At 46.1% G+C, this 57671-nt stretch carries 46 protein-coding genes, 1 tRNA gene and 1 pseudogene; 16 read left to right on the plus strand and 32 right to left on the minus strand.

Features of this window, described 5'->3' with window-relative positions:
- Window positions 1–631: pseudogene (locus tag QUA13_RS07455) on the minus strand (IS701 family transposase); the annotation flags it as partial.
- 67 nt (window positions 632–698) lie between these two features.
- On the minus strand, window positions 699–953 hold the full coding sequence (locus QUA13_RS07460; RefSeq protein ID WP_333197714.1) for a hypothetical protein: 255 nt from the start codon (window positions 951–953) through the stop codon (window positions 699–701).
- 365 nt (window positions 954–1318) lie between these two features.
- On the opposite strand from QUA13_RS07460, the gene QUA13_RS07465 reads away from it, so the two are divergent.
- The 3 genes from QUA13_RS07465 to QUA13_RS07475 all read left to right on the plus strand — a co-directional run bounded on the left by QUA13_RS07465 (window position 1319) and on the right by QUA13_RS07475 (window position 4327).
- On the plus strand, window positions 1319–2743 hold the full coding sequence (locus QUA13_RS07465; RefSeq protein WP_333197716.1) for an aspartate ammonia-lyase: 1425 nt from the start codon (window positions 1319–1321) through the stop codon (window positions 2741–2743).
- 172 nt (window positions 2744–2915) lie between these two features.
- Window positions 2916–3242: a hypothetical protein gene (locus QUA13_RS07470; protein WP_172190955.1), complete on the plus strand. Its 327-nt coding sequence runs from the start codon at window positions 2916–2918 to the stop codon at window positions 3240–3242.
- A gap of 125 nt (window positions 3243–3367) precedes the next feature.
- Window positions 3368–4327 carry a DUF362 domain-containing protein gene (locus QUA13_RS07475; RefSeq protein ID WP_333197717.1) on the plus strand — a complete coding sequence of 320 codons (960 nt, stop codon included), beginning with the start codon at window positions 3368–3370 and terminating at the stop codon, window positions 4325–4327.
- Between the two features lie 630 nt (window positions 4328–4957).
- On the opposite strand, the gene QUA13_RS07480 is transcribed toward QUA13_RS07475, so the two are convergent.
- The 5 genes from QUA13_RS07480 to QUA13_RS07500 all read right to left on the minus strand — a co-directional run bounded on the left by QUA13_RS07480 (window position 4958) and on the right by QUA13_RS07500 (window position 10320).
- Window positions 4958–5803 carry a WecB/TagA/CpsF family glycosyltransferase gene (locus tag QUA13_RS07480; protein WP_246276971.1) on the minus strand — a complete coding sequence of 282 codons (846 nt, stop codon included), beginning with the start codon at window positions 5801–5803 and terminating at the stop codon, window positions 4958–4960.
- A gap of 75 nt (window positions 5804–5878) precedes the next feature.
- Window positions 5879–6961, minus strand: coding sequence for an NAD-dependent epimerase/dehydratase family protein (locus QUA13_RS07485; protein WP_333197718.1), 1083 nt, complete (start codon window positions 6959–6961; stop codon window positions 5879–5881).
- Between the two features lie 59 nt (window positions 6962–7020).
- Window positions 7021–8250 (minus strand): glycosyltransferase, encoded by a 1230-nt coding sequence (locus QUA13_RS07490; protein ID WP_333197720.1) that lies wholly within the window; start codon window positions 8248–8250, stop codon window positions 7021–7023.
- A complete protein-coding gene (locus QUA13_RS07495) occupies window positions 8250–9410 on the minus strand; it encodes a glycosyltransferase family 4 protein (RefSeq protein WP_333197721.1) in 1161 nt (386 codons plus the stop codon). The genes QUA13_RS07490 and QUA13_RS07495 overlap by 1 nt, the downstream gene beginning before the upstream one ends.
- Before the next feature lies 1 nt (window position 9411).
- Window positions 9412–10320, minus strand: coding sequence for a glycosyltransferase family 2 protein (locus tag QUA13_RS07500; protein WP_333197723.1), 909 nt, complete (start codon window positions 10318–10320; stop codon window positions 9412–9414).
- Between the two features lie 389 nt (window positions 10321–10709).
- Between QUA13_RS07500 and QUA13_RS07505 the strand changes: the two genes are divergently transcribed.
- Window positions 10710–11654 (plus strand): glycosyltransferase family 2 protein, encoded by a 945-nt coding sequence (locus QUA13_RS07505; protein ID WP_333197724.1) that lies wholly within the window; start codon window positions 10710–10712, stop codon window positions 11652–11654.
- A gap of 13 nt (window positions 11655–11667) precedes the next feature.
- Window positions 11668–12369, plus strand: a complete 702-nt coding sequence (locus QUA13_RS07510) for a CatB-related O-acetyltransferase (RefSeq protein WP_333197726.1) — start codon at window positions 11668–11670, stop codon at window positions 12367–12369.
- A 39-nt stretch (window positions 12370–12408) separates the two neighbouring features.
- Here the strand turns inward: QUA13_RS07510 and QUA13_RS07515 are convergent, their stop codons facing one another.
- The 3 genes from QUA13_RS07515 to QUA13_RS07525 form a co-directional block, all read right to left on the minus strand.
- Window positions 12409–13458 (minus strand): hypothetical protein, encoded by a 1050-nt coding sequence (locus QUA13_RS07515; RefSeq protein ID WP_333197727.1) that lies wholly within the window; start codon window positions 13456–13458, stop codon window positions 12409–12411.
- Between the two features lie 143 nt (window positions 13459–13601).
- Window positions 13602–14939: a flippase gene (locus QUA13_RS07520; protein WP_333197728.1), complete on the minus strand. Its 1338-nt coding sequence runs from the start codon at window positions 14937–14939 to the stop codon at window positions 13602–13604.
- A gap of 130 nt (window positions 14940–15069) precedes the next feature.
- Window positions 15070–16488, minus strand: a complete 1419-nt coding sequence (locus QUA13_RS07525; RefSeq protein WP_333197729.1) for an O-antigen ligase family protein — start codon at window positions 16486–16488, stop codon at window positions 15070–15072.
- Window positions 16489–16693: 205 nt separating this feature from the next.
- Between QUA13_RS07525 and QUA13_RS07530 the strand changes: the two genes are divergently transcribed.
- The 3 genes from QUA13_RS07530 to QUA13_RS07540 all read left to right on the plus strand — a co-directional run bounded on the left by QUA13_RS07530 (window position 16694) and on the right by QUA13_RS07540 (window position 21294).
- Complete coding sequence (locus tag QUA13_RS07530; RefSeq protein WP_333197730.1) at window positions 16694–18166, plus strand: polysaccharide biosynthesis/export family protein; 1473 nt, start codon at window positions 16694–16696, stop codon at window positions 18164–18166.
- A 119-nt stretch (window positions 18167–18285) separates the two neighbouring features.
- On the plus strand, window positions 18286–20619 hold the full coding sequence (locus tag QUA13_RS07535) for a polysaccharide biosynthesis tyrosine autokinase (protein ID WP_333197731.1): 2334 nt from the start codon (window positions 18286–18288) through the stop codon (window positions 20617–20619).
- Window positions 20620–20928: 309 nt separating this feature from the next.
- Window positions 20929–21294, plus strand: coding sequence for a response regulator transcription factor (locus tag QUA13_RS07540; protein WP_039886668.1), 366 nt, complete (start codon window positions 20929–20931; stop codon window positions 21292–21294).
- A gap of 73 nt (window positions 21295–21367) precedes the next feature.
- On the opposite strand, the gene QUA13_RS07545 is transcribed toward QUA13_RS07540, so the two are convergent.
- The 8 genes from QUA13_RS07545 to QUA13_RS07580 all read right to left on the minus strand — a co-directional run bounded on the left by QUA13_RS07545 (window position 21368) and on the right by QUA13_RS07580 (window position 34392).
- Window positions 21368–21865 carry a hypothetical protein gene (locus tag QUA13_RS07545; protein ID WP_333190612.1) on the minus strand — a complete coding sequence of 166 codons (498 nt, stop codon included), beginning with the start codon at window positions 21863–21865 and terminating at the stop codon, window positions 21368–21370.
- 125 nt (window positions 21866–21990) lie between these two features.
- Entirely contained in the window at window positions 21991–24909 is a 2919-nt protein-coding gene (locus tag QUA13_RS07550) for a response regulator (RefSeq protein ID WP_333197732.1), read from the minus strand.
- A 422-nt stretch (window positions 24910–25331) separates the two neighbouring features.
- Window positions 25332–26807, minus strand: coding sequence for an ATP-binding protein (locus QUA13_RS07555; RefSeq protein ID WP_333197734.1), 1476 nt, complete (start codon window positions 26805–26807; stop codon window positions 25332–25334).
- 177 nt (window positions 26808–26984) lie between these two features.
- Window positions 26985–27467 carry a response regulator gene (locus QUA13_RS07560; protein ID WP_333197735.1) on the minus strand — a complete coding sequence of 161 codons (483 nt, stop codon included), beginning with the start codon at window positions 27465–27467 and terminating at the stop codon, window positions 26985–26987.
- Window positions 27443–29368 carry a CHASE3 domain-containing protein gene (locus tag QUA13_RS07565; protein ID WP_333197736.1) on the minus strand — a complete coding sequence of 642 codons (1926 nt, stop codon included), beginning with the start codon at window positions 29366–29368 and terminating at the stop codon, window positions 27443–27445. Before QUA13_RS07565 ends, QUA13_RS07560 begins: the two co-directional genes overlap by 25 nt.
- A gap of 733 nt (window positions 29369–30101) precedes the next feature.
- Window positions 30102–31307, minus strand: a complete 1206-nt coding sequence (locus QUA13_RS07570; protein WP_172190836.1) for a 4-hydroxy-3-methylbut-2-enyl diphosphate reductase — start codon at window positions 31305–31307, stop codon at window positions 30102–30104.
- A 270-nt stretch (window positions 31308–31577) separates the two neighbouring features.
- Window positions 31578–33008 (minus strand): ammonium transporter, encoded by a 1431-nt coding sequence (locus QUA13_RS07575; RefSeq protein ID WP_333197738.1) that lies wholly within the window; start codon window positions 33006–33008, stop codon window positions 31578–31580.
- Between the two features lie 472 nt (window positions 33009–33480).
- The gene (locus QUA13_RS07580; RefSeq protein ID WP_333197739.1) at window positions 33481–34392 is read right to left on the minus strand and encodes an SGNH/GDSL hydrolase family protein; all 912 of its coding nucleotides are present in this window, start codon (window positions 34390–34392) and stop codon (window positions 33481–33483) included.
- Between the two features lie 282 nt (window positions 34393–34674).
- Here QUA13_RS07580 and QUA13_RS07585 point away from each other — a divergent pair, with 282 nt between their 5' ends.
- Window positions 34675–35277: an IS607 family transposase gene (locus tag QUA13_RS07585; protein ID WP_333197740.1), complete on the plus strand. Its 603-nt coding sequence runs from the start codon at window positions 34675–34677 to the stop codon at window positions 35275–35277.
- 301 nt (window positions 35278–35578) lie between these two features.
- Here the strand turns inward: QUA13_RS07585 and QUA13_RS07590 are convergent, their stop codons facing one another.
- Both QUA13_RS07590 and purE read right to left on the minus strand, forming a co-directional pair.
- Window positions 35579–37180: an ammonium transporter gene (locus QUA13_RS07590; protein ID WP_333197741.1), complete on the minus strand. Its 1602-nt coding sequence runs from the start codon at window positions 37178–37180 to the stop codon at window positions 35579–35581.
- A gap of 83 nt (window positions 37181–37263) precedes the next feature.
- The gene (gene purE / locus QUA13_RS07595) at window positions 37264–37785 is read right to left on the minus strand and encodes a 5-(carboxyamino)imidazole ribonucleotide mutase (RefSeq protein WP_333197742.1); all 522 of its coding nucleotides are present in this window, start codon (window positions 37783–37785) and stop codon (window positions 37264–37266) included.
- Window positions 37786–38010: 225 nt separating this feature from the next.
- Between purE and nagA the strand changes: the two genes are divergently transcribed.
- The 3 genes from nagA to QUA13_RS07610 all read left to right on the plus strand — a co-directional run bounded on the left by nagA (window position 38011) and on the right by QUA13_RS07610 (window position 40839).
- Complete coding sequence (nagA, locus tag QUA13_RS07600) at window positions 38011–39240, plus strand: N-acetylglucosamine-6-phosphate deacetylase (protein ID WP_333197743.1); 1230 nt, start codon at window positions 38011–38013, stop codon at window positions 39238–39240.
- A 219-nt stretch (window positions 39241–39459) separates the two neighbouring features.
- Window positions 39460–40146: a magnesium protoporphyrin IX methyltransferase gene (gene bchM / locus QUA13_RS07605; protein WP_172190830.1), complete on the plus strand. Its 687-nt coding sequence runs from the start codon at window positions 39460–39462 to the stop codon at window positions 40144–40146.
- A 300-nt stretch (window positions 40147–40446) separates the two neighbouring features.
- Window positions 40447–40839: a DUF423 domain-containing protein gene (locus QUA13_RS07610; protein ID WP_333197744.1), complete on the plus strand. Its 393-nt coding sequence runs from the start codon at window positions 40447–40449 to the stop codon at window positions 40837–40839.
- Window positions 40840–40887: 48 nt separating this feature from the next.
- Here QUA13_RS07610 and QUA13_RS07615 read toward each other — a convergent pair whose 3' ends face one another.
- Both QUA13_RS07615 and QUA13_RS07620 read right to left on the minus strand, forming a co-directional pair.
- Window positions 40888–41982 (minus strand): hypothetical protein, encoded by a 1095-nt coding sequence (locus tag QUA13_RS07615; protein ID WP_333197745.1) that lies wholly within the window; start codon window positions 41980–41982, stop codon window positions 40888–40890.
- A gap of 480 nt (window positions 41983–42462) precedes the next feature.
- Window positions 42463–42606, minus strand: a complete 144-nt coding sequence (locus tag QUA13_RS07620; protein WP_333197747.1) for a hypothetical protein — start codon at window positions 42604–42606, stop codon at window positions 42463–42465.
- A 235-nt stretch (window positions 42607–42841) separates the two neighbouring features.
- Between QUA13_RS07620 and QUA13_RS07625 the strand changes: the two genes are divergently transcribed.
- Entirely contained in the window at window positions 42842–44275 is a 1434-nt protein-coding gene (locus QUA13_RS07625) for a phosphoglucomutase/phosphomannomutase family protein (RefSeq protein ID WP_333197749.1), read from the plus strand.
- A 365-nt stretch (window positions 44276–44640) separates the two neighbouring features.
- The gene (locus tag QUA13_RS07630) at window positions 44641–44916 is read left to right on the plus strand and encodes a lipopolysaccharide assembly protein LapA domain-containing protein (protein ID WP_172190883.1); all 276 of its coding nucleotides are present in this window, start codon (window positions 44641–44643) and stop codon (window positions 44914–44916) included.
- Here the strand turns inward: QUA13_RS07630 and QUA13_RS07635 are convergent.
- From QUA13_RS07635 to QUA13_RS07645, 3 genes are all read right to left on the minus strand, one after another.
- Window positions 44913–45908 carry a hypothetical protein gene (locus QUA13_RS07635; protein WP_333197750.1) on the minus strand — a complete coding sequence of 332 codons (996 nt, stop codon included), beginning with the start codon at window positions 45906–45908 and terminating at the stop codon, window positions 44913–44915. The genes QUA13_RS07630 and QUA13_RS07635 overlap by 4 nt on opposite strands.
- A 154-nt stretch (window positions 45909–46062) precedes the next feature.
- Window positions 46063–47130, minus strand: coding sequence for a hypothetical protein (locus tag QUA13_RS07640; protein ID WP_333197751.1), 1068 nt, complete (start codon window positions 47128–47130; stop codon window positions 46063–46065).
- 539 nt (window positions 47131–47669) lie between these two features.
- Window positions 47670–48347, minus strand: a complete 678-nt coding sequence (locus QUA13_RS07645; RefSeq protein WP_172190886.1) for an Npun_F0813 family protein — start codon at window positions 48345–48347, stop codon at window positions 47670–47672.
- A 940-nt stretch (window positions 48348–49287) separates the two neighbouring features.
- On the opposite strand from QUA13_RS07645, the gene QUA13_RS07650 reads away from it, so the two are divergent.
- Window positions 49288–49361, plus strand: a tRNA-Arg gene (locus QUA13_RS07650).
- Between the two features lie 171 nt (window positions 49362–49532).
- Here the strand turns inward: QUA13_RS07650 and QUA13_RS07655 are convergent.
- From QUA13_RS07655 to QUA13_RS07675, 5 genes are all read right to left on the minus strand, one after another.
- Window positions 49533–49808 carry a flagellar alpha dynein gene (locus QUA13_RS07655; RefSeq protein WP_333197752.1) on the minus strand — a complete coding sequence of 92 codons (276 nt, stop codon included), beginning with the start codon at window positions 49806–49808 and terminating at the stop codon, window positions 49533–49535.
- 32 nt (window positions 49809–49840) lie between these two features.
- The gene (locus tag QUA13_RS07660) at window positions 49841–50137 is read right to left on the minus strand and encodes a hypothetical protein (RefSeq protein ID WP_333197753.1); all 297 of its coding nucleotides are present in this window, start codon (window positions 50135–50137) and stop codon (window positions 49841–49843) included.
- A gap of 136 nt (window positions 50138–50273) precedes the next feature.
- Entirely contained in the window at window positions 50274–53156 is a 2883-nt protein-coding gene (locus tag QUA13_RS07665; RefSeq protein ID WP_333197754.1) for a DUF3987 domain-containing protein, read from the minus strand.
- A 625-nt stretch (window positions 53157–53781) separates the two neighbouring features.
- A complete protein-coding gene (locus QUA13_RS07670; protein ID WP_333197755.1) occupies window positions 53782–54192 on the minus strand; it encodes a hypothetical protein in 411 nt (136 codons plus the stop codon).
- A gap of 249 nt (window positions 54193–54441) precedes the next feature.
- On the minus strand, window positions 54442–55506 hold the full coding sequence (locus QUA13_RS07675) for a site-specific integrase (protein ID WP_333197756.1): 1065 nt from the start codon (window positions 55504–55506) through the stop codon (window positions 54442–54444).
- 229 nt (window positions 55507–55735) lie between these two features.
- On the opposite strand from QUA13_RS07675, the gene QUA13_RS07680 reads away from it, so the two are divergent.
- Window positions 55736–55981: a hypothetical protein gene (locus tag QUA13_RS07680; protein WP_333197757.1), complete on the plus strand. Its 246-nt coding sequence runs from the start codon at window positions 55736–55738 to the stop codon at window positions 55979–55981.
- A 24-nt stretch (window positions 55982–56005) separates the two neighbouring features.
- Here the strand turns inward: QUA13_RS07680 and QUA13_RS07685 are convergent, their stop codons facing one another.
- Window positions 56006–57151 (minus strand): tyrosine-type recombinase/integrase, encoded by a 1146-nt coding sequence (locus QUA13_RS07685; protein WP_333197758.1) that lies wholly within the window; start codon window positions 57149–57151, stop codon window positions 56006–56008.
- A 248-nt stretch (window positions 57152–57399) separates the two neighbouring features.
- A complete protein-coding gene (locus QUA13_RS07690; protein WP_333197759.1) occupies window positions 57400–57573 on the minus strand; it encodes a hypothetical protein in 174 nt (57 codons plus the stop codon).
- Window positions 57574–57671: the final 98 nt, after the last annotated feature.

Here is a 57671-nt window from a genome sequence, read left to right on the forward strand (position 1 = left end):
TTTTCTAATTCTTGTAAAAAACTGGTGTTATTACCATACCCTGCATCCATCAAGACTATTCCTGGTTTATAGCCTCTGGCTAAGGTTTTGTCGATTAAATTTCTGGCTATTTCTGGCTTTTTCTTAAATTCTGGGTCCTCCTTTCCCTCTGGTAATGAGTCGGCTTTTTTATATAATTCAATATCTAATGGCAGGCTCTTTTTACCATCATATAGATGACTTGTAACTATTACTACCCCATTGTCAGTTTTTCCGATTTGTCCGATGTATTGTCTGCCTACACCGTCGGTAAAATTACCACTTTTTCGGTGACCTGAATCATCTATTATCAGGCTAAATCCTCGACTAATCTTGGCGCAAGTTACACTGATTCATTACGTCTAGGCGACGTTGATTGAGCTCATTGAATGACCAAGGCGCTGTTGTTAAAAAATGATGTAATTTGTGGTAAGTTACTCGCCAAGGCATTTTCTGCCATCTGCGACAGGTTTTTTCGTTCCCGAGCTCCCAATAATCCCCCTAAATAGTTCCTAAACTCTCGTTTTTGGGCAAGATGACCAAAAATATCGTCAAATCTTTGACACCATCTATCGAAGCAGGGGGGCATCGCGGCAGGGGTTGTCTCTTTCATGGGTCATTTTTTAACGTTATATGCTTGCTATGTAAGCATTATAACATATTTTTATCGTATTTTATGTTTAAGTCCCGTTAATCAGATAAATCATGACTTCGCCGCGCGCTACTCCTCCTTTGACTTCCGCTGAACTAGCACCGCGCTTAAACTGAATCTCCTGCGGTTGCTGACTCATTAAAATCGCCGATCTGTCCGGGATTGCTGCGGTGGGAACAATGCTGGATATAGCCTTTACTGAAGCCGGAAAAATCGCAGAGGCACATAAGCCGATTATCAAAATATTTAGCGATTGTTTGAAACTTTTTGCTGGTTTATTCATGGCTTTGAAAACTCTTGGAAAATGGTTTACTGTTATGATTGTAGCCAAGTCGATCTGGATTGTCCAATTTTATATTTACATTTTTAAATTCTAGAATTTATCTAGATTGTCTACTATTTAAATAATCACTTTGGATATTTTAAATTGCTGATTTAATAAAAACTAAAATATCGAGCGCAGTTGCACGATTTTAGGGAAATAATCTTAAATTAAGATTTGAGCTTTGAGATTTAACTCGGACTGTGAGATAATTATTTACAATCGTGAGTTTTGTTTTACTGGGCCCGCCAGGGCGGTAAAACAACAGTGGCAGTCAGCATTGTTAAAAAAAATTCCCAATTCCCAATCATCACAAACAAGGCGATATGAGCGAACACCCAACTATCAGCTACCGCACCGAAAGCGACTCAATGGGAGACAAACAAATCCCATCTAATGTCTACTACGGTATCCAAACTCTAAGGGCTATTGAAAATTTCCCGATTAGCGGCATTAAGCCTTTATCAACTTACGTTGATGCTTGTGTTTTAATTAAAAAAGCAACGGCGATCGCCAATGGCGAACTCGGCTGCATTCCAGAAGAAATCAGTCAAGCCATTGTCCAAGCCGCAGATGAAATCCTAGCTGGCAAATTGCGCGATCAATTTGTAGTTGATGTCTACCAAGCGGGCGCCGGAACTTCTCACCACATGAACGTTAATGAAGTTCTTTCAAATCGCGCTTTGGAAATTATGGGCGAGGAAAAAGGCAACTACAAGCGCGTCAGTCCCAACGATCATGTAAACTACGGTCAATCGACCAATGATGTGATTCCGACGGCGATTCGGATCGGCGGATTGTTGGCATTAGAAAAAACTCTTTTTCCGGCTTTGTCGGATGCGGTAGTCGCCCTAGAAAACAAAGCCGAAGAATTCAAAGATATTGTAAAATCCGGCCGCACTCATATGCAAGATGCTGTGCCAGTTCGACTCGGCGATACCTTCGGCGCTTGGGCGCAAATTCTCAGAGAACATACCTTGAGAATTGACAGGGCATCCGATGATTTGACATCTCTGGGATTGGGGGGAAGTGCGGCAGGAACCGGCTTAAATACTCACCCTGAATACAGTCAAAAAGTTGCTGATATTCTCTCAGAATTAATCGACCACCCCTTGAAACCAGCAAGGCATTTAATGGCAGCTATGCAGAGTATGGCACCGTTTGTAAATGTCTCCGGTGCACTGCGAAATCTCGCTCAGGATTGCGTTAAAATGTCCCATGACTTGCGTTTGATGGACTCAGGGCCGAAAACGGGTTTGAAAGAAATTCAACTGCCTCCCGTGCAACCCGGTTCGTCAATTATGCCGGGAAAATACAATCCTGTGATGGCAGAAATGACATCGATGGTTTGTTTTCAAGTTATGGGTTACGATAGCGCGATCGCCCTGGCAGCCCAAGCGGGACAATTAGAATTGAACGTGATGATGCCCCTGATTGCCTACAATCTCATTCACAGCATCGAAATTTTGGGCAATACCATCAGCGCGCTGACTACACAATGCCTCGCCAAAATTGAAGCTAAGGGCGATCGGTGTCTCGCTTACGCAGAAGGTAGTCTCGCCCTCGTTACCGCCCTCAACACTCACATCGGCTATCTCAACGCTGCCGCTGTCGCTAAAGAATCTTTAGAAACCGGCAAATCTTTGCGGCAAATTGTGCTAGAAAGGGGTTTAATGAGTGCAGAAGACTTGGCAAAAGTTCTAGATTTAGAAAAAATGAGTGCGATGCCGGCATCTTCTGCTAACGCTTAGGATCTCGAAGCTATCAGCTAGAAACTAGAAGGCTGAAATTGATTGAATTCTGCCTTCTGCCTTCTGAGTTGTGCCTAACGGCTGTCACAGGTTAAAGTTAAAGAATTCAGAATTCAATCTTTTACATTTAATTCTGAAATTTTTTATAGTCTAAAGTTTGGGAGCAAGATTTATGCGCGCAGGTTCTTTTGGCAAATTAACTCAAGATAAAGAGAACACGACTCAAGTGACATTTCATTATGTGGAAGGTCACACCGAAACATTTACTATTCCGATGCCTGCACAAGAATTCCAAGACGAAGTGCTGCATTTGTTAAACCAACCTTGGTTAACTTTCCATTTAGCCGATCAAACGGTTTTTATCTGTACTGCCCGGTTGGTGAAAGTTGAAGTTAAACCTGCTATCCCTGAACTGCAAGGTCAAGGAGTATTCTCTAACTCGCTGCGAGTTAGTACCATGCAGCGGGCTGCTGCTGGTAGATTGGCGATGGATACTTAGGACTCATTTGTATTGAGATTATTCTTGGTAAGGTGCGCGCGGATCGCCCTAAGCAGGGCGATCCGTGCGTGCGTTACATTGAGATTGTTCTCCATCGATAACCAATTACAAATTAATTCATAATTATGTCTGTTGTTAGTTTAATTCGCGCCAATTCATACGATCGCCAAATTTTGCAAACATCTTTAGAAAGTTTGCTCGCACCCTTGGGCGGAATCTCGGCTTTTGTCAAATCGGGCGATCGGGTTTTACTCAAACCCAATCTCCTGACAGGTTCTCGCCCTACCAAAGAATGTGTCACCCGCCCGGAATTGGTTTACTGTGTGGCTAAAATGGTCATTGAAGCGGGAGGAAAACCATTTTTAGGTGATAGTCCAGCTTTTGGTAGCGCAATGGGTGTAGCCAAAGCCAACGGTTATTTGCCACTGTTGGAAGAACTGAATTTGCCAGTAGTTGAGTTTCAAGGAAAACGCTACGAAACTGTCAGCGAAGATTTCAATCATCTGCGAATTTGCAAAGAAGCAATGGAAGCCGATGTAGTGATTAATTTGCCAAAACTCAAATCTCACGTTCAATTAACCGTGACAATGGGCGTGAAAAATTTGTTCGGCTGCGTCCCCGGAAAAATGAAGGCTTGGTGGCACATGGAAGCTGGAAAAGATAGCGCCAGATTCGGTGAAATGCTGGTAGAAACTGCCCGAGCAATTAACCCAAATTTGACGATTTTGGATGCAATTATCGGTCACGAAGGTAACGGGCCAAGCGGCGGCGAACCTAAGTTTTTGGGAATTTTGGGCGCCTCTGATGATGTGTTTGCTTTGGACAGAACTTTAGTTGAAATTATTAATGCCGATCCGGCGGCGGTTCCGACTGTAGCTGCGGCGATGAGATTGGGACTTTGCTCGAATTTAGAGGCGATTGATTTTCCGCTTTTGCAACCGGAAACTCTCAAGGTTTTGGATTGGAAGTTACCGGAAAACATGATGCCGATTGACTTTGGTATGCCGCGGGTGATTAAGTCTACTTTCAGGCATTTTTATATCCGGTTTATCAAAGAACGGATGGCGGCTTACGCTGGCAAATAATTAGACTCGACTTATCCCCAAACTTGAAAGTCCGCGCAGGCGGACTTTCAATACCAATAAGCAATCTCAAATAAAAAGTGAAATTTTATGCGATCGCCTCACATCCATCGATCGATCTGTTAAACTAAAATCTTGCACGTCTACTGGAAAGTTATCGCCAACAAAAACCTAGTGGCTTTGCTGAGCTGTTCCCCTTCTTTAGCCTTAATGCTCTTAGCTGTCAATTCCCTTAATCCTAGCACCCCAATTTCCCAAAATAGAAGCATTGAACCCAATGGCGAAATCCCAGTCAATCGTGGAATAAATCATGACAAAAGCCAATCCTCTCTGCCAAAAATCAAGTCTGACAAAATAAGAAACATCGCCACCATAACTTTAGGGTGGGACTACACTGGCTGTCGAGAGCAAACCATCAAAATCATACAACAAGGACGGCTGACGCTTTTTTTTTTACCTAAACAGTAGTTACAAAACAAGCAACACATAAGTCATAAAAAAGACCCTATTAATTCGAGATTCCAATCATCACCAGCTTAAAGTCGAAAGTCAAAATAATTAATTATTATTCCTACTTTGGGCTTTAGGCTTTTTATTTGTGAAAACTGACCATTCACCACAGCTCTTAAAATTTCAACCATACAATACTTCTTCCACAGGCGGCGTGGCATCTGTGGGGTCGAACTGTTTGATTTTCAAAGCTTGCAGCAAAAACAGCCATATATAAAGGGGATTCAAAAAAACATAGCGCTGCCAAAGGCGCTTGGGTTCCTTAATCATCCGAAACAGCCATTCCAAACCTATCTTAGATAAAAACTCAGGAGCTTTAGCCAAATTACCCGCATGAAAATCGTAAGCAGCACCTACAGCAATCAGCGGCATTGATAAGTCGTCCCGGTATTCGTAAGCCCAGACTTCTTGTCTCGGACATCCCAAACCGACAAAAGTAATTGCTGCACCGCTGTTGCGGATTTGCTGCGCAATTTCTTGTTTTTCTTGGGCCGAAACCTGCCTAAATTTAGAAGGCTGAGTTCCAGCTATAATTAACTTGGGAAAACGTTGGCAAAGATTGTAAGATAAAGCCTCCAGCACAGAAGCTTGAGAGCCGTACAAATAGATAGATAATCCTTCTTCTGCGGCACGTTCGCAGATTTGTAACATCGCATTCGGGCCGCAAACTCGATCGGGCAATTCCGTGTGGTAGAGCCAATTTAACGCCCACCTGACCGGCTGTCCGTCTGGCAATACTAAGTCAATGTGATTGATCCGATAGCGATGAGTGCTGTCAAGAACCCCAGTCATTACACCGTGAACCGCTAGAGCAGAAACTGACATTGGTTTTCCGGCGCTGGCTGCTGCAATAATTTTGCTAACAGCCGCTTCATAATTAACTGCATTTACTAAGATGCCGAGTACATTCTTTTTGCCTTTATCAATCATGGAAGACCTCTTTAAGCCAACGCTCGCCGTTACACTCATAAATCTCCTGTAGGATTTCTTTAACTTTGTATTCCATCGTTTCCCAAAATTGCCAGCACATTCTTTTTTCCCAGATCAACCATCCGACCCTTCTTTCAGCCAACGCTCGCGGTTACATTCATAAATCTCCTGTAGGATTTGTTTAACGTTATATTTCATTTTCCAGTTAGGATAGTGACTGGAAAATTTTGAATTGTCGCTAATCCACCAAATGTGATCGCCAATGCGATTCCCTTCAGCATAAGTCCAATTAAATTTGCGTTCCGCAATTGCCTCGCACATCTGGATGGCTTCTAACATCGAACAATTGCTGTATCTGCCTCCTCCAGTATTATAAACTTGGGCACTTCTGGGAGCCTTATAAAATTCATAAAATGCCGAAATTAAATCAGCGCTATGAATGTTATCGCGGACTTGCTTGCCTTTGTAGCCAAACACGGTGTAAGGAGTTCCCGTCACGGCGCACTTCATCAAGTATGCGAGGAAGCCGTGCAATTGAGCTCCCGAGTGATTGGGTCCCGTCAGGCAGCCTCCGCGAAAACAAGCGGTGTTCATATTAAAATATCGACCGTATTCTTGAACTAAAACATCAGCAGCTACCTTAGAAGCACCAAACAAACTGTGCAGGCACTGGTCGATTGACATATCTTCCCGAATGCCGCTTTCGTAAGTGTGACCCGATTCAATTTCCCATCTGTGTTCTAATTCAATTAAAGGCAATTTGTTGGGTGTGTCGCCGTATACTTTATTAGTAGAAGTGAAAATGAAAACCGCTTTAGGACAGTACAAGCGAGTTACTTCTAGAAGATTGAGAGTGCCGTTGGCATTGACGGTAAAATCTATTTTCGGAGCACGGGAAGCCCAATCATGGCTGGGTTGGGCTGCTGTGTGAATTACTAATTCGATCGACTCGCCGTACCGCTGAAAGATATTGGTAATCGCTTCATAGTCGCGAATGTCCACATCTAAGTGATAATACTTGGTACCCAAGGACTTTTCGAGCAGTTGGCGATTCCAGTTTGTAGAACCATCAGCACCAAAAAAGAACTGGCGCATATTATTGTCGATGCCAACTATATCTAAGCCTTGTTTGGCAAAGAACTTACAAGCCTCAGAGCCAATTAAACCCGCCGAGCCAGTAATGATTGCAACGCCCACGTTTCACCGCCTGAAAAAATATAGTTTTCTTTGTTTTGCCCGCTCGAATCAATCAGAAGTTATCCTGATTTTCCGTTGAATACATCTTCGCACAATTGGGCAAAGAATTTACCTTTGATATTCCAATCATAGATTTCCCTGACGCGGGTTTGACCCGCTCGACCCAAGCGCGATCGCAATTCACTATCCTGGGCTAAACACACTATAGCTTCTGCTAGACCTAGCACAGCGCGATCGGGTTCAGTAGCAGCCACTTTAATGCCCGTTTGGGCGGTCACTTGAGTAGCTGGGCCGCCCAAATCCAAACAAATCGTCGGACGGCCAACCCCCATCATTTCCGTGCAGACAAAACCGCCAGAGTCATGCAAACTCGGATGGAGGAGAACGTGAGACTCCCCCATTTTAGAAAGAGTTTCAGTGCGAGATAAAGTTCCCCAAAAAAATACTTTATTTGCCAGTCCCAATTCTGTTGCCAAAGCTTCCAAACGCTGCCTTTCCGGGCCGTCTCCCACAATCCAGTATTCCGATTTTTCCAGCTTTGCCTCCGCAAATGCACGGAGTCCCAAGTGCACCCCTTTCCAGTGTAAGAGACGACCGACACTGATGAATCTAATTGGTTGCTCCGGCGGGATAGGAAATTGCTCTAGTTCTTGAATTTCCTGCTGCGATAAACCGACTTGGGAGAAAATCTTCACGTTTTTTGCTTTGAGAAATCGCAGTCTGGCGGCGGTTTCTTCCGTAGTTGCCAGCGCCACGGCACTGCGGCGCGCCGTCAGCCCCACAAACGGATCGCGTTCTCCTACGCTTTGAGCCAATGCTCGCAGCGTTTCGTAAATTTTGCCCCGGCTGCTAAAATCTTGCCAAAAAGGCTTTGGTGCTGCTTCTGCACCCCCCACAGGCCCCCAAATAAAAGGATGCGGCAACAGCGCCAGGAAACTTGGAGACCAATGTTTGACATAAGTTACGTGATGTACTATGTCAAAACCGATTTCGCGATCGAGCTTACGAGCGATAAAATAAGCCCAGATTTGCCACAAATAGTAGTGAAGTTGCAGCAATCCTTGTTTCCCCTTCCAATCTTCGCTCCACCCAAACGGATCGAAATAAACAAAGTGCAGGTTTGGCACTGGGTTCCGCTCTAGTTCTGCTTCAATGTACGATCGACAAAACGTGCGAGTAAATACCCAACTTTCGTGATGTTTAGCAGATTGGATAACGGTATTCCATCCTACTCCCTCTTCAGAGCCGAGATTGGGTTCGCAGGCAAAGGCAGATAAAAGAATTTTCATCAACTTTTCTCCAATACTAGCGAAGTTACATCTGCTATTAATTTTGCAGCCTTTTCTGGTGTATGTTCAGCGATCAGTTGCTGGGATTTTTGCCCCATCATCACTAACTTTTCTGGGCAATCGATCAAGTCCCGCATCGCGTTTGCAATACCTTCCGACTGATAGGGATCAAAAATATAACCATTTTCACCTTCAACGATCATTTCGCAAGCCCCAGCCCATTTTGAACACAAAACTGGCTTACCAAATGCCATGGCTTCTAGCACCACCATTCCCCAAGTATCTTCTAACGTAGGAAAAACAAACACATCAGCTTCTAGAAAATAAGATCCCAAGTATCCGTATTCTATCCACCCTGTCCAAACAATTTGTTTTTCTAAACCCCATTCTTTTGTAAGTGCCTCTAGTTCCGGTCGCTGTTCCCCATCTCCAACGATAATGACTGTGTAATTCGAGTATCCCTGGCTTTGCAAAATTGTGCAAGCTTCTAACAGATTCTTAATCCCTTTGCGAGAAATTACTTGACCCACGCACAGAAAAATTGGGCGGGGAAATGACAAGGAGACAGACTTATTATTTTCTAACTTTTGTACCAAAGCGTTAGCATCAGGAACCATGTAAGGTTTAGCACAGATATTACTTTCGGCGGCCCCAATCACTTCTACCAAATATTCTTTACCTCGGCGACTATTAGAAACAAAGGTATCAGCAAATTTTCCCATCCAGCGTCTAATCGCCGATCGCACCTTAGAATCTCGAAAGTCTACATTCGGGGAACTACTTTCATAAACTAAAACCAGCCGCCATTTCCCTATAGGCTTAAAGATTATAGCTACCAATGTCCAGATCGAAAATCCACTAGCAAAAATGACCTGGGGCTTGAATTTCAAAAGAGGAAAAATAATCCCAGGAGTAGCCTTAATATAACCACGACTGTACCCCGTTTCTATCTTTTGGGTGGTGATGAATTGAGTATCCCCCACAACTTCGACTACTTCTGTACCAGGAGCTTCCGGATCGTAGCGAGGCCAGAGGCGACCTGTATAAAAAATCGTGTTCGGAATTAGTTTTTTGAGTTCATGTAAAACCGGCGGCCAATAGGCCCCAAATTCTGCCGAAGGAACGAGCCAAGCGATGCGAAATTCATTTTTTTTAACCATCCTATTCACCTTGAGTTTTGTTTTTAGTCAATCCCAGTTTACTCAACACTGAAAACCAAACTAACCTTCGATAAGGTAGTAACCAATAAATTGGCCACAACAAACCACCATGCTGCTGAGTAAATACTTTCCATTCTCCAGGCGGTTGCAGGGTCGCATCTTTAAACGATAAACCTTTCGGCGTGCTCATTTTATCTAACCCTTCGCTCAAATTTTTTGCGGCAGTTTTTGTCACCTGTGGGTTGAGGGAACAAGTTCCTAAATGACCGGGAGCAATCCAAACTGTACATCCTTTCTGTCTCGCTCGCAAACCATAATCCCAATCGCCAATATAATGGACAAAAGCAGGATTTAGGTTGCCCACAAGTTGGACGACATTGCGAGGAAGTAGAACGCAGTTGCCATGTATTGTGCTACAAAGTAGAGCTTTTTGAGTTGGTTCTACGAGGCGGTATCGGAAAGGAAGAATGGGGTGGTCTCGCACCACGCCGCCGTAAGTAGTTTTACCCGTTTGGGGATCGCAGGTAGAACCCGAGACGATGGCTTTTGTTTCTCCTTTTTGAGCGAGTTGATTGCTGGTTGTTAATAAGGTTTTAAGGGCTTCGGGATACATAATTGTATCGTCGTTCAGCCAAAGGTAGTAGTCGGGATCGTCTTTCATGGCTTCGGTGAAAGCAAAGCGCATTCCGCCGTTCCAGAATAAATTGCCATCCCCATGAAAAATCTTGACTTGAGGGTAGGCTTGGTGAACTGCTTCGCTGGTACCGTCGGTACTGGCATCATCGACTATATAGGTGGAAATATCTACATTGGCTGGAAGTGCCTGGTTAAAAAGGGCCTCTAAGCAAGCTAATGTTTTCTGTTTGCGGTTGAAGCAAGTTAAAAGGACGGCGATATTAGTACAGTTCATTCTTCCCTGTTTTACGGTTTTTAACGATAGGTAAGGCTAAAAGTAACAGTGTTTTATTTGGCCACTCGCTCGGCGGTTGCAACCGCCGCTATAAAAACGAAATTAGGGCTTACGCAGCCGCTCGCCCCCCTTTCACAAGAGGTCTTTAAGAGTGCCCCACTTGGCGAAGGGGGTCGGGGTATCAATGTTTGAGAGTTTAAGAGCGTCAGTCCTAGAAGTCGGTCTGGGTAAACTATTTCTGTATTATAGTTGACCCGCGAACTTTTTGGTGATAAATTGGAATTTAGAACTTAAGTTAACAGGCTAAGCCTGGCAGGTTCCTAGCACATTTATAATGATAAGTTCTACTAAGCAAAAATATTTATAATCGTTGGAGTTGAACAGTTTAAATGCCACATTCGCAGATAAAAACTCCCATTGTTTTCGTTGTTTTCAATCGAGTTGATAATACTGAAAAAGTTTTCGAGGCGATTCGACAAGTTAAACCGCCTAAGCTTTTAGTAATTGCTGACGGCCCTCGTGCCAACAAACCTGGTGAAGCTGAAAAGTGCGCCGCTGTACGTGCAATTATCGATCGGGTCGATTGGGACTGTGAAGTTCTGAAAAATTATTCAGAGATTAATTTTGGTTGCAAGGATCGCATTTCTAGCGGTTTCGACTGGGTATTTAATACCGTAGAGGAAGCAATTATTCTCGAAGATGACTGTTTGCCACACCCAAGCTTCTTCCCTTTTTGTGAACAGTTATTAGAGCATTACCGAGATGACAAACGGATTATGTCAATCAGCGGTGTAAATTTCCAATTTGGGAGAAAAAGAACAGAAGACAGTTACTATTTTTCGCGTTTTAGTAACTGTTGGGGATGGGCGACTTGGCGCAGAGCATGGCAATACTATGATGTTGAGATGAAGTTATGGCCTCAACTTCGGGAAGCAGGTTTTCTCGAAAATTTATTAGCTAATCCTCAATCTGTAAAAGTTTGGGATAGTGCTTTTCAAGTTTCCTATGATGGAACTGTCAACAATTGGTTTTTTAGATGGCTTTTTACTTGTTGGGTTCAAAATGGACTTGCTATTATTCCAGAAAAAAATTTGATTTCTAATATTGGATTTGGCAGTCAAGCCACCCATACTTCACAAGAAGATAGTATATACAGTAATATGCCAACGGAAGCAATGACCTTTCCTTTAAGGCATCCCAACCACGCGATCCGAAATTTTGTAGCGGATCAATATACTCAAGATACATTTTATGATTATCAGCCCGCATTAATCAGGCGTATTAAGAAAAAAATAAATAAGTTATCCGGCAGCACAATATTTAACCTTGAATAACTAATTAGTAACCATGTCTAAACTCTCAACATTTCTCAGTTCTATATTCAAAAATCCGCTCACAGAATATCTGCGATTTTTAGTAAATTGGTGGAAAAACAAGTTTAAATATAATAATTTTTATCAAGACTATATGGCTTTGGTTACCAATTCAACTATCAGTCACAATGTTAGTGTGTCTAGTCGCGTAGCCATAGAAGATTCTGTCATAGGTTCTTACACTTATGTGCGCGAGAATACCCGAATTTTCAATGGTGTTGTCGGCAATTTTTGTTCGATTGGGCCAAACTGCATCATTCGCTTAGGCGTACATCCTGTGGGAAATTTTGTTTCAAGCCATCCGATATTTTATTCCCCCAAGATGCTAGTAGGGACAACCTTTGTAGACAAAAAATATTTTGAAGAAGAGGAAAAAACTGTCCATATTGGCAATGATGTTTGGATTGGCTCAAATGTTATTGTTGTAGATGGTGTAACTATTGGTGATGGAGCCATCATCGCAGCCGGAGCCGTTGTTACAAAAGATGTGCCACCTTATGCTATATGTGGAGGAATTCCCGCCAAACTTATTCGCTATAGGTTTGATGAACAAAACATTGATTTTCTGCTGAAGTTTAAGTGGTGGGACAAGGATGAACAATGGTTGAGAAAAAATGTCAAAGACTTTCATAACATTGACAAATTCATCCATATTTATAATACGGAAAATAGTTGAATGTTAGCGGATTCAGTATTATGTCTAATTTGCCGGAGGTTATATAACATCAGCAGTCATTTGGGATTTAAACTTAGACCACTTCAGAACCATCACAGCGGCTATGAATGCCAGTGTATCATTGGTAGTTTGATACGGCAAAAATCTATAGCGAAAAGTAGCCATTCTAGGGTCGCTTTCTTGGTATAAAATATCTTGGGCAAAGTTTCCCCACCGCTCATCTATCAAATCAATTGTCATACCAGCATGACCAGACGGTAGCAACATATTGGAGCCGTGAAGACCAATTATTAAGCGGCTCTCTGAATAAAGGTGGCAAATCTCCTTTTCAATTTTTTCATTAAAACTCTCTACCCTGTAATCTTCAATCCATTCTGGAAACTTAGTTTTTGTCCCCAGACCAGCCACTGCAAATTGTGCTTCTGGTACTTGCAACCTGATCTTCTCAAATAACTGCTGAATTTTAAAATTTTGCAATCGCAGTGACATTGCTCGTCGATCTATTTTTCTAAGCACTCGGAACAGCAAACGGTTAACTAATAAACGATCTTCGCGCCAAATAAAAGTGATTTTTATTTCTTTGTTATCAAAGTTATGTTTGGGAACTCTAGTAAAGCGCGTGATGTCAAACTGACTGGGATGAGAATGAGCTTCGCTGACATAAATTTCATCAAAGCGTTTAGTTTCTTCTTCAACAAACTCGGCGAAACTGGGATAGTAATTCTGGCCATTTTTTAAAGAAATAGGTACTGTCCAGATTTCTGCAACTTCATCGGGAACCATCCACCTTAAGAACTTAGGAACTATCACAACTAAACCGCAGTCAGAATTGCCTTCTAAGTGCCTTTGTGCATTTAGCAACTTGAGCAGGGAGTGACCATAAAGATGATCGATACAGTTTAAGATAATTACCCGATTGCAGGGTTTAAAAATTTCTTTTACAAACTCAAGTTTTTCGGGTTGAGGATTTTGGAGTGAATTGAGTAAGGGTTTGCCTAACCATTCCTTTTTGTAAGTATCTGCTGCAAAAACTTCTCCTTTTATTAAATTAACTTGGATGTAGTTTTTTACTCCATGACCTACTCTCAAATCGTCGATTATTTCGCTGTCGCATCCCTCGCACTTAGAGTCCAGAACAATGTGAATACCTTGCCACAGAACACTTTTGGGCTTAAGTTCTGTTCCGCAATAGGGGCAATTCGAGCGCTGTTGAATGCTTGGTTTAATTTCAATCACTGTATCAATCCTCTGATTCTACGAGCTGCTTCGTATAAGTTGAGAGAGCGCCAGATAAATTTTCCAAAAGGTCGCAATTCCTTAATCAAGAAATTGACTAATATAATCACGTAAAAATAAGTTATCAGAGTAGCAGCAGTTGCTCCAAAAGCTCCATACTTAGGAATCAGGAACAAGTTCAACCCTACATTTAAAATAGAACCGACCACAGTTAAGTAAAGACCGTAGCGCAAGTGACCCTCTATGGTAAAGTATGTGTTCCGGGCTACTCCAAAGTTACTGCCAAATTGCGTCCAAACATAGATTGCTAGTACCGCTGCTGACTTCGCATACTCTTCCCCGTAAAGCCGATGCACGATCAACGGAGACAATAATGAGATGGGGATTGCCACTCCCAACCATAAAAATATCATAATATCTGAATAAACTTGAAATTTATTTAGATATTCTTGATAATTGTTTTTTCTCAAATTTGCTAACTTCGGAAAAATAGAGCTTGATATGATCATCGGTAAGAAATCGCAGATTTCCGCAATTTTAACAGCGGCAGCATAATATCCCAGTTCAGCATTTTTATTCATAGCTCCGAGCATAATCTGATCGGTTTTCGAGTAGACATACACTGCCAATCCTGACACAATTATCGGCCAACTCTCCACTAGCAGTTCCTTGGACCGTCTCCAATTGAATTGCCAATCCTTAATCTTATTGCCAGTAAGCTGATAAAAATATACATAAGCCATGCCTACCATTGCCACCTCTGCCAATCGAATGCAGGCGAAAGCAAGCAGGGGGGCTTTAATTGCCACCAATCCAATTCTGACAGCAGCGACGAAAAAACATACCGAATTTTTCGCCAATACTGTATACTTTGATTCGACTTGGGACTGAAACCAAAAATTTATCGCCTCAAAAGCATTAAAAATAGTTCCGGCCGCGATGATGCCCACTAGCCAGCGAGTCAAACTGTCATTGGGCTTAAGTAGGGAAATCACGGTGACAGTTAACACCAGAGTAATCAGACCGCCAATAAATTGCAGTCCGAAGGAAGTTCCGAGGGTCTCATTTTTGCATTCAGGGTTGCGAGCGATATCGCGAATGACGATTCTGCCCAAGCCCATTGAGGCTACCGCACTAAATAGAGATACAAAGGCGAGGGCGTAGTTGAGCAAGCCATATTGCTCCGGGCCTAGATAGCGAGCCACCCACAGGCCTACGACTAAACCCAGACCCATCTGTAAGATTTGGTCAGTAAACAGCCAAGCTATGTTGCTTATTACCTGGCGCAGACCAGGCCCAAGTTTTTGACTTACCGCAGCTAGCTTGTCTAACATCAGAAGATTTTAAGTGTTTAGAAAATATAAAGGCGGTTGTGGAACGCTTGGCTATGCAGCAAAATTAGACTCGTTAGATAATATTATAGCACAGCTTGGCACATCAGCGATTTTCCCAAGGAACCTTACTTCAGTGGACATTACGAGCTACAGAACGCCTTGGAGGGTTGCTGCTACTGTTGGAAGTGTTACTAGCATTGTCTATGGCAAGTCGAACTGTCAACATTACATAACTCAGCCAAGCATTTCCGGTTGTCACGATATAAGCTTCTGTGATGTTGCTCATAATAATAGACACCAGGAAACAAATAGGCATTCCCGCTTCTTCCACGGTGCTACGACTCAAATACCGAACGGCATAAGCCAAATTAAGAAGCAGAGAGATCATCATTAAGATTAATCCGGGCCAACCGAAGGCTAACAAGATCCCGATCGCGCCATTGTGAGGATTTTTCGGTTGAAATCCATTAGGAGTATAAATAAAATAAGCAGGAGTAGCGGAACCTAACTTATCTTGTTGAAAAAATCCATTGTATCCGTAGCCAAACCAGGGGCGCTGGTTGACCGCATGAATTAACTGCGGCCAGAATTCAGTCCGCCCAGTTAGAGTCAAGTCCTTGCCTAACCCACCTACAATAATATCCTCTAGGTTGTCTAGTACAAAAACTGTCATAATTATGCTGACCACCAGGAAACATATAATAGCAGTAAATGCCCACTGAAAACTTAACTTTTTAAGAAAGCTTAGCGAGGACACTGCAATTATTAATATGATAGTAATCACTAGAGCCGAGCCCGACTTATTAGCCCTCACGAGGTAAAATGAAAATAACATCATTCCCAAAGAAATCCAGCGTTCTTTGTTAGTTTTAGCTCCTTGAGAATAATGCAAATACCAAAATGCCGTACATAAAGCTAGAACCCCCCCGAGGGAATTTTTAGATTGCGTCAGGCCGACAAAATCGCCTGCTCCCGGTGGTTTGAGTATAAAACTAGCCAAAGCCAGTGCCGTGTATCCCCACCGCCAAAAACGAGATAGATTATCCCATTTATATTGCGCGGCTAAGTAAAATCCGAAAGCAGTAAATCCTGAAAAAGCTAAGCCTGCTCTTAGCGTTTCTTCAGGAACTAGAGACCATAATGTAGACAGTGATGGCAGTAATGTATAAAGTAAAAAGAAAGGATTAACGAGCAATACTTTGGCAAACAAATCTATAAAGTTGCTACCAAAAGCTTTAATTCTAGAAAACAAAATTAATAGTACCCATGGGTAAAAAAAATAAGGCAGCAATTTTAGAATACCGCCTTCTGGGTCTTGCAAATTAACAAAATGCAAGTAGTTAAAAGGAGTTTGTGTCAGAAACGGAGAGATAAAAATATAAAGACTAGCAAAGCTTTTTTCAAAAACCACACCTATCTTTTTTGTGCTGGCTAATTGAAATAATAGCAAAGTCGCGAGCGCGAGTATAGCAATTACCATCAATGTTAATGAATAATTACCTAAAATCAGCTCTTTCAGCATATTCGGTATAGATACTGGTTGAGTCATAATTGCTTTCCTTTATTAAAAACAAGCTCAAGTTATCTAGATATAAAATATAGCCGTAATCCCGGAAATACGCTAACACAGAAATTAGCCATAAAGCAAAAATACAGCATTATTTTTTCGGCTATAGCTTAAAATAATGAGGTTTTTGCCCAGCACTAAAAAGGCTAAACTTATATAAATCATAGTGAATAAAATTAGGTGGCTTATGGTTAACACCCATTTTCCAAGACAGATTGCCCCATCGGTTGTGGGTCTGGTCTTGTTTGCTTCCACAGTCATCGCTGACCCCAGAAGCACCCTGGCACAACTGCCCATCCCGCTCAGCGCAGACCAAGCCCAGACCGTTGCACCCGTTAGGCGATCGCCCGAAAGCTACAAACTCGGCGGCGGCGATCGCATCCAAGTAGAAATACTCGAAGTACCCGAACTCAGCCGCGGCTACGAAGTCCTTTCCGACGGTTCAGTCAACCTGCCCCTAATCGGCTTGGTCTCGATCCGCGGTCGCACCTTAGTAGAAGCCACCAACCTCATCCGCAACGCATACCGCCGCGTCCTCAAAGACCCTATAGTCACAGTCAGCCTCGTCGCTGCCCGCCCCCTCAACGTCGGCGTCATCGGAGAAGTCACCAGGCCCGGAAACTTCACCATCACCCTAACTCCCGGCCCGGGAGCCTCACCGAGTGTCCAGTACCCCACCGTCACCCAAGCGATCAGACTCGCAGAAGGCGTCACGGGTGTTGCGGACATCCGCAACATCCGCGTCCGCCGTCCCCAACGAGACGGCCCCGATCAAGTGCTCAACGTCAACCTGTGGAAATTCTTGCAAGAAGGAGACATCTCTCAAGACATCATTTTGCAAGACAGAGACACAATCGTGATTCCCACAGTCGCCAACTTCAACCAAGCAGAAGCTCGTCAATTTGCGACTGCCAACTTTTCGCCACCCCCTGAAAAACCTCGATCGATCTCCATTGTTGGTCAAGTCACCCGCCCCGGGGCTTACGTCGTGATCGGCGGCAACACCACAAACGATCTCAGCCGCGAAGGTTTCCCCACCGTCATCCGGGCCATTCAGCTAGCCGGCGGCATCACCTCGGATGCCGACATCCGGCAAATCCAAGTGCGGCGCGTCACCAGAAGAGGCGAACAAATTATCCCAGTCAACCTGTGGCAGTTTCTAGAATCCGGCGACGGCGCTCAAGATACCATCCTCCAGGAGGGAGACACGATCATCGTGCCCAAAGCTGCGATCGTCAACCCCGCAGAAGCTGGCGTGCTCGCTACCACTAACTTTGCTCCCACCGGCATTAACGTTTATGTAGTAGGAGAACTCAGAACATCCCTCGATCCCTTGAGACTCCCAGCTAATGCCACGCTGAATCAAGCTTTAATTTCCAGAGGATTTTTTGGGTACGAGAATACCAGAGCTAGAAGAGATAGAGTTGAGCTAGTCCGCCTCAATACCGACGGTACAGCTACTAAACGGACGATCGAAGTCAATTTAACTCAAGGAATTAACGAAGAAACCAATCCTCAACTTCGCAACAACGACATGATTATCGTATCTCGCAGGGGTCTCGTCAATTTTGTCGATCGCCTCAACGCTGTAATCGGGCCTGTCGGGCCAGCTACGGGAGTGTTAAATTTTATAAACGTTTTCCGATTTTTATTTAGGTAAGAACGCGGCTGGTGAGGTGGATAATTCTTGGCAAGGCTAGAATAAATTAAAAAATAAGATGCCCCAGTAGCGACGCGGCCGCTTCACAAATATCAACCTCAAAAATACGCAGACTGAATATGGATAGCAGACAAGATTACCAACCATTCACACATAAATCAAACGGCAAACTGCCTGATTCCTCGGCTCAGAACTACAGAGATAACTTCGTCGAGGAGACAGAGGAAGAAAAGCTAGACTTGTCCTGGCTGTTAGGCGTGGTGCGCCGCCGCTTCCTGGTCATGGCAGCAGCCACCATTGCTTTGAGTGCCCTCGCAGGAACAGCAATTCTCGCCACTTCTAAAAGCATAACTGTTGACTATGAAGGCTCTTTTTCCCTGTTAGTAGAACCAGCAACGGCTGAAGGTTTGCAATCCAAACAATTAAACAACACCCAATCGGCTGATTTAGCAAGAATTAATATAGAAGGAATTAGCTTAGTAGACTACGAGACCCAAATTAGGATTTTGCGCAGTCCCAAAATGATGCAGCCAGTGATTAAGGAATTGCGAGTTGCTTATCCCAAGATAAACTATAGTGAACTGCTCTCAAAAATGTCGATCAGCCGCATCAGCTACACAAAAGATGGCAAACAACAAGGCACAAAAATTTTACAAGTTCGCTACAAAGATTCAGATCCTAAAAAAATTTACGGCGTATTGGATAAAATATCTAAAGCTTATCTAGAGTACAGCTTGCAACAACGGCTGACGGGCATTAATCAAGGCATTAATTTTATAGATATGGAGATGCCCAAGCTCCGACAAAGAGTGGAAGTTCTGCAACTGCAAGTCCAAAGACTGCGGCAGCAGAGCAACTTGTTTGAGCCCCAGCTAGAGGGAAAATCACTGTCTGAACAAGTTCAAAGCATTCGGGGCAAGCAAGTAGAAATCCGACTACAGCTAAAAGGGATGCGCAACCTCTACCAAAGCTATGAAAAATTACTCAACGAAAATAATCCCCAGGGGTTGCTGATGACCCAAGGACAAGCTTACGGTGGACTCTTAGGTCAAATTCAGAAAATAGACACCGAATTGTCAATGAAATTAGCTCAGTACAGAGAAGACAGTTTGCCAGTTTTAGCGCTGCGAAAAAGTCGGGAAGAGCTGATGTTAACCGCCACCAAACAAGCAAAAGAAGTGGTGATGGGAACTTTAGAAACCCAAATCAAAGAAATTGAAGCGCGCGATCGCGAAATGACTGCTTTGCAAAATGATCTAAACCAAAAAATTAGAAACTTTTCAGTGACAACCCGACAATACGACAATTTACAGCGGGAACTGCAAGTAGTTACTAAAAGTTTGTCGGACTTCTTGGCAAAACGAGAAGCCTTACGGATCGATGCGGCTCAGCAGCAAGTACCCTGGGTGCTGATCAATCCTCCGGAAATTCCCCTAGACAAGTTCGGTAGGTATATAACAGCTACCGTCAAACAAACCAAAAAACAGTTAGCGCTGGCAGTAATTTTAAGCGGTCTGCTGGGCATAGCAGTCGGCTTGCTCGTAGAGATGCTAAATACTGTTTTCCACACTCCAGAATCACTGAGAATGGCCACAAGATTGCCGATACTAGGGGTGATTCCGTTTACCAAAAAAGTCAAGCGCCGACAGCCAGCGAGACCGAGGAAACAAACATCGGCTCGATCGAACTCGAAAGTGGAAGTTGTCGAACCGCGCGAAGCTCAACGTACTCCTCCAATGCTCGGGCCAAGTATTTTGAGCGACTTGGACTATCAATTTTTAGAAGCATTTCGATCGCTCTACACGAACATTCACTTGCTCAGTGCAGGCAGGTCGATTCGATCGCTGTTAGTCGGCTCTGCCGTAGCCGGAGACGGCAAATCTACAGTAGCTTTGCACCTGGCCGCCACCGCAGCAGCAGTCGGACAGCGAGTATTGTTAGTAGATGCAGATTTGCGCTGCCCGCAACTGCACGCTAAGTTAGGACTGCCAAACGTGCGCGGGCTTAGCGATGCCATCTCCACAGACCTCAGCCTCAACGACGCGATTCAGCGAGCCCCGAATCAAGACAATTTGTTCGTACTCACCGCCGGCCAAATTCCCCCCGATCCGATCAAGCTTCTTTCTTCCAAAAAAATGCACTATTTGATGGAGCAATTTCAAGCATTTTTTGACTTAGTGATTTATGACACCCCGCCACTAGCCGGCTTGGCAGACACCCACTTGATCGCAGCTCACACAGACGGTACGATTATGGTTGTCCAAATTGGGCAAACAGACCGATCGCAAGTTCGCAAAGTTTTAGAAGAATTAAAAATTTCTGGAGCTTCCGTCTTGGGAATCGTTGCTAACGGCTGCAAAAACACCGGTCACAGCTACCGCCAGCGCCCGGTCGTTTTAGAGACGCTCTACGACCAAAAACTATCGGCTTTAGGTACGAAAAATCCTAATTAGACAAATGTTGATGCAGGCGACCGAGCGCCACCGTCCTCAACCGGAAACCCACAACCAAGCTACACCCTCATTTTTGGATAAAAGTACCATTTGAGAAAGAAAATGATAGACTAACGGACAGAGCCTCGTGTGTCAACCGAGATTGCGCGGATCTTTAATTTTGCGATAATTACTCAGACAATGATTGAGAAATCAGCAAAAGTGGGTAAACTACATCTAGCAGAGCGCAATCTCAATCAGGAAAAGACACCTTTGAAGGTAAACGTTAATGTAAACGTTTCAACCCAGAAACTTGGTAGGGATTATTCTATGAGTACAGTTATGGTTGTTGATGATAGCGTCACTCTGCGGGAGATGATCGCCGACTTGCTCAAAGGTAGAGGGCTCAACGTCACGGTAGCGAGTGATGGCGTAGAAGCTCTAGAGCAAATCAAGGCTAACCGCCCAGATTTAGTCGTTCTGGATATCGTGATGCCCCGGATGAACGGCTACGAAGTCTGTCGCCGGCTCAAAAGCGACCCTAAAACCCAAAATTTGCCGGTGGTAATGTGTTCGAGCAAAAGCGAAGAGTTCGATCGCTACTGGGGAATGAAACAAGGAGCCGACGCTTACATCGCCAAGCCATTTCACCCTCAAGAATTGGTCGGCACTATTAAGCAACTGCTGCGGGGTTGAGGTAGAGGAATAGGGACAGGAAAAAGGAAAAAAATTGTCTTGAGTGCTTCTTATTTCTGTTCCCGCAGCCTCTCTAAACTACTCGATTGACAATAGTCCAAACATCTCCGTCCGATCGCACGTAGGGAACAGAAATACTCTTAAAACCAGTAATAAAAGGCTTGTAATAAACCTGCCAGTAGCTGGGGCTAATTTGGTCGGCGATGGCTTTGAGTCCCTTCACTTCCGCCGCCAGTTCCGCCGCCAGTTCGTTAATTCGTTCCGCGTGTCCCTGAGCGAGCGCTCTTCCTTCTTCAACTTGCTGCTCCATCGGACTGATTCTTTGCAAGTTTACCGACTGCTGCTGTTTCTGATTAAGTTGAGCAGACAGAGCAGCGATCGCATCATCAATCCCCTTGACTTCTGCCGACACTTGTGCTGTTTCCCTCGCGTGACGGCGGTAAGCATCGGCGATCGCTTGGGGCGAATCCCCAGCGGGGACGATCGCGGTATTGCTAAGCTGCTGGCGTTCCCGGCGCAATTCCTCAATCTGAGAGTAAATTGCCTCTATGTCTGTCTGAAGTTTGTCCACTTAATTACCGTGGTTTTTGGATATCTTAGCATATTAACCCGAACTAATAAAGTGTTACACCTAATCGAGAAACCAGTCTCAAAGCGGCGCACAATTCCCAATTACCTAATTATTAATTGAGTTTTTTATGTTGTTAGCGCTTGCTGCCTGAACTTGACTATAGTATCTACCAAAACATCGGGTGCCACAGGTTTAGACAGATGCCGATCGAAACCTGCAGCAAAAGCACGATCGCGGTCTTCATCCCTAGCATAAGCCGTCAGAGCTATCGCCCAAAATTTCTCTGCCTTGATGTTCAAAGAGCGCAGTCTTCGTAGCAGCGAATAGCCATCTTCCTCCGGCATTCCGATATCGCTGACCAAAACATCCGGCCCGAACTGCGAAGCCACCTCAAACGCCTCAGCAGCAGACGATGCAGCCCTAACATTGGCCCCGGAATCTGCCAAGACAAACCTCATAAATTCCCGCGAATCAACCTCGTCATCAACCAGCAAAACCTTAACTCCCAGTAAATTACCAGCGCCAGCCAAAACCGGCGAGGAAGCGCCGGCGATCGAATTTACCTGCATCGAAGGGAGACGGAAAGTAAAAGTCGATCCCATATCCAGTCCCGGACTCTGGGCCCAAACCGTGCCGCCGTGGAGTTCCACCAACTGCCGGACGATCGCCAGACCCAGCCCCAAACCGCTATAATTGCGAGTAATCGCAGCATCCGCTTGCCGGAAAGACTCAAACACGTAAGGCAAAAAATTCGCAGCCACCCCAATTCCCGTGTCGGTAACAGCCAGCTCAACCTCCGAATCAACTCGCTTCAGCCGGATGTCAACTCGCCCCCCGGGCGGCGTAAACTTAATCGCATTAGTCAGCAAATTCCAAATCACTTGCTGCAAGCGGCCGGGGTCTCCTGATACCCAAAATTTCGGATTTAACTGAGATTTAGGATTGCCAGAAACCTCGCCGGGTTCGGAAAAGTCAGCAGTCTCCAAGCCCAAATCTACAATTGCAAACCGCAAATCGATCGACTTAGCATCGGCGGCCAGCCGCACCGTATTCACGGCTCCTTCCACCATCGAAATCATATTTACCGTACAAGGATTCAAAGTCAACTTGCCGCGAATAATTCTCGAAATATCCAGCAAATCATCAATCAATTGAGTTTGCAATTTAGCATTTCGCTCGATCGTTTCCAAAGCCCGCCCAGTAGCAGCCGGACTGAAACTGCGCTGCCGCAGCAGTTGCGCCCATCCCAAAATCGCGTTTAAGGGCGATCGCAGCTCGTGAGAAAGAGTTGCCAAAAACTCATCTTTCATGCGGTTTGCCTGCTGAGATTCCTCGTAAAGCCGGGCATTATCGATCGCCCCCGACACTGCCTGAGCCAACTGCATTAAAATACTTTGGTCATCTTCGGCAAACTCCCCCTCGTACTTGTCGGACAACTGAATCAATCCCAGATTTCTGCCGTCCCGAGTCGTCAGCGGTACAGCCAGCCAGCCGCGCATCGGCGGGTGCTTGCCCGCAGCCTTGCCGAACCCCCGCCAGGCCGGGTGAGCCTCTAACTCGCTTTGAGTCATGCGCATCGCCCGTTGATGCTGGCAAACTTCCTGGTAAACGCCCGTACCGTCTGGCTGTTCGCAGTAATCTTGCCACGCGGCGTATTTTTCTGACATGGAAAACTTGCTAATTCCCGCATCCCAGTTAGTGGAAGGGTTGAGGTTGACCGCTACCTGGTGGACTTCGAGAATTTGGCGGGCGCTATCTGCTGCTAACTGAAGTATTTCTGCCACCGACAGCGTGGAGTTGATGGCAACTGATGCGCAGGTTAACTTTTGCAGGCGGCGCAAATACGATTGCTCGCGCGCCAACGCCCCCTCGCGGTCGTATTCTAACTGTTTGCGATCCGTAATGTCGATCGCCACGCCGAAGAGCCGAAAGGGTCTGCCGGAGGCGTCAAAAACCACCCGCCCTTTGTCGTGAAGCCAAATCACTGAGCCGTCGGGTCGCATTTGGCGGTATTCCGACTCGTAAACTCCCGTCCCGCTGAGTGCGGCATCCACATCTGCCAAAAAGGTTTCGCGGTCTTCTGGATGCACCGCATTCTTTTTTTGCTCAAAAGTACCGCAGGTGCTGTCTGGGCCCAAACCAATCTGGGTTGCGGTATTGGAGGAACGGCGGAGTTCCCCCGATGCCACATCCCAGGTAAAAGCGATCGTGTTAGCTGCTTCTAGGGCAAAGCGGAAATTTTCCTCGCTTTCTTGCACCCTGGCTTCCGATAATTTGCGATCGGTAATATCCCAAACCACGCCGCTCGATCGCACCGATTTACCCGTATCATCATCAAAAAACTTGCCCCTACTCGCGATCCAGTGCAAGCTGCCGTCGGGCCAAATGACTCTAAATTCGTATTGGTATTCTATTTTGTTTTCTAAAGCAAAGGCAACAGCCCGGGCGATCGAAGCCTGGTCATCCGGGTGAATGCAGGCAAAAAACGCTTCGTAAGTTCCCGCAAAACTGCCTTTTTCCAACCCCAATAACACTTCGTGTCCCTCAGACCAAACGACCTCGCCATTTAATAAATTCCAATCCCAAGTCCCCATTTTCGAGGCTTCGATCGCCAACCTCAGCCTTTCCTCGGAAATTGCCAACTGCGCCGACGTTTTTGCGTAGTTCTCGCGCAACTGCTGTTTTTTCAAGCTTTCGCCCACGGCCCCGGCCAGCCGCTTGAAGTGCCGCCCTTTGAATACGTAATCGCTCAAACCCGCTTTCATCGCTTCGACTGCCACTTGTTCGCTGCCGCTGTCCGTACACATAATTACCGGACAATTTGGGTAGCGGCTTTGAACTTTTTGGAGAATAGTTAATCCGTCGCTCCAGTGCAGTTGGTAATCGGTAATTACTATGTCAAAACCCCCGGCGGTCAGGGCTTGTTCGAGAGTTTGGATATCAATAACCGACCTAATTTCTAAATCGGTAAAAGTTTTCCTCAGTTCTCGATCTATCATCAGGCGATCGTTCGGGTTGTCGTCGATTAACAGAATAGACAGCATTGGGCTTTTACTTTTTGTATGGGCGCAAACAATCTTTAATCTAAGAATATGTTATTAAGCAATCTCGATAATTTGAGTATTTACTTGGCTAGGTAATTAGACTTGCAAATAAGTTGATTGTATTTGCTTGTATTTTATTATATCTTACCGATTCTAATATCCTCAACCAGCCTTTCAGGGGCGTGCCCCACAAAAAAAATTAATTCAGTTGTTGTAGAAAAGGTCAGAAAGCGTGCTCTGGCGGGAACGGTGCAAGAGATCGGTTAACTATTACTATACTACTTGTTTCTTCTGTATTGTGGTTTGAGGAAGCGGTTTGATTGATTCTTTCAGCTACAGCAGAATATTGCTGTTAAAAAACCTTTTCCCTGCAACCTCATCTTTAAAATCTTGTACTCTGCGTCGTTGCCGAACTTGCTTCTTCAAAAATCGCACTTGCGCAATTTTACCCAGAATCGGGTACCGGTTCCCAGTGTCGATTTCAGCCCGATCGCACCGCCCATCCGATCGACTCCTTTGCGAGCGATCGCCAGCCCAATTCCCGTCCCTGGATACACTTCTTGACCGTGCAAGCGATCGAACAATCCAAAAATCCTATCATGAAATTCTTTTGCAATACCAATGCCATTGTCTTCTACCCAAAGATATATATATTCCTCCTCAGCTTCTGCATAAACTCGCACCTGCGGCTCTATCCCAGGCTGCACGAACTTAATAGCATTGGAGAGCAAGTTAGCCAAGACTTGCACCAGCGTAGGAGGATGTGCCAACACCGCAGGTAGCAGTTCGACAACCGTTATCCGAGCTTGTTTTTGGGCAATTTCAGCCTCTAGTTGCGCGATCGAGCGAGCGACAATTAAATTAAGAGAGATTGCTTTTAGCGGCAAGTTAGCTTTGCTGAGGCGGCTGTACTCTAGCAAATTTTCGATTAAAGTATTCATCAGACTTGCAGCGTCGGTCATCCGATACAAGTAATCCTGTGCGGTAGCATCCAACTCGCTGGCTTTATCTTGGAGCAAAATTTCAGCAAAAAACAAAATTCCCCGCAGAGGAGCGCGCAAGTCGTGAGAAACTGAATAGGTAAACGATTCGAGCTGTGCATTAACTTCTTCTAACTCAGCAGTACGCTCTCTCACCCGATCTTCCAAAGTTTCATTAAATTGGCGCAAAGCAAGTTCAGCCTGCTTGAGTTCCGTAACATCTTCAACCAATCCCTCGATCGTAGTTTCACCTTCTGCGCTGTAGAGATATTGAGTAAACCGAATCCATTTTACTCGACCGTCTGTCAAAGGAAATGTAATTTCGAGATTTTGAGACCGAGACTCTCCTGGATCTAGCGGCTGCAAAAACAATTGCTGGAGATAAATGCCTTGGACATCTGCTAAATTGCTGGCATCAAACAAGCGCAAAAAAGCTTGATTGCTTTCCAAAAGCTTCCCCTCAGAAGTCGCTCGAAAAACTCCGACATTTAAGCGTTCTAGCAGAGAATTAAGTTGACTTTCCAGTCGGGCGACTCGTTTCCATGCGGCAACTCGATCGAGCACTGCGCGAACCGCAACGCAAAGGCGGACGTAGTGCTTCGGCGACTTGATAATGTAGTCGTCCAATCCTGACTTCATCGCCTCTACAGCAATTTCTTCGTTGCCAGTATTCGTAAACATTACAATCGGGCATTCTGGATAACTGGCTTTGATAGTTTTCAGCACATCTAAACCGTTCGTCCAGCGCAGTTGGTAGTCGGTAATTACCAGATGGAATCCCCCTCGATTCAGTGCTTCCCCGAATAATCTATCGTCGGAAATTTCCGTTATTTGCAATTGTGAGAATTGTCGCTCTAACTCGCGTTTGACGAGCAGCCGATCCGTTGGGTTATCGTCAATTACCAGAATGTGTACCACTTTAACTATTGATAATTTGTCTCTCAGATAGAGTGCGGATCGCTCGCTTATAAAAATGTTGCAGGTCGCCCCTTTAAGATGATAGAGGACGGGCTTCCTGACTATAAACTTAATTTCCTCCTTACCACGAAGAGCCTGGTAACGAAAAAACGAGGAAGAAAAACCGGGAAACCGCAACTACAAACCCGAACATTCTCTAGGTTCCGGCAGTTCCGTATAGTTGAGCCAATACTCGTTAAAACTCTGCATCATTTCCAACAAAGAAGCAAACCCGATCGGTTTAACCAAATAAGAATTCACCCCTAAATCGTAAGCTCGCTTGACATCAATTGTTTCCTTAGAAGAAGTAAGCATAACCACCGGCAAGCGTTTTAGTTCCGGCTGCTGCTTCAGCCAAACCAGAACCTCGTGACCGGAGCGCCTGGGCAATTTCAAGTCTAGTAAAATTACCGCAGGTAAAGGATAGCGATCGCGATCGCTGTATTCTCCGTCACCATTTAAATAAAAAACCGCTGCATCTCCATCTCGGACAATTTGCAGCGAAGTATTAGTAAAAATCTCCTTACGAAAAGCCCGCTGCATCAAAAGAATATCAACCGGATTATCTTCCACCAGCAAAATCGTCTGCATTACTTTCATGCCTTCCTCAAATTTATCCAAAATCGACTGCCTTGTCCTAATTGAGATTCCACACCCACTTGACCGCCCATGCGATCGGTTCCTTTTTGTACAATAGCTAATCCTATACCAGTTCCGGGGTAAGACTCGATACCGTGCAGCCGTTCAAAAACCCGAAAAATCCGTTTTTGATGTTCTGGAGCAATACCGATGCCGTTGTCTTCTACCCACAGACGGATGATGGGGACTGACAATTCGCCACTGGTAATCAGTAACTGGGCATGGTCCCATTGTCCCACTCTTTCCCTTTGCAATTCTCCCGCTGTTGGGCTATTTGTATCTCCCTCTTGAGGCAGCTTAATTTCCTCAGCCCAAATATGCAATTGGGGAGGTGCGCCTTCCACAAATTTTATAGCATTTGCCAGCAGATTTGCGATTACTTGAACTAAAGTAACGCGGTGGGCAATTACCGCAGGCAAGGGCGATCGAACACTGATTTGAGCGTGCCTGGATTTAGCGTCGGCTTGTACCATAGCAATTGCCTCGGCGACAGCAGATTCTAACTCTAAAACTTGCAGCGATAAATCACTGCGGCTCAGGCGGCTGTAAGCTAGCAAATCTTGGATCAATGCTTCTAATTGTTGCCCAGAATTGACAATTTGCTGGGCGTATTCTTGACCGAGTTCGTCGAGGAGGTCGCGGTAATCTTCTAATAAAGCTTCAGCCAATCCCTGCATTCCCCGCAGGGGAGCGCGCAAATCGTGAGCGACGGTATAGGCGAAAGCTTCTAATTCTTCGTTAGCTGCTTGAAGTTGATTGGTGCGGAGTTCCACTCGCCGTTCTAACGTAGCGTTGAGCATCCGAATTTCTGCTTCTGCTTGTTTGCGCGCAGTTACGTCAATGGCGGTACTAATGACTAAACTTCTGCCGTCGGAAAGCTTGCCTAAAGGTGCGGAATAAAAATCCCAAATTCGACTTTCGCCGCTGGCTGTGGCAATCATATATTCGCCTTCAGAAATGCGGGCGTTTAATTGGTGCAGCCGATCGATATCTGCTTGCACTACCGATTTGCGGCTGTGGTAAGCTTTTTCTGTCCAATCTTCAATTGTGGGAATTTCTGAATGTTGGTAGCCTGAGAGTTCTGTCCAAGCGCAGTTAATTTGCAAAACTTCTCCGTTTTCAGCGTGCAGCATAATTGGCAGCGGGGCGTTGAGAATGGCGCTGCGGAAACGTTCTTGGGTTAATTCTAAGAAGTGGCGATCGTCTTCTAGCTGTTCTAACAGTTGATTTTGCTTGATTTCGGCATTGTCGCGCAAAGTTCGATCGCGCTTCACCAAATAGTAAACCAACACCATCAACAGGAAATTTACTAAAGTGGCAAGGCTAAAAGTCAGGATTGTCAAATTAGCACTCGCTTGAGATTCTCGGGCGCGCTGGTGCAATAGCTTAGTTTCTTCGGCAGTCATGACCGCTATCTGCTGCCGAATGTCGCCCATGATTTGCTTTCCCCTACCGAATTTTACTCGTCGCAGGGCTGCTTCTAAGTTTTGTTCGCGTCGCAGATTGATGGTTCCTTCAAGTTCGGCTAATTTAGAGTCGATCGCCATTTTCAAGTCGCGAATGCGCTGTTGCTGCCGGTTGTTGTCGGCGGTTAGCTGCTGCAATCCAACTATTTGTTCGTTGACGCGGGCGATCGCGCTGTTGTAAGGTTCTAAATACCGTTCTTCTCCCGTCAGTAAATAACCGCGCTCTCCGGTTTCAGCATCTTTTAAGGTGGAAAGCGTGGCTTCGAGTTCGGTTAAAACTTGGTGAGTGTGGCCCACCCAGCGTTCGTTTTCGAGTAACTTGAGAGTGTTGCGGTAGGAAGTTGCCGCATTGAGAATCAACAGCGCCACGGCCATTCCGATACCTGCGGTGATTTGGCTAGTCAGCGATTGTTTCATGACATACTCGGCACGCGACTCCTGCTTTTTCTTTTATTTTAGCTGGATTAAGAGTACCCGAATTTTTGGCGCGTGCAGGCAGGCGGCCAAAGCCTATAAATTTAAGGATCAAATGTGCGATCGATCTTGTCTTTTGTTTAGCCACGCTCCTCCTCGCATCCCCCTTAAGTCCGAGATGTAAGAAATCGCTTTCTTACATCGCCTGATTCAGGCAGCCACCACACAATCTAGGATGGTTAACAAAGCTTTATTCACCATGTTTTGTTGCATCGATTATGCTGCTTTCACAGTTTCAAATCGCGGCGCAAAGAAAAGAGTCTTTACCTATTGACTTAAGTTGATTTTTGGGGTATATTTTAGATAATGGGAATGGTGATATAAATTAAATTTTTGGCACTATTCCCATTATTAAATAATACATTGTCAAGCCAGCCAAGTCAAGCTTTTTATCCCCAAAAAAACGCTAATTTTTAATATTTTATTAAAAAAATAATTCGTTGAACGCAGGGGAGAAATTCACAGAGGCGATCGCGCGGGTGAATATTATAAGAAATGCAAGCGATCGGGTAAAAGCCGAGAATTAATTGGTTGAAATTAGTTGAATATCAAATCCGGTAACATCGGAATAATACTATGTTTGCGAGCGCGATCGAGCGTCTGGCTCGCAAACATAGCGAGACGATCGCACTGCACTCGAAAAATGATTATTCCGATGCCAGCGGAAACGATATAATTAGGCAACCGCAGCGGCTTTCATCGCCAAAATGCGATCTATGGTATCTTCAACAACCTTATCAGGCGTAGAAGCACCAGAAGTCACGCCTACCACAATTTTACCATCCGGCAGCCAACCTTCAGTTACGACCAAATCTCCCCCCAAAGGCTTGTGTTCGATCCGATTGCCCGGTAAAATGCGCTCCGCACAATCAATGTGATAAGAAGGAATAGTTTTGTCGATCGCAATTTCCTGCAAATGCGTAGTATTAGAAGAATTAAAACCCCCAATCACGAGCATCAAATCCAACTTTTCCTCAACCAAACTCAACATAGCATCTTGCCGTTCCTGAGTCGCATCGCAGATAGTATTAAAACTCTGAAAATGCTCGTTCAAATTCTCAGGCCCAAACTTCCGCATCATCGTTTTCTCAAACAACTTGCCAATATTCTCGGTCTCAGTTTTGAGCATAGTAGTTTGGTTGGCAATTCCCACCATTTCCAAATCCCGATCCGGGTCAAAACCAGCAGAATAAGCCTTACTAAACTTAGCAAGAAACTCAGCCCTATCGCCCCCGTGCAAAATATAATTGCTGACATATTCAGCTTCCTGCAAATTCAGCACAATCAAATACTTATCAGCAAAAGAACTCGTAGCAACAGTTTCCTCATGCTTGTACTGACCGTGAATAATTGAAGTGCAATCTCTCTTTTTGTGCTTTTCAACAGTATTCCAAACCTTAGAAACCCAAGGACAAGTAGTATCAACAATCTTGCAGCCTTTATCATTAAGCAACTGCATTTCTTGCACGCTCGCCCCAAAAGCCGGTAAAATTACCACATCGCCGCTATCGACAACTGAAAAATCTTTCTGCCCCTTCTCAACAGCAATAAAACCAACTTCCATATCCCGCAAATGCTGATTGACAGACGGATTGTGAATAATCTCATTAGTAATCCAAATCCGTTCGGAGGGGAAATGCTGGCGAGTCTCGTAAGCAATAGCTACAGCGCGTTCCACCCCCCAGCAAAACCCAAAAGCCTGAGCCAGCCGGATCGTTACTGCGCCGCGTTCCAGCCTGTAATTATTGTCGCGAATTTGCTGGATCAGACTGCTTTGATAAGCCGTCTGCATCACGCCAGCTACCTCAGCTTCGTGTCCGAAACCCTTGCGGTGGTAGTTTTCAGACTGTTGGAGCGATCGTTTAAAAGCTTTAGTATCCATGCGGTATCGATTTGAAATCTAGGTTAATTACCTTTGATTTTAGAACCATTGGAGAATTCCTATCTCAAATTTGAAAACCCCGTCTGCAACAACGGCAAAACGGGGCTACACAAGTATTTTTGACTTTGACTGCCAATCCTAGCTTCAAACCTTCTGCGGCGCAAAATCCGGCAAAGAAACCCGGTTTCTTAGAAAAATCTGCTTGAGAGCCGATAAATCTACCAAGAAACCGGGTTTCACAGGCTTGAGTGCGTCAGTCTTATGATAGTTTCAAACCTTTTTCGGCGCAAAAGGAGAACTCGATTCCAACGAACTGAAACCGCCGGCAAAATCCTCACCGTAAGCTTCTTCCCCGTGCAGGCCGATATCCAAACCTTGGTCTTCAGCAGATGACGCCACTCGCAGTTCCATAAACTGCCCCAAAATTTTCAGGATCACAAAAGTGCCGACAGCGGCAAACACGTAAGTAGCTAGAACGCCTATAAACTGGGTCACGATTAGCCCCGGATTCCCGGCAAACAGCCCGTCATTTCCGGCAGCGTTAACCGCTTTAGTCGCAAACACGCCAGTCAGAATCGCGCCCACAGTGCCGCCGACGCCGTGAACCGGGAAGGTATCCAAAGAGTCGTCAAATCCCAGCTTAGCCCGGAAACTAACGGCAAAGAAGCAGCAAACGGAAGTGATCGATCCGATCAAAAGCGCCCCGACTGGAAGCACGAATCCAGCCGCAGGTGTGATGCCCACCAATCCCGCTAGGAAACCGCTAGCAATTCCCACTGCTGTGGGTTTGCCTCTGAGCACCCATTCCACAATTGTCCAAGTTAAACCGCCGGCTGCTGTTGAAATCATCGTGGTGACAAAAGCCACTGTTGCTAAAGAACCAGATCCCAAAGCACTACCGCCGTTGAATCCAAACCAGCCGAACCACAGCAGCCCAATTCCCAGCAAGACGTAGGGTACGTTGTGGGGGGTGTGGGGGTTGTTCAAGTGGTCTTTGCGGGGCCCGATTACCCAAGCTGCGACAACCGCAGAAACACCGGAACTGATGTGTACCACTGTCCCGCCGGCAAAGTCCAGAGATCCGATCGCCTGCAGCCAGCCTCTACCCCAAACCCAGTGGGCTAAAGGAGAGTAGATGAAGGTAGACCACAGCAGCACGAACCAAAAATAGGTTTTAAATGTTACCCGTTCGACGATCGCCCCGGAAATCAGTGCGGGAGTGATGATGGCGAACATCATCTGGTACACCATGAAGACTTGGTGGGGTATTGTCGGTGCGTAGCCGATCGGATCTGGTTTGTCCGCCGTGACGTTGTTCAAGAACATCCAGTCGAAGCCGCCGATGAAGGTTTCGATCCCTTGCCCAAAGCCTTCGGACGCTGGAGTGGAAACGTCAAATGCCAAACTGTAGCCCCACAGCGTCCAGGTGACGCCGATCAGTCCCATCATGACTAAGCTCATCATCATGGTGTTGAGGACGTTGCGCGACCGCACCAGTCCCCCGTAGAAAAACGCCAGCCCCGGTGTCATTAGCAATACCAGTGCTGCGGAGACCAACATCCAGGCCGTATCGCCGGTGTCGATCGGATTCGGCGCCACCGCTGCTGCTGGATCGACAGCTTGAGCTAAGGCATTGTCCGTCAGCGGTACGCTTAACAGCCACAGGGCGATGATGCCGATCTTTAAACTTTTTTCGATCACGTTAGTTGTACCTTCTCATACTCAGCAATTTTCAGGGAAGACCGGGCCGATTTTAGATGCGAGAATTTTAGATGCAATAGTGCTTTGGTTTTAAGTCCCTGTTTTAGCGGAACAAATCTTCAATAGATAATTCCCCCATCCTCAACCCCCCGACTTCGTATAGCCGGACTCATCTAAATTCGTCAACCATCAATCCAACGGTCTGTGCTTTTGGATTGCACCATTTGTAGAAACAGTTATTCTGTATCACGTTATACTAAAGAGCTAACGATCGTATTTCTTCATCTATCGGTCGCTACTTGACATAGCCCGTGGCAGCAGAGTATCAGGGGAGGGCTAGTAGAGGATAGGGGGAGTGTTTTGAGTTGGGGAGAGTGGGAGGAGGAGGGGAGGAGAGTTGGGGACAATATGACTTCATCCTCCATCTTTTTAACTGATGAAGGACTAATAACTAATGACTGAGGACTAATGACTAATTTTTCAACTGCATCTGATCGAAGAGTTGCAGGGCCGATCGCCAAACCAGATAACCTTGATCGTTAAGGTGCAAGCCATCTGTGCTGAGTTCGGTTGGCAAATTGCCGTCAGCATCCGCAAACAGCGGGTACAAATCCAGATACAAAACATTTTCAGAACTAGCAATTTCTTTCAGCCGCCGATTTATTGCCCGAATCCGACTGTTAGGAATTGCCAACAGCCGATCGCGATTTTCCCAAGTAGCTTGTTCCCCGCTGTGCGGCAAAATCGACTGCACAACTACTTCTGCTTTGGGGTGAGCCCACCGCAAATCGCGAATAATCTGCCGCTGGTTGTCCAAAATCCCTTCGTCGCTCGCCCCCCGCAACAAATCGTTAATCCCGATCATCACAAACACCGTATCCGGCGCAGTTCGATCGAACAACTGCAACCGCTTCAGCAAACCCACGGAAGTCTCCCCCGAAATCCCTTGATTCAGCCAAATTCGATCGACCGGTAACAGTTTGGTCGGAAACCACATACTCAGAGAATCCCCAGCCAAAACACTCAGTCTTGAGGGTCGATTCTCCGCCGCCGCCTCAGCTTCGCGACCCAACTGCGTCACCCACTGCTGGTAAGTCCATTTATGTCGCGGTCCTGGAACGGGCACGTCTAGCACTGGGTTTGCAGAGGTCACCGATTGGTCAATTTGTTCCTGGGCGCTTTCTGCCGTCACCGCATCATTGGCCTGGAAGCTTTCTGTCAAGTTGTTTCCCCGCAGCAGTAGTTGAGCGACTGTGAGCATCAGTACACCGTTCGTCACCAAAGATAGCAAAGCCCAAACCGGAACAGTTTTCGATCGGCTAACTTCCATCCCTAAGAGGGATTTATGAGTTCTACTTCTGCTACCTCCTCCAAACTTCTCCATAAACTCAAGCTATCTGCAGGCATCACACCGAATAATTTGCACTCATTGCTGCATCAAATTTTACCGCTCAATTAAAGCCTCAATTCTTGTAAGAATCAAGCACTGTGCTGTGTTGGGCAAGGGCGGCGATGCAGAACTTTGCTTTTTCGCACTACTTTACCATAAAAAATCTGGCTACCAAACTTTCTTGCACCGAAATCGGATTTGTCAAAGCCGCAGCACTGCACACAAATATATCTAAAACTGATCGAACTTACTCATTTCTGATGCTAAAATCCAAAAATGAAAAAATTAACTATAACTGAAGCAGCCAAAATTAAAGGTGTGAGCGCTTCCACCTTACGCAGGTGGGAAGCCGAAGGCAAGCTAATACCGGAACGCACGGCTAACGGTCACAGACGGTATGACCTAGCTCATCTTCTCGGCTTAAAACCCAACGGCGCTTTAACCGTTGCTTACGCTCGGGTTAGCAGTCACGACCAAAAAGATGATTTAGACAGACAAAAACAAGTTTTGGAATTGTTTTGTGCATCTCACGGCTGGCAATTCCAAATCATTGATGATGTGGGTTCTGGGGTTAATTACAGTATGCGGGGTTTACAACGTCTAATTCGGGCGATCGCAGACAATCAAGTAGAAAGGTTGGTGTTAACTCACAAAGACAGACTGCTGAGATTTGGTTCTGAACTAATTTTTAATTTGTGCGAACACTTTGGGACAGAGGTAGTGATTATCAATCAAACCGAAGATGCTAGCTGTGAGGAGGATTTAGCTAAAGATGTACTAGAAATAATCACCGTGTTCTCAGCCGGCATTTATGGCAGCAGGAATTCCAAGAATAAGCGCATCATTGAAGAACTTAAAGCAATTGCCGATCAACTCTAACCAATACAACAGCAACGCTCGTCAGTTACAGATTCTCAATTCCCATTTCCCCATTACCAATTACTAATTATCGGCGCAGATCTCAGGCACTCGAAAACTGCTATATGTAGCTATTAAAAGTAAACTAACAATTAAAAATATGCCCGCGTTCGCATTGAAGATTGAAACGCGAGCACAACGATAGACAGCCATAAGTTGGCGGCTATTTCAGATTTTGGTTTTTCTGAATAAAGGGGTGAATTAGCTTATAAATAGCTAATTTAAGACACGAAAGCTGAATAGAGCGATCTCTTCGCACGCTCTACAGTTTGGTAGTCCTCCCCCCAGAACCCCCAGCATAACCGCCGTAGCTGCTCTCACTTCTGTTGTCCAAGCTCGTTTCCTTCACAAACCCGGTGTAAGCTTCCATCCCGTGTTCGCCGATATCCAAACCTTCAGCCTCCTCTGAAGCAGAAACGCGGATACCCAGCAAAGCTTTGAGTGCCATCCAAAAAATCGTACTCAGCAGCACGGTCATCCCGCCTACAGAGATAATGCCGACCAACTGCGCCCAGAGTTGACCGAAACCTCCGCCCACGAGCAATCCGGCTGCCGGGCCTGCGGTATAAAGTCCAGTTGTAGGCCCGTCCGCAAACAGCCCAACCGCCAGAGTTCCCCAGATGCCGCAGACTAAGTGAACTGAAGTTGCCCCTACAGGGTCGTCAATTTTCAAGTTGTCGAAGAAAGTTACTGCGAAAACTACCAGGATACCGGCGATCGTGCCGATAATGGCAGAGTTGGGCACGTTGATCCAAGCGCAGCTAGCTGTTACGCCGACTAAGCCTGCGAGGATGCCGTTGATAATCATGGAAAGGTCGGGTTTGCCCAGGTACAGCCAAGCTGTAATCGTTGCAGCAACTCCCCCGAAGGCGCCGCCGGTGTTGGTGGTGATCGCAATGTGGGCGATCGCATTTGGATCGACTGCCATTGTCGAACCGGGATTGAACCCGAACCAACCCAACCACAGAATCAAACAGCCCAGGGTGGCAATGCTCATATTGTGTCCCGGCATCGCCACAGTATCGCCGTCGCGGTACTTGCCGATCCGCGGCCCCAAAAATGCCGCTCCCATCAAAGCAGCCCAACCGCCTACCGAGTGAACCACTGTCGAACCTGCAAAATCCCAGAAGCCGGCTTTTGCCAGCCAGCCGCCGCCCCAAATCCAGTGTCCGGTAATTGGGTAAGCAATGCCTACTAGCAGCAAGCAGAAAATTAAGAAGTCAATAAATTTAACTCGCTCTGCAACTGCTCCAGAAACGATCGTGGCAGCAGTTCCCGCAAAAACTAATTGGAAAAAGAATTTAGCGTTGAGCGGCACTCCCGTCCAGTTAAGCGAGTCGAAAATGCCTTGATAAGCGTCTCCTGTGGCGGGGCTGTTGTCGGCTACATTCCACAGAAAAAATCCGCCGCTGCTGCCAATAAAACCGTTGCCGTCGCTGAACATTAACGCAAAACCGATCGCCCAAAAGGCGATCGTAGAAAGCGCAAAAACAATCAAGTTTTTGGAGAGCACGTTGACTGCATTTTTTTGGCGGCAAAAACCGGTTTCCAACATACCGAAACCGGCGTTCATAAAGAACACTAGCATCGCAGCAATCATGACCCACATGGTATCCATGCCCACCTTAAGGCTTGCTAATTGTTCCTCGGTGGTTGGCGCGGGAGCTGTTTGGGCTACCGCTGCATATCCCCACACCAAGACGATGACTGCAGCTAAAGGTATGCAGGCTTGCCAGCTTGGACTGAGGCGGGCGATCGTCCTTTGTAATTTCTTGAACCTGTTAACTTTGGTCAAAAAGTTAGCTGCTGGCAAATTTAAAGACTCCCGCCTGACTTGTTTCGACTTTTTCTTTCCGACAGTCATTTTAATCACTTTCACCCTCTTTACGGCTAGTAAGCTCAGCAATATTCGGAAAACTTTCCAATTTTACTACAAAAGTTTATGGATTATTTGTTCATATTGAGATAGTTTTGATAGCCTAGCTGTTCTAGCTGATTTTGTTTTTTCATTACTGATTCGGACAAAGTTTTGCGGTAATCCAGGACTCGCTCTAGCAATTCTGGCTGATGAGCTGCTAGTATCTGAACTGCGAGCAAGCCAGCATTCTTAGCGTTGCCGATCCCCACTGTGGCAACGGGTATCCCGGCTGGCATTTGCACGATCGAGTACAGCGAATCTATGCCTTGCAGGTGGCGGCTCGGTACAGGCACGCCAATTACTGGCAAGGGCGTTAAAGATGCTACCATGCCTGGGAGGTGCGCCGCTCCCCCGGCACCTGCGATAATGACTTTTAAGCCCCGTTGGTGCGCGGTTTGGGCGTATTCCACCATGCGCGAGGGGGTGCGGTGCGCCGAGACGATTGCCACGGAGCAAGCAACGCTGAACTCTTCGCAAACTGCGATCGCTTCAGACATGGTTGGCAAATCCGAATCGCTACCCATGATAATTCCAACTGTTGGTTCATTCATGCAATGCTGAGATGTTAGATTTCAGATTAATGGTAATTTTAAATTATGGCGTTAACTCAAATTTAGATATTTTGTAGCAAAAGTCAGGCTCGAAAGCAATTTGGTTACAAGCCACCATCCAGAAAGCAAAAAGCTCCGCATCCTCATAAGCAGCCTCCAGATTTATCCATCGGAGCCAATCTAAAATCTAAAATCTAAAATCTAAAATCTAAAATCTAAAATCGGATGACTGAAGCCACAACCCCAACTGCCGCCCCCACAGATATTCTCAATGCTCGCCTCCCGGGTTACAAGGATTTGCAGATGCTTGCTGTTGACGAAACGGGCATCATTCAAGAAGTTTGGCCGATGGACGCCGTATTTAAACGGATTTGTCCTCCCGATTTGCAAGTGCTTGATGTAGCAGGCGATTGGCTTTCTCTGGGCGGTGTTGACTTGCAGATTAACGGGGCCCTGGGTTTTGCTTTCCCCGATTTAGAAAGCAAGCAAATTGAAATTTTGCCGAAAATTTGTCAATTTTTGTGGAATCAGGGAGTCGATGCTTTTTTGCCGACTTTGGTAACAACTTCGCTCGATAAATTTCGGCGATCGCTCTCGACGATAGCTGATTATATCCGCACTGTACAAACCGCTGCTCCGGCAATCAATAAAACCAAAACAGCGGAAATTCTCGGTGTTCACCTCGAAGGCCCTTTTCTCAACCCCCAGAAGCGAGGAGCTCACCCAGTTGAGTTTTTACTACCGCTAACTATAGAAAATGTCAAGCAAGTTTTAGGAGATTGTGCCGATATTGTCAAAATAATTACTTTAGCGCCGGAGTTAGACAGCACGGGCGAAGTCATTTCTTATTTGCAAAGTTTGGGAATTGCCGTCAGCCTCGGACACTCCCAAGCGACGGCTGAGCAAGCCCAGCAAGCATTTGCTCGGGGAGCTTCAATGGTAACTCACGCTTTTAATGCGATGCCGAGTTTGCACCACCGAGAACCGGGTTTGTTGGGAGCGGCGATCGTTTCTCCGGGCGTAAAATGCGGTTTAATTGCTGACGGCAAGCACGTTTCTCCGACAATGATTGATTTTTTGCTGCGCGCTGGTAGGTATGAAAAAGGCGTTTTTTTAGTGAGCGATGCTTTGGCTCCTTTGGGTTTGCCTGACGGTGTTTATCCTTGGGATTCCCGACAAATTGAAGTGAGAAAAGGTACGGCTTGGGTCAGATTAGATTACCACTCGCCCCTGGAATCTGCTACTTTGGCAGGCACAACTCTGCCGCTGTTGGCGGGAGTGCAGAATTTGGTGAAATGGGGAATTTGCGACGCCGAAAGTGCGATCGCGCTGGCAACTGAATCTCCGAGAAGTGCGATCGGAGTTTCCGGAATTATTGGCAAATCGGCCACTCAATTGTTGCGCTGGAATTTAAATGCGGCGACAAAGGAATTGGCTTGGCATCGACTCTTTTAACCCGTTAAACCATTTTAGATTTTAGATTAAAGGATTGAAGAATTAAGAATGTGGGAACTGGTATTACGAGATCGATTTTAGATTTTAGATTGGCGGTTTTAATCTAAAATCTAAAATCGCCAATCTAAAATCGATCGATGGTTGCCAGTTGCGCGTTTTCCGAACCGGATTGCTATATAATATCTAACCGTTGGCAATAACTCAGCAGCAGGCAGATCGATGAATTTGGTAGACGACAAGACTATAGTTAGACAGTATTTTAACTCGACGGGATTCGATCGCTGGCAGCGAATTTACGGCGACGGCAAAGTCAATAAAGTTCAGCTAGACATCCGCACCGGGCACCAGAAAACGGTGGATACAGTCATCGAATGGCTGCAAGCTGACGGCAATTTGCCCGGGCTTTCCGTCTGCGATGCCGGCTGCGGTGTGGGATCTCTGAGCATTCCTCTGGCTGAGGCTGGGGCAATTGTTTGCGCTAGCGATATCTCTGAAAAGATGGTAGCAGAAGCCTACGATCGATCGACAGCAGTTCCCGGCAAGCTCTACAACATCTCCTTCGCCGCCCAAGATTTGGAAGCTTTAACCGGCAATTTCCACACAGTAATATGTTTGGACGTGCTGATCCACTATCCTCAAAATAAGGCTGCGGAAATGATCGCTCACCTAAGTTCGATCGCCCAATCGCGACTAATTCTCAGTTTTGCCCCCAAAACCTTAGCACTCACCGCCCTCAAAAAGTTTGGCGAACTTTTCCCCGGCCCGAGCAAAACTACCCGCGCTTACCAGCACCGCGAAGCAGATATTATCAAAATCTTAGAAAGCAACGGCTTTGTTGTTAAAAGAACAGCCATGAATAGCACTAGCTTTTATTATTCTCGCTTGCTGGAAGCTGTACGGAAATAGGTTAAAAATGTGTGCAAAAAAGCTAATTTAGCGTAAACCTAGGGTGCGCAACGCGCACCTTCCCTTCCCAGAGTTGCGCCAGTGAACCTCCATACTCTGCGATTGCTTCGCGGACGCTGGCAATGACAAGTAAGGCACGCACCGCGAACCTTCGATATCAACAATTAGATGTTTTTCCCTCTTCCTTATTTCTTCCCTCTTCCTTCTTCCCTCTTCCTTCTTCCTTCTTCCCTCTTCCTTCTTCCTTCTTCCTTCTTCCTTCTTCCTTCCCTCTTCATTCTTCCCAATTAAATAAATATTATGTCAACGCTAATTTTAATGCGCATTTTTATAGCAGCCGCAGCCGTATTCGGAGGTTTATCCGTTGCAGGGGGTGCTTTCGCCTCCCACGCTTTGAAAAATCAATTGAGCGATCGAGCTTTAGCAATTTTTGAGACCGGCGCCCGCTATCAAATGTACCATGCCCTAGCTCTATTACTCGTCGCTTTACTCTTGAGCCGCGCCCAAGAGTATCAAACCTTTTTTGCAGTGTCTGGATGGGCTTTTATTGCCGGCACTATCATCTTTTCAGGCAGTTTGTACGCCCTGAGTTTAACTGACATCAAATGGCTGGGTGCAATTACGCCGCTGGGGGGAGTTGCTTTTATTGTCGGTTGGGGATGTTTGGCAGTCGCAGCTTTTAGTTTTAAATAGGCAACTGGTAAATTTTGAAGCAATTACCAATTCCCAATTTCCAATTACCTAATTTTCAAACACATCACTCGAAAACATCTCAGTCACAGTACGCAAGTAAGGTACAAATACCGTTAAATCTTCAGCAGGAAGCCGATCGCATATTTCCCAAAACAAAATCAGCAGCATATCCTGCACTAACTCCCAACTTACATGAAGTTTGGGGTACAACATCACGCAAATTGGAAACAATTCTTGCTGTACCGGGCGAATACTACCTTCCAAAACGCACCAGCACAAATAGCTTTGAAAAATCTCGACATCCCGGATACCAGAAATTTTTATCTCTCGATCGGTCAAATACCCGCTGCTGCTGCGGTATCCTTGATGCTGGAAACTAGCGCGCTCGTACACTGCACTAGCAATCTCAGTTTTATGCTGCCACAAATGCTGAACAGCTAATAGAGATCTTGAATTTGGAGACTGATTCGCCGCAGCCTCGTTAATCTCTCCGTAGGGAATGTGCAGGTAGTCGTCTACAATTTTTAAGTAGGGTGCAAATTTCGATCGCTCTGACTCCGAAAGACATCCTAACAAGATTTTGCTAGTGTATTGAAATTCCACCGCCACAAATCCCAGCACTAACGGATCGGTCTGTGAATATTTCCGCCTCACTTGGATAATATCTTTTCCCACCAGCACTGACAAGCGAAAAATAGGTTCTCTCTCCGCGTAAGCGTCTATTGCTTTGCGATATAAGGTGCGAGAGTCTGCCACAATTTCTAAAGGATTAATTAAGCTCGGATCGATCCCGTGCCACTCTATTTGTTCCCCTAAAAGAGCTTCTACTCTATTCCAAGCTATCTCGCTGGCTAATTTCAGGGTATTTGTCAATTTGTCAACTATTTTAGCTCGATTTCCCTCAAAATAGGTTGACTCTGGGCTTGGGGGAATTTGGCGTGGCGCTTGGTTTTCTCGTGCCGCAACTATACTGTAATATTTTTTTGCCCAGCTAACTGCGAAGGAAGAAACGCTGACGCCTTTAGCCTCTGGGAGTTTGTGAGTGTCCGATCCGGTAATATCCCTAGACGCCAGACTGTCGCCCTGTTCAATTTTGTCTGCTGTCGGTAAAGACTTTGAAGATAGTTGGGAAATACCCGTCATGATAAACCTCGTTTTTTTATAAAGTCGCACCCGCTCGATTCCCCTAATTTTTAACAACGTTGTTAACTGCAATCTTCTACATTTGTACGCTGACAGTCATCTACCATTATGCTTAAATATATAAGCCATTTGGCTCTACTGCCTGCATCTTTTACAAGCTGCACGTTAATAACGCTATTTATTGTGCGATGGATCACCCTCACCCTGTGATCGTGACCTTAATTTATTTTGTTGACCTATAAAGAGGGCTACAAATAAATTTAATTGGTCTTAAAACCTGAGAATTAAAGTCAAGTCTGCCTCAAAAAAACTGTTGCTTGAAATACTTTATCTTTGTTTAGGATAGCTTAGGTCGATCGCCCTAATTTCTTAAAGAAGCTAGCTTACAGCACGATCGAGCGGTGACTTTGGTTAATTTATTTCCCTACCTGAATTACAAATGTATTTTGAGTCAGGCGATTGTTAGGAAACCCTAACACATTAAACAGTCAGCTTTTCTAAATAAAAAATTAAATTTGAGATGATAATCAGATTTGTGTGCATTTCGTTAATGCCATTGCCAGCGCGGTTTTTTGCGATCAGTTTTTTAGATTCTGCGATCGCCCGCAATGGATCGCCCTCCATTCGATCGGCAAACTACCTTTCAAAAACGGAATTAGCGAGTGCCTCGCCCCATCGCTCCCACATTTTGCCCTCTGACTGGTTCGATCCCTTTGCCACAGGCGGAAGCCTGCCCTACAACGATAGGATTAGGTTGATGAGACCCCACGGGCGCTCGCTACTCAAAAACACCACGGCCACTAGCTCTTTAAGGCTATGCCTTCGGGTAGGATTAGTAGGACGAGAGGAAGTGGATAAAATGAGCGCTAGCAGCAATTCAACAGAAATTAAGTTCGGAACCGATGGGTGGCGGGGACTGATTGCCCATGACTTTACTTTTGCCAACGTGCGAAAAGTCACCCGGGCGATCGCCAGTTACCTAGAAACCGCTTACACCAAAGACCGCCCAGTTCTAGTCTCCTACGATACCCGCTTTCTGGCAGACGAGTTCGCCCGCACCGCAGCGGAAGTATTGGCAGATTTGGGATGGACGGTGAAAGTAGTCGATCGAGATTGCCCCACACCAGTCATTGCTTACAGCGCCAAGCATCTAAACTCCGCAGGAGCCCTGATGTTCACGGCTTCGCACAATCCCGCACCTTACTGCGGCATCAAATACATCCCCGACTACGCGGGCCCGGCAACCCCGGAAATTACTGATACAATTGTGGCCAATATTGCTGGTGCTTCTGATGCCCCAGCCAAAGGCAGCCACAACGATAAAATCTCCAGTTTTGACCCGAAACCCGAATATCTCAAGTTTCTTTATACTTTGATCGATGTGGAGCGGATTCGCTCTGCTAAGTTGAAGGTAAAGTACGACGCTCTCTACTCGACTTCTCGCGGCTACCTCGACGGCGTTTTGGAACACTGCGGCTGCGATGTCGAAAGTTTTCACACCTACCGCGACGTGCTGTTTGGCGGCGGAATGCCCGAGCCCAAGGGCGAACAGTTAGTCGAGTTGGTGGAAGCTGTTAAGAAGGATTCGGCCGATTTGGGTTTGGCTACCGATGGCGACAGCGATCGTTTTGGTATTGTTGACGAGTTGGGAAATGTCTTGACTCCAAATACCGTGCTGTTGCTGCTGGCGCGTCACTTAGTTAAGAATAAAGGCTTGACTGGGGCGATCGTCCGTACCGTCGCAACTACCCACTTGCTAGACAATTTGGCCGCCAAGTACGGTTTAACAATCTACGAAACCGCAGTCGGCTTTAAATACATCGGCGAAAAAATGCGGGAAACAGCGGTGCTCATCGGTGGCGAAGAATCTGGCGGTTTGAGCGTTTTGGGTCACATTCCCGAAAAAGACGGGATTTTGGCTGATATGCTAGTTGCCGAGGCGATCGCCTATGAAGGAAAACCGCTTTCTCAGCTAGTCGAAGAAGCCATTAAAGAAGCCGACGGCCCCCTGTACAACAAACGCTTGGACTTGCACCTAGATGACGCCCACAAAGCAGCCGTTTTGGAATCTTTTACCAAGAATCCCCCCACAGAAGTAGCAGGTATTGGTGTTAAGGAAATCGGCCGCAAAGACGGGATTAAACTTTATCTGGAAGACGGCGGCTGGGTACTGCTGCGCCCTTCGGGAACTGAACCCTTAATGCGCGTTTACATGGAAACAAATTCTGTGGAAAAAGAAACCCAAGTTGCCCAATACATGGAAAAGGTAATTTCCCAGCTAGAACCTGTTTAAATTTCTACCTATTCCAACCCGGGGTTTTTCTCCTACCGCTTGAGATTGTAAGGTGCGCAATGCGCACCTTACATATTTTTTATAAATCTTATAAAGCCTCTGAACATTCATCATCAATAATGCTGGGCCAGTTATATATTTGCAATACACTTGGATTTGTGTAAGTTTGGTATGTGTAAATTTATTTATGTTTGTTTGACTTTTAGTTGATAAAAAATACTCAATCTTTTCCGCATCTACTTGACTTTTTCCTAATCTTATTGTATGCTTTTATCTAGTGGGCTGTTTGCAAAACTAAAATTTTTACACAGATTTAGATTATAAAACAAGTATATAAGTTAAATTATTAGCCTGTAAACCCGTTTATGAAAACAATTCCTCTGCTCGCCATTAGTTTTTTAGTAGCAATTTTAGCAAGCGCGATCGGCATTATCTCTGTGCAGAACGCCGCCCCAGTATCCTTAAACTTTATCTTTTTTAAATCGATACAAATGCCAGTAGGAATAGTATTGGCAATCAGCATGAGTGCAGGACTGATCGGAGGTGCGCTACTGCAACCGCTGTGGAACCTTTCAGATTCCCAAAACTCGCGTCCTAAATTTCAGGCAAATCCAGAAGAATCCGACACCGTACAATATTAAGTAGATTTGATCCCTTCGAGGGAATATACCTGACCGTCAATCAGCAACCGAGTAATTCCCTTAGCTAGCAAATAAGGCGCCGCTTTTTGCAGCATACTGCTGTCAGGAATCTTGAAAACCCTTTGATTGCGAGTAGCAAATCGGCGGGCCACTCGGTGATTGTCAAACACTGCCAGGGTTTTCTCGCGAATCTCCGCTGCCGGAATTTGACCCAGTTCGCCAAAAGCTTTTAGAGGTCTGGTGATTAACTCCGCTGCCCGATCGACCACCAAATAACAAATTTTGGGAAGAGATGCTTCGCTTAAAGGCAAAACTTGAATCAGCCCTGTAGCCCGAAGCTCGATCGACTCGCCCGACGATCTTGAACCCAGCAGACTGCCTTCAAACAGAGAGTCTTCATCATCTAAATCTTCGTCGAAGTCATCATCTAAATCATCTTCATCCTCCTCCTCATCTTCCTCAAAATCGCTAAAATCTTCACCTGCCAGCAGCCCTTCTGCTGGCAGCATTGCCTTTAATTCACCAGTCACAACAGCGCGGTGGCTTTGATCGCCAAGATTGGCTGCCTGGGCATCTGGCAAATCAGAAACATCCAAATCAGACTCTAAATTTCCTCGAAATTCGAGTTCTGCAACTGGTTCAGGGGCAGATCCCGAACGCTTTCGGATCGTCGGTCTCGAATTTGAGGCTGACTGCGGGACTGGGACTGACTCCGACAGGGGGACACCTACAGGATCGGTTTCGCGATCGGCCGACGACTCAGTAGTAGCCTCTGTCGGTTCAGAAACATTTGTGCGATCGGACAAACGCTTTTGTTTTTGCTGAACGAGAAATTCGTATTCCGGCTCCGACAAAGCCCCCTGAATGATGCGCCTCACAGTCGAACTGCTCACTCCGTAGCGCTTTGCCAGAGTGATAGTATTCTCGTTTGACTGTCGGTACAGCCTGATGAGTTCCCGTTTGTCTGAATCGGAGAGTTTTGTAGGCGTCATGCCAAGTTTTCCAGCAAAAAGACGTGAAAAGACGCAGGCTAGCAGTCAGCGAACTGTGATTTTTCATCTTCGATTTCAAGATCGGAGATGCCGACAAGGGCAAAAAAGCTTTCGCGTCTCCATCGCTTGCCAAAGCAACTCGAATCTCAAATCGCTACGCTGCGCGACGACTGCGCCTGTTCTGGCGAGAACGGGTTGAGATGTCATGTTCCAAGATAGCTCCAATCCCGAACAGGATGCCGCTGAAAACAAAAAAGACTTCCAGCAAACTGCCACTTTGATAAGCACCCTCAGCCTGAGTATCGCGCCATTTAAAGTACATATCTGCGATGTAAAGCGAAAAAGTTGCAGCCGCAATCATCCTCCAAGATTGGGAAAAACGTCCTCCCCAAAACGCCAGCAGCAGTGCAGTAGCAATAATCAGCAGAAAAACGTCCCCGACGATGTAAAACAAATTGATTGCATTTTTGTGAGGCGACAGTTGCTTGTCAAGTGCCATCACCCATGCGGGAGCTTTGGTTTCTGCTGCTGCTTCTTCTTCTTCTGCGGATGCTGATTCAGCATCAGTCGCTGCTGCTCCTTTTGCTTGTAACTTGGACGAATTGTCCAAAGCAGGCGCTCTTCCTGTGGCCGCGGTTGCTGGTGCAGATTCTGTCGCTACTTCCTGAGTGGCTGGGGGAGCCATTCCTAGCTGTGCCCTCCAAGAGTCAGGTGCAGCAACCCAGATAGCTACAGCAATCCCGAAGGCTGCAATTCCCGCTAACAAACCCCACTGCCAAATTTCTAGATTCAGGCGCTTGGAAGTCACAGCTAGAACCATGCCCCCGATCAGTACCACATAGCTGCCCAGATAAAACGCATCTGCTGGAGACACGTCCGGGTCTAACTCGAAATAGAGTTCCCAAATCCCGAACAGCACGTTGGCGATGAAATAGAACAGCATCCCCAGACCAATGCCCAGCCAGACGTTGCGCCCGCTGACCATGTGCGGGCTTTGCCAGTTTCTAAAACAGACTAAAGTAGCTCCTAAGAATGCTCCGCATTCAAAAATATAAGTGCCGATCGAGTACCAAAGAGGTAAACCCTCTTCTGCTGAGAAGGGGACGCTGAACAGCAAAAAGAACAGCAGCGCCATTACAGCCCAGACAATGCCCGCAATTACTAGGGTCTGAGCTGACAGTAAAGATGAAGATGTAGATGACTTTTCTGAAGTGCTACTCATAGGGATTCCACGAGACATAACTAGCGGTTGAACGCACCCCATCTCAATCTTTGATTGTAGATGAGGATTCTTTCGCAACAGAACCTTTGTCTGACGCTCCCGGAAAAACTGGCGTCCTCAGTGTGTCCTTGGGACTTTTGCCCTCCTACACTCTAGAAAGACTAAGCAAGAATAATATCTATTTACTAATTCAAGGAATTAGTCGTTAGTCGATCTTTTGCCCGGAAATAAATGATAGAAATACGGTATATGTCTCAACCATTAAGGCTTTTACAGTACCAAATCTATCTCAGAAATTATACCCTCAAATGTTGCTGTATCTGTTTTTTTACTTCCGCACTCCCCGACTCCTATCAATGATTATGGGTGGGGGAGTGCGAGCGAGCGAAATTTAGTTAAATTGCCAGACATTAACTGGCTTCCAAAACGACTCAACAATTTGGTTGCTTAATACAAGTTGGTAATCCAACCTGTATATCGCGTACCCACTACAGTGCAATTATCTGGGCCCAATTGTCTGAGCAATTGTCAAAGATCTTTTATGCTGCGATCCACAACTTGTTGAGGGCTGATTGTTTCAGCCAATCTATAAACTGAGTGCGATCCGCTGCTGGCATATCTTGCAGCACATCGCTCACTCCCTCAGCGAAGCCCGTATCGCCAAAGTATGATTTACCCAAACGGTGGAGTTCTTGCAATAAGGTCTTGAGATGCTGCTCTTGCCAAGGGGGCGCCTTGTGATTTTGCAATGGACTAACGGTTAGCCAATTTTTGATCGCATCAGCGGAGTCTGCCTGGGGGAAGTTTCCCTGCTGAAATACCTTGGCGATATCTTTCTGAAACGATGCGGCTTGCCTTGCACCTAAGAGGTCTTCTACATCGAAGTAAACAGCTTGGAGGAGCAGCAGACAACCCTGCGCGAACAGCGGTGCTTTGGCTGCTGCTTCATTACCTGCCGGTTCTTCACCGGCAAGCTGATCTAAACGGACTTTTCCCCAGACGCTATATCGATCCGGCTCTTCTAGCAGAACACAGGCTTTGCCTCGGTTGTCGGTTAAGTCCCGCCACAAGGCTCTGGCGTCTTCTGCTTGCTTGCCGTTGAAGGCGCTGATTAGGCGAAAAGTCTGCCCCTGATAATTGAGAATGGGAATTTGTTGATCCCGTTTTGGGTGTTGAAAATTGGTTATTTCAACATCCTGCCGTTTCAGAATAAACATGACACTGCGATTTGACTCCTGTCATGGCCGAGGTGCTGTGCTTTTGACACTCCCCATGCCTAAAGGCGAGGGGATTCTTGATTCCGCGAGTCCACTTAAATTAGCAGGATTGCTCCCGATCACCCAGAGATGGTGCTCTCCTCAAGCGTTCCGATACTTTTTTGCTAACCAATGCTAACAAGTATCTAAGCTGAGATTGTCTCTCAGCCTTGGGGTATCAATCAATGCACGAATGAAAATCGCCCGCCCACAATTTACAACTGCTGTACTGGCAACGCTTGATTTTCGCGCTCGTGCCGAGCGGTCGATTGACTCTTTTGCTTTAATGCCGTACAGGAAGCTTATATACAGGCTCCATAGCATCAAGGATTTTCACCTGAGTCTTTCAATCCTAGTTCTACCACATTTTTATCAAATATCAAGTCGAGCACAATGTTAGGAAACATAACTAAATATCAGCAAATTAGTCATTATGGCTCAACTCATGCCTAAAATCAGGGGACGATCTCTGGTTTTTCGCTAATGCGGTCAGCGTTTTAGGCTTTACCACTATCGGATGTTAACATAACAGATCTACATCTCCGAAAAAGCACCTGTGACTCTTATCATGTCTGAACCCGGTCTTATTTTCTGGAGATATCCGATCGACAAAATATTTGGGTTTTAACTCGACCTCTAAATACCTGACATTAGTTCACGCCGTACCTAGTTTTGATTGTAAATTTACAATTGTGCAGTTTGCAGGTGAGCCGCTTCAGCTTTTGTCCGATACACTCTTGGACGCACAAGCACTCTCATCACCTTGGTTTTTTTCCCGATCCCTGGCGCTCCACCCCGTATTTTCGTACATCAAACCGGTTTATGCGAAAGTCATAACATTATTTACTTGCTCGATCGCACACTGCACCGATACAATAATCTTGTTAGCAATTTTTGAGTTGGGTGCGTAACTCAGTTGGATAGAGTAGCTGCCTTCTAAGCAGCGAGCCGCAGGTTCAAGTCCTGCCGTACCCGTTAATAAAACCTAATAACATCAATGCTTTGAGCCGTTCTTTACCGAAAAGGAGAGAGCGGCTCAAACCTTATTTGTTGTGCGTTTGTTGTGCAATTGTTGTGCAAGACAAATGCACAACAATTGCCTGTCTGAGACAGGTGGTATCCCGGCATCCTGTCGGTAGACACGGGTTAACTCTCTGAGCCTAATATTTCCAAGAACGTCTCCACGTCAGCCAAGTCCGCCCTCGACTTTTTACGCCGCGCTTTTAACTGGTTGAGCAAGTCGGCCGGCTCTGGGAATTCTGCGACGGTCGAAACCGAGTTTCTAATTTCCTCCCGATCGCCCCGCACTTCCTTGAGTTCTTGCTCCAGCATCTGCACCTTCAGTCCTAAATCGCCGTTGCGCTTGTGTAACTGATTCAGTTCTGCATCCCATTCTGCAAGCTGCTTGTTGGCTGCTTTCAATTCCTGCCTGAGTGATTCATCGTTGCCGTCACTCAGGCACTCAATTTTCCCAGCCGTTCCTCAATGACGGCCATCCGCTCCATCACGGGGTCAAGGCGATCGGCTACAGCCTTGTCTACAGTTTCTGCCACAGTTGTAGACAAATCTGTAGACACGACGCTGTTATTGTTTTGTGTAGACAAATCTGTAGACATTGTAGACGTGCCTGAGACTTCCCTGAGAATGCGCTGTGCAGCTTGACTAACCGACTCCCCCTCTAGTCTTTGAGCTTCTATCCAGTTCAAGAAATGACCGGAAGCCCTGAACGATACGACTTGACTTTGACTCATTGTAGACACCTGTATACAGCATTTGTCTACAATAACCGACAACTGTCTACACTGTCAACATATTGTAGACAAAATTTGTAGACATAAAAATCCCCCCAATTAAGGGGGATGGGATTCAGCCATCAGTCATCAGTGGTCAGTCGGCGACTTCCAAGTCTTTAGGGTCAAGCCATGTGGTAAAACTTCCGTCGGGCTTTACGCAAGTAATCTGCCTGTACTTGTCGATCGCATCCACCACCAACTCTAGACCCGCTAACTGTTCGGCGTACTTTGTACCGACGTAACGGACTCGGAGTCCTTTCTCAGCCTTTACAGTTTTGGGCGGTGTAGTACGTTGTGAACTTGGGGGTTGAGAAGTTTCTAGGCAAGTGTTAAAAACGTCCCCAGTGTCCCCAGTAAGGCTTAAACCATTACTCTGTAAAGATTTAAGGGTGGGGACGTTAGTGTCCCCAGTACGTCCCCAGTTGTCCCCAGTTGTCTCTAATGAATCAGGCAAAACAGTATTTAATGGGGACGATGGGGACACAGTGGGGACGGCTGTGTCCCCACCTGTAACCGTTACTGTGTTTGCTTTCCAGCCTACTGGGGACACTGAGGACGTTTCTGTGAGAGAAAACAAAATATTTTGCCCTTTGGTTGTAATCTCTCCGTACTTCATCTCCACTAATTCATCCAACCACTCTCGTATTTTTTGCGAACTGGGCCGATACTTTGCGTTAAAGGACTTACTAATCTCTCGCCCCGATACAGTTCCGCCTCTGTCCTTTGTTAACTCCATGATTTTGACCAAATTGCTTTCGAGAGCGTTAGGGCTGCAAACCTCAAGATTGATGCTCAAAGCTTGCTGCGTCGTATATTCCACCCACTTGATGGCGGCTGCTACTTGGGCAACAGGAATTCTTTTGGAAGGCTCAATCCCTAAATGAGCAGCATGGATGCAGTGCAATATCGTAGCGACACGGCCGACCTTCTCAGCAGCCTTACCAAGCATTGCCCGCATTCCTTGCTTGGGATGTTCAAACTTCAATCGCTGGCAGTGGTTGTAGTAGTCAACGAATAACTTTTTAGCGTCCTCTTCCAAGTCAAACTGCATCACCGGGTTAGCGTCCATCCTTTCGTAGAGCGCTTGCAACATCGGATTTATGTCTATTGAAGGCAAGCCCAAGGTTATCTGAGTTAGCGCCGGGGGTTGCTGTACGAAGTCGAATCGAGCAAAGGTTCCGTTACTGTCATTGCCATCCCCCAGAAAAGGTTCCAAAACCTTGGGTTGAATATTGCCATAGATAGAAAGCGATACTGCCCCCACATTGACCGTAGTGCCAGCAGCTCGAGCTATTACCGCACCGTTCCCGCTCCAGGCTTCAAGTAAGTCCTCTTTGTCGCTTCCTTTACCTCCCCGGTACTGGTTAGCTGAATTGAAAAATCCTGCGAGTTCGTCACAAAGCCAAAGTATTCCTTGGATAGGATTTCGACCGACCATGCCAGCTATCCCCTCCCAAGTTGCCTTTGTTATGTAGACAATCTTTTCTACAGGTGGCTCGGGCATGGGGCCCTTGTCTTTGTCGTTGCTACTTTTCCAACTGTCGAGTTCTTCTGCGTGGGCTTTTTTCTCGGCATCAAACCTCTCTTGACACTTTGCCCGCATAGCCGCTAACGGGTCTGAAATCATGGCATTCAATACTGGGGTTTTCATTTGAGAACTCTCGGCAATCAGCGCCCCGAAGTAGCCGAAAGTGCGACAGCGGTATCGATTCCATTCCTCTACCAGCATGGTGCTGCTGCCATTCTTCAGGAATCTTAAACTCCCACAAATCAGCGCTAGCGCGTAGCACTCAGGCTTAAGATTCATCCGCTTTGCCACTATCTCGATCGGAGCGGCCAAAGATTCTGGGAAAATCTCGGAAAGCTTAACGCTCGCAGCTTTTGACGCGAGTAATTGTTCTACTCCAATCCTCGTATCTTCCTTCTGAGCTTCTTGCTCTAGCTCCTCTTCCAGCTCTGAGTACAGCGAGCGAATTTCTTGTGGTTGCCTCCCGTATTTTTGAGAAAGAGTTGTGATCGCAACCGTCAGGTCGGAACGTTTGAGATTTTTCTCCAGCAGTTGATGGACTTCGGTTTTGAGCTCTGAAAGTTCGCGAGCTTCAAATTTTGGATGACTTACAACTTTTTGTGCCTGCCGGGGAACCTCAAAGACTTTCTTCTCTCCGATCGCCGCTCTGATATCCTCAGCCGTTATTTGGTGTTGTTCAATCCAGTCAGCAATATCTAACCCTTTACTCTTTGGCAAATTTTCCCAAGCTTTGGAGTTTGGGTATGGGTACAGCCAGAGCGCGTCGGGGAATTGTTGATGAAATAGTTCAGCGTGTTTGATTCCCGGTTCGTCACGGTCGGGAACAATCACAACCTTTGCACCCTGTAAATCGCTTGTGTCAGAGCTTCGCCATTTTCCAGAGCCACCGATATTGCAGGTAGCGGCAAAACCTAGCGCCCGCAATCTGTCCACATTATCTTCACCCTCAGCAATGAAAATAAGCTCATTATTTGCGATCGCCTTTCTAACTTCGGCGTAGCAATAAACAGGGATACTTTCACGCGCTATTCCCTCAGTGCCTCCTATCCAGCCAATTTGCCGAGAACTCTTACACTTACCCCAGCTCTGCTGGCTCCAATCAGCATCACCCTTACCATTCTTGCCACCTTTCCCGTCATCGAATCGTGTAACGCGGATAAGTGGGGAACCGTCTCGGGCGGGATATTCCCAGTGGCGAGTCTGGCGGGGACGGATTGCTTTTTTTTCTTGCGGGCGGGCGTAAAAAACGTGGCCGTCTTTGTCTGCTTTCGAGGTTGCTTCCCAGCCGACAGCGGGCGGTTGTTCACGGCTGCAGACTGAAAGCTCGCCGATAAAGTAGCACCAGTCAGGCTTGCCACAGTGCGGACAAGGATTGGATTTGGTTACACGGACAAGATTTCCACGAGTGCTTGAAGTTTGCTCGTTGTTGGGAGTAGAATTGTCGTACATGGAATTTAGCTCGCCCTACGCGAGTTTGAGCAAAAGCCGTTCTTCTTCGTCGCCAAAACAGAGAGAGAGCGGTTTTTTGCGTTGTGTATAGTTTTAAGCCATTGGGTTAAATATAGGCGACTGGCTCTAGTCGCCTACCCCGATTGCAGCTAGAGGGTTAGGAGACTAAAGCGGGTAGACAAGGAGGGCGATTGCTATCAACGGCTTCGGCTCCCACTCTTGTCATATGCGCCTCCTTACTCCCCCACATCAAGCCGTAGATCAGGGAATCACTTCGGAAAAGAGCGCGTAACACGATTCTACAACACTCTCTCTGATTGCAATCCGATGAAAAAGTAGCTGCGAGAATGACCGACAACCCTATAGGGTTCCCCAAAACCATGCGTGCGATCTGCCTGTAGTTTGCGAGCTGTTACTATCCTGCGATCGAAGTGCAGAAAAGTAGCATTAGGGCTACCCGTCAAACCCTATAGGGTTGCACAAGTCCACGCTCTTTTTCTACGTCACCTATCTGCTTTTTTATTTTGGTTATACCGGGTATTACTCGCTCCGGTAGGTCGCGGCCGGGAGGCAGACCACAAGCCACCAGCCCCTCCCGGCCCACGTCAAACGCTAGGGTGTAAAACTAGCTAACCAATCTCAAGTCGCACTCCCTGCTCGGTTCCCCGTCATAGCAGGGGTAGCAAGAAGAAGCGCCGATGGTGCTGTGCGACCAGCAGACAAAATATACCCAGGTCTTAGCATCTAAACCCGATTCACGTTCTGGCAGCCATCGCATACCTAAAATCTCACCAAAATCAGTAGCAACTTCGGGGGCACCGTCAGCTTGGTCATCTTCGTCATACTCCCAGTCACTCGCTATCAAGTCACCAATATTGAACTTGGGCAGCGGATATTTTTTGGGAGCTTCAGAATCAGTCGATCGCTTCACCGCTGCCGTTGTCACAGCAGTTGCAAAAAGTTTTCCCAGCATACTGCGACGCGAAAATGCGGAAGTTTGCAAGTCTGCACTAGACAAGCGTCCTGAAAATGACATAATAATTTAGCTCCAAACGTTGGGAAATAACGATTTGGGGAAGCCGTGGTTAATCTGGTGTTACAAGCACCGGGTTACCGCGCATCAATCTTCCTTGTCTCTACGTTGCAGGTTTTTGGCTACTGTGTCAAGGGGTGAATTGTAAAGTTTTAGGCAGAATTTCAGGACAAATAATATTAACAAAAACGGCAAATATAGCAGCTAACAAATCATTATTAACTACTATATTTTTCTGGTTTAGTGGTAGCTTTAGATTTCTGGAACCTGTAAATTGTGCCTGCTGCCCGCGTAGTGTTTGTAAATAATCTCTGGGCTATTACCTACCCACTGCGCTATATCTTTTGCATCAATCCCTTTGTCCAGGCAAAGAGTGATAAAGGTATGGCGAGTCTGGTAAGGGACGCGATACTCAAGCTCTAAACCTTGTAAAATCTTCTTCCAAACTCTCTTACGAAAATTATCCTGAACAATGAAGCCGCCTTCGGCAGCGGGAAAAACCAAACTATCAGAATTACGGCTTAATGGTTTGATGTCCTCAAGTATTTGGTGCAGTTGACCGTTAATCTTAAACCTGCGAAATGATTGCGTTTTCAACCCTTCTTTGCGAATTCGTCCTCCCGGTGACTGAACTACAGCTTCTCGAAAAAGGACAGTCTGCTTATTGATGTCAACGTTTTTCCACTGCAAGCCGATCGCCTCGCTGGGGCGGCATCCTGTGTAAAAAAGGAACTGCACGTAAGCTGCATAGTTACTGTGCAGATGATTCCTTGACGTGAAAGGATGGCAAAACCGATTCGTTTTGAATGCTTCAATGATTGAGTCTCGCTCGGTTGCGGTAAAAGGTTCTATCTCCCTGTCCCCGGTGTCAGTTTTTTTAGAGCGAGGAAGTTTTATCTCTGAAGCCATGTGGGCAAAAGGGTTAACGTCAATCAGCTTGCTGTTTTTTGCCCAGTCATAACAGGTAGAGAGTTGAGAGATTAATCGCTTCGCCGAATCGACTGTCAAATGTGCCATCGCCCAATCACGAACCGCGACTGCATCCATTTCCGGCAAATTAGAAAGTTTCGCCAAATGATTTCTGGTCGCTTGTAATTGGTGAGCCAGGTAAGACGGGCTAACTGACGCTTTTTTGAAATCGATGTATTTGTCCCAAGTCCCCAACAAATTAAGTGGTTGACAGCTTACTGACTGGCTGACTTTGTTAAGACCTGCTAAGGCTGCAACCAGTAGCTTTTGCTGTTCGTTAATGGTTTGAGCTTGGATTTTGGCTAGCTCTATCATTTGGGCTATGTCGTGCTGAACATCTGTCATCATTTCCGACCTCCAGTAGCAATACTGCTAGCGTCGGAAATGATTAAGAGTTGCGACTGCCCTTGGGAGGGTCGCACCAAAATTGGCATAATAATTTAGCTCCAAACGTTGGGAAATAACGATTTGGGGAAGCCGTGGTTAATCTGGTGTTACAAGCACCGGGTTACCGCGCATCAATCTTCCTCACCATTTACGATCGCAGCTTTGCTCAAACCTGTCAAGAGAAGTGGAAGTGAAAGTTACTTCGTCTACTACTTCCTGGGAGGAAGTGCTGGAAGTGCCATCGGAAGTGGTAGAAGTACGCAATATCAATACTTCCGCTACCACTTCCTCACTTCCAAGGAACGCACGATCGCAAACTTTAACTGAAATTTCCACGGTTCCGCTGGAAGTAAGAAGCACTTCTGGAAGTGGTTTACTGAGAGCCGAACCGCCTAAACCAGACGCTGAACCGCTGAACCGTTCTGCTACAGCCTAAACTAGAATCAACATATTAACAACATCAAAGCGGGCGTAAATGCTCCAAAATTTTGTTGTCTAAATAGTGGGAATTAATAATACTTTCCAACGTATCACACCAGCGAGCAATTACCGCAGATGGGATACCTTGCGCTAATTGTTCGCTAATAAAAGTATCGCGACAAGAATATGGGGTAGTAAGCTTGTAACCAGGTTCCCGCGTCTTGTCAGTGATAGGTACAACTATCTTGTGCCAAGCTCTTTGAGAAAAATTGCTGTAGTTGATTGCCTCCCCAGTTGGAGAAGAGAAAACCAATTCTTTAGAATCAAACTGTTTTGGCTTAATTGACACCAAAAATTCTTTCAACTCATTATTGCAAGGGAATTTTCGGTGTTTATTATTTTTACTGCCCTTACTCTCAACAGCTTTCCCCTCAATGAACTGAATACTGCCGTTGAACAAAACGTAAGAACAGTCTGGTGAGATATTCCCCCAAGTCAAACCAATAGCTTCGCTAGGACGGCAACCCGTTAAAAACCAAAACTTTACCAATGGGTAGTATGTGTGGTAGCAGTGTCCGGGCTTATTTTTGTGAGACTCAAAAGCTTGTAGCACCAGCGTCTTTTCTTCAGTGACAAAACCATTAGGGGCGGGGTCGTTTTGCCAGTTGTACTTAGGCAAATCATTAGCCATATCTTTGTAGGGACTAACAGGCAAAGTAATCAACCTGTGCTTGATACCCCAATTAACAGCAGCATTTAAGTGGGTGAGAATGCGCTTAGTCATGTCCCCCGTTGTTGTCCCTAAAAGAACTTCGCGAACTTCTAGCGCTTGCAGAATATCCGAAGGACACTTGGCTATGTGTCGCCCCAACGTAGTCTGCAAGTAGTGCAAAGACTTTGGCTTGAGCGTGTTCTGCTTGTAGTTTAAATATTTGTCCCACAAATCTTGCAGTGTCAGACCTGGTGTCCCAAATTTAGCCTGTACCAGATTGCTGTGTTTGTGGGGTTGGACAGGCTTGTATTTGCTTAAATCATTTGGGTCAAACGTCCCTGTGAGGATGTCAAGCTCAATCTGCTTAGCCTTGCATTCTGCGATCGCCCGGTTTTCCAAAGTGTCCGCCAGACCGATATACAGAAACGTATTTTTGCCGGAATAAAGCTCGCGGGGCAAATGAAGACGTAGCATACCTCGGCTTGCCATCACTCCTACAGTCCCCTTTCTCCGACGCTGAGATTGGTTTATTTGCACGATTGCGCCCTCAACTCTACAGGCCTACAATATCAAAATGTTGTGCATTTGTTGTGCATTTGTTGTGCATCTTGGTTTGGTTTGGCGTGACTAAAGGTTGAAAGACTTACGCACAGGGTAATACAATAATTTGACGCTACTGCCTTCTAAGCAGCGAGCCGCAGGTTCAAGTCCTGCCGTACCCGTTACACAAACTTAATGATATCAACGGTTTCAGCACTTTTTTCCCGAAAAGGAGAGAGCGGTTGAAATCTTATTTGTTTCGGATTTGTTTCGGCTTCGAGCATCCCAAACAAATCCTTCAAAAAGCCCCGCCTGCCAAACCAGGGCTCATCTTCCCGCAAGCGGGCGATCGACACTGCTACCCTTCTGAGTGTATGTTTGCCATAGCCGATGTGGTATCATAACAAGTCTATTGTGTCAATAGCCTAGAGCCTGCGATGTTCAAACAGCACCA

Origin of the sequence: Microcoleus sp. S28C3 (genome assembly GCF_036700785.1) — a bacterium.
In the GTDB taxonomy this organism is placed as follows: Bacteria; Cyanobacteriota; Cyanobacteriia; order Cyanobacteriales; family Microcoleaceae; genus Microcoleus; species Microcoleus asticus.

Coding starts and splice junctions, on each gene's coding strand:
- QUA13_RS07460 (WP_333197714.1), bottom strand. CDS start 953: ATGAATAAACCAGCAAAAAGTTTCAAACAATCGCTAAATATTTTGATA.
- QUA13_RS07465 (WP_333197716.1), top strand. CDS start 1,319: ATGAGCGAACACCCAACTATCAGCTACCGCACCGAAAGCGACTCAATG.
- QUA13_RS07470 (WP_172190955.1), top strand. CDS start 2,916: ATGCGCGCAGGTTCTTTTGGCAAATTAACTCAAGATAAAGAGAACACG.
- QUA13_RS07475 (WP_333197717.1), top strand. CDS start 3,368: ATGTCTGTTGTTAGTTTAATTCGCGCCAATTCATACGATCGCCAAATT.
- QUA13_RS07480 (WP_246276971.1), bottom strand. CDS start 5,803: ATGAGTGTAACGGCGAGCGTTGGCTTAAAGAGGTCTTCCATGATTGAT.
- QUA13_RS07490 (WP_333197720.1), bottom strand. CDS start 8,250: ATGAAAATTCTTTTATCTGCCTTTGCCTGCGAACCCAATCTCGGCTCT.
- QUA13_RS07495 (WP_333197721.1), bottom strand. CDS start 9,410: ATGGTTAAAAAAAATGAATTTCGCATCGCTTGGCTCGTTCCTTCGGCA.
- QUA13_RS07500 (WP_333197723.1), bottom strand. CDS start 10,320: ATGAACTGTACTAATATCGCCGTCCTTTTAACTTGCTTCAACCGCAAA.
- QUA13_RS07505 (WP_333197724.1), top strand. CDS start 10,710: ATGCCACATTCGCAGATAAAAACTCCCATTGTTTTCGTTGTTTTCAAT.
- QUA13_RS07510 (WP_333197726.1), top strand. CDS start 11,668: ATGTCTAAACTCTCAACATTTCTCAGTTCTATATTCAAAAATCCGCTC.
- QUA13_RS07520 (WP_333197728.1), bottom strand. CDS start 14,939: ATGTTAGACAAGCTAGCTGCGGTAAGTCAAAAACTTGGGCCTGGTCTG.
- QUA13_RS07525 (WP_333197729.1), bottom strand. CDS start 16,488: ATGACTCAACCAGTATCTATACCGAATATGCTGAAAGAGCTGATTTTA.
- QUA13_RS07530 (WP_333197730.1), top strand. CDS start 16,694: ATGGTTAACACCCATTTTCCAAGACAGATTGCCCCATCGGTTGTGGGT.
- QUA13_RS07535 (WP_333197731.1), top strand. CDS start 18,286: ATGGATAGCAGACAAGATTACCAACCATTCACACATAAATCAAACGGC.
- QUA13_RS07540 (WP_039886668.1), top strand. CDS start 20,929: ATGAGTACAGTTATGGTTGTTGATGATAGCGTCACTCTGCGGGAGATG.
- QUA13_RS07550 (WP_333197732.1), bottom strand. CDS start 24,909: ATGCTGTCTATTCTGTTAATCGACGACAACCCGAACGATCGCCTGATG.
- QUA13_RS07565 (WP_333197736.1), bottom strand. CDS start 29,368: ATGAAACAATCGCTGACTAGCCAAATCACCGCAGGTATCGGAATGGCC.
- QUA13_RS07570 (WP_172190836.1), bottom strand. CDS start 31,307: ATGGATACTAAAGCTTTTAAACGATCGCTCCAACAGTCTGAAAACTAC.
- QUA13_RS07580 (WP_333197739.1), bottom strand. CDS start 34,392: ATGGAGAAGTTTGGAGGAGGTAGCAGAAGTAGAACTCATAAATCCCTC.
- QUA13_RS07585 (WP_333197740.1), top strand. CDS start 34,675: ATGAAAAAATTAACTATAACTGAAGCAGCCAAAATTAAAGGTGTGAGC.
- QUA13_RS07590 (WP_333197741.1), bottom strand. CDS start 37,180: ATGACTGTCGGAAAGAAAAAGTCGAAACAAGTCAGGCGGGAGTCTTTA.
- purE (WP_333197742.1), bottom strand. CDS start 37,785: ATGAATGAACCAACAGTTGGAATTATCATGGGTAGCGATTCGGATTTG.
- nagA (WP_333197743.1), top strand. CDS start 38,011: ATGACTGAAGCCACAACCCCAACTGCCGCCCCCACAGATATTCTCAAT.
- bchM (WP_172190830.1), top strand. CDS start 39,460: ATGAATTTGGTAGACGACAAGACTATAGTTAGACAGTATTTTAACTCG.
- QUA13_RS07610 (WP_333197744.1), top strand. CDS start 40,447: ATGTCAACGCTAATTTTAATGCGCATTTTTATAGCAGCCGCAGCCGTA.
- QUA13_RS07615 (WP_333197745.1), bottom strand. CDS start 41,982: ATGACGGGTATTTCCCAACTATCTTCAAAGTCTTTACCGACAGCAGAC.
- QUA13_RS07620 (WP_333197747.1), bottom strand. CDS start 42,606: ATGGAGGGCGATCCATTGCGGGCGATCGCAGAATCTAAAAAACTGATC.
- QUA13_RS07625 (WP_333197749.1), top strand. CDS start 42,842: ATGAGCGCTAGCAGCAATTCAACAGAAATTAAGTTCGGAACCGATGGG.
- QUA13_RS07630 (WP_172190883.1), top strand. CDS start 44,641: ATGAAAACAATTCCTCTGCTCGCCATTAGTTTTTTAGTAGCAATTTTA.
- QUA13_RS07635 (WP_333197750.1), bottom strand. CDS start 45,908: ATGACGCCTACAAAACTCTCCGATTCAGACAAACGGGAACTCATCAGG.
- QUA13_RS07640 (WP_333197751.1), bottom strand. CDS start 47,130: ATGAGTAGCACTTCAGAAAAGTCATCTACATCTTCATCTTTACTGTCA.
- QUA13_RS07645 (WP_172190886.1), bottom strand. CDS start 48,347: ATGTTTATTCTGAAACGGCAGGATGTTGAAATAACCAATTTTCAACAC.
- QUA13_RS07660 (WP_333197753.1), bottom strand. CDS start 50,137: ATGAGTCAAAGTCAAGTCGTATCGTTCAGGGCTTCCGGTCATTTCTTG.
- QUA13_RS07665 (WP_333197754.1), bottom strand. CDS start 53,156: ATGTACGACAATTCTACTCCCAACAACGAGCAAACTTCAAGCACTCGT.
- QUA13_RS07670 (WP_333197755.1), bottom strand. CDS start 54,192: ATGTCATTTTCAGGACGCTTGTCTAGTGCAGACTTGCAAACTTCCGCA.
- QUA13_RS07675 (WP_333197756.1), bottom strand. CDS start 55,506: ATGATGACAGATGTTCAGCACGACATAGCCCAAATGATAGAGCTAGCC.
- QUA13_RS07685 (WP_333197758.1), bottom strand. CDS start 57,151: ATGCTACGTCTTCATTTGCCCCGCGAGCTTTATTCCGGCAAAAATACG.